At 37.6% G+C, this 57671-nt stretch carries 69 protein-coding genes, 1 tRNA gene and 1 pseudogene (1 of these 71 running past the window's edge); 35 read left to right on the top strand and 36 right to left on the bottom strand.

The window, feature by feature from the left end; all coding sequences use genetic code 11:
- The 3 genes from GY065_RS05720 to GY065_RS05710 form a co-directional block, all read left to right on the top strand.
- A protein-coding gene (locus tag GY065_RS05720; RefSeq protein WP_174833405.1) for a ComEC/Rec2 family competence protein crosses the window boundary here: on the top strand, positions 1–1168 show its 3' portion. Its footprint begins 14 nt before the window's first position; the window shows 1168 of its 1182 coding nt (coding positions 15–1182); its start codon lies beyond the left edge, outside the window; its stop codon occupies positions 1166–1168.
- A gap of 3 nt (positions 1169–1171) precedes the next feature.
- Positions 1172–2254: a ComEC/Rec2 family competence protein gene (locus GY065_RS05715; RefSeq protein ID WP_174833404.1), complete on the top strand. Its 1083-nt coding sequence runs from the start codon at positions 1172–1174 to the stop codon at positions 2252–2254.
- 70 nt (positions 2255–2324) lie between these two features.
- Positions 2325–2765: a hypothetical protein gene (locus GY065_RS05710; RefSeq protein WP_174833403.1), complete on the top strand. Its 441-nt coding sequence runs from the start codon at positions 2325–2327 to the stop codon at positions 2763–2765.
- Positions 2766–2829: 64 nt separating this feature from the next.
- Here the strand turns inward: GY065_RS05710 and lolA are convergent, their stop codons facing one another.
- Both lolA and GY065_RS05700 read right to left on the bottom strand, forming a co-directional pair.
- The gene (lolA, locus tag GY065_RS05705; protein ID WP_174833402.1) at positions 2830–3444 is read right to left on the bottom strand and encodes an outer membrane lipoprotein chaperone LolA; all 615 of its coding nucleotides are present in this window, start codon (positions 3442–3444) and stop codon (positions 2830–2832) included.
- 294 nt (positions 3445–3738) lie between these two features.
- Entirely contained in the window at positions 3739–4152 is a 414-nt protein-coding gene (locus GY065_RS05700; RefSeq protein ID WP_174833401.1) for a DUF1090 domain-containing protein, read from the bottom strand.
- A gap of 154 nt (positions 4153–4306) precedes the next feature.
- On the opposite strand from GY065_RS05700, the gene GY065_RS05695 reads away from it, so the two are divergent.
- On the top strand, positions 4307–5158 hold the full coding sequence (locus tag GY065_RS05695; RefSeq protein ID WP_174833400.1) for a ferritin-like domain-containing protein: 852 nt from the start codon (positions 4307–4309) through the stop codon (positions 5156–5158).
- A gap of 43 nt (positions 5159–5201) precedes the next feature.
- On the opposite strand, the gene GY065_RS05690 is transcribed toward GY065_RS05695, so the two are convergent.
- The 7 genes from GY065_RS05690 to GY065_RS05660 form a co-directional block, all read right to left on the bottom strand.
- Entirely contained in the window at positions 5202–6089 is an 888-nt protein-coding gene (locus GY065_RS05690; RefSeq protein WP_174833399.1) for a metal ABC transporter substrate-binding protein, read from the bottom strand.
- A 36-nt stretch (positions 6090–6125) separates the two neighbouring features.
- Complete coding sequence (locus tag GY065_RS05685; RefSeq protein WP_100116237.1) at positions 6126–7001, bottom strand: metal ABC transporter permease; 876 nt, start codon at positions 6999–7001, stop codon at positions 6126–6128.
- 5 nt (positions 7002–7006) lie between these two features.
- The gene (locus GY065_RS05680) at positions 7007–7735 is read right to left on the bottom strand and encodes a metal ABC transporter ATP-binding protein (protein WP_174833505.1); all 729 of its coding nucleotides are present in this window, start codon (positions 7733–7735) and stop codon (positions 7007–7009) included.
- A 200-nt stretch (positions 7736–7935) separates the two neighbouring features.
- Positions 7936–9507, bottom strand: coding sequence for an FAD-dependent 5-carboxymethylaminomethyl-2-thiouridine(34) oxidoreductase MnmC (gene mnmC, locus GY065_RS05675; RefSeq protein ID WP_174833398.1), 1572 nt, complete (start codon positions 9505–9507; stop codon positions 7936–7938).
- Positions 9504–11633, bottom strand: a complete 2130-nt coding sequence (locus tag GY065_RS05670) for an AsmA family protein (RefSeq protein ID WP_174833397.1) — start codon at positions 11631–11633, stop codon at positions 9504–9506. The genes mnmC and GY065_RS05670 overlap by 4 nt, the downstream gene beginning before the upstream one ends.
- 265 nt (positions 11634–11898) lie before the next feature.
- A complete protein-coding gene (locus GY065_RS05665; protein WP_174833396.1) occupies positions 11899–12354 on the bottom strand; it encodes a copper chaperone PCu(A)C in 456 nt (151 codons plus the stop codon).
- 79 nt (positions 12355–12433) lie between these two features.
- Positions 12434–13225: an inositol monophosphatase family protein gene (locus GY065_RS05660; RefSeq protein WP_084548448.1), complete on the bottom strand. Its 792-nt coding sequence runs from the start codon at positions 13223–13225 to the stop codon at positions 12434–12436.
- Positions 13226–13429: 204 nt separating this feature from the next.
- On the opposite strand from GY065_RS05660, the gene GY065_RS05655 reads away from it, so the two are divergent.
- From GY065_RS05655 to clpP, 4 genes are all read left to right on the top strand, one after another.
- On the top strand, positions 13430–14263 hold the full coding sequence (locus tag GY065_RS05655) for an RNA methyltransferase (RefSeq protein WP_244621491.1): 834 nt from the start codon (positions 13430–13432) through the stop codon (positions 14261–14263).
- 44 nt (positions 14264–14307) lie between these two features.
- The gene (locus GY065_RS05650; protein WP_174833395.1) at positions 14308–15174 is read left to right on the top strand and encodes a DUF1853 family protein; all 867 of its coding nucleotides are present in this window, start codon (positions 14308–14310) and stop codon (positions 15172–15174) included.
- Positions 15175–15348: 174 nt separating this feature from the next.
- On the top strand, positions 15349–16668 hold the full coding sequence (tig, locus tag GY065_RS05645) for a trigger factor (RefSeq protein ID WP_041880161.1): 1320 nt from the start codon (positions 15349–15351) through the stop codon (positions 16666–16668).
- 84 nt (positions 16669–16752) lie between these two features.
- Positions 16753–17364 carry an ATP-dependent Clp endopeptidase proteolytic subunit ClpP gene (clpP, locus tag GY065_RS05640; RefSeq protein ID WP_025330704.1) on the top strand — a complete coding sequence of 204 codons (612 nt, stop codon included), beginning with the start codon at positions 16753–16755 and terminating at the stop codon, positions 17362–17364.
- A gap of 139 nt (positions 17365–17503) precedes the next feature.
- On the opposite strand, the gene rodA is transcribed toward clpP, so the two are convergent.
- Genes rodA through GY065_RS05615 form a run of 5 tightly spaced genes read right to left on the bottom strand, consistent with a single transcriptional unit; the run spans position 17504 to position 23116 of the window.
- On the bottom strand, positions 17504–18610 hold the full coding sequence (gene rodA, locus GY065_RS05635) for a rod shape-determining protein RodA (protein WP_037476374.1): 1107 nt from the start codon (positions 18608–18610) through the stop codon (positions 17504–17506).
- Between the two features lie 8 nt (positions 18611–18618).
- Entirely contained in the window at positions 18619–20658 is a 2040-nt protein-coding gene (mrdA, locus tag GY065_RS05630; RefSeq protein WP_174833394.1) for a penicillin-binding protein 2, read from the bottom strand.
- On the bottom strand, positions 20655–21152 hold the full coding sequence (gene mreD, locus GY065_RS05625) for a rod shape-determining protein MreD (RefSeq protein ID WP_174833393.1): 498 nt from the start codon (positions 21150–21152) through the stop codon (positions 20655–20657). The genes mrdA and mreD overlap by 4 nt, the downstream gene beginning before the upstream one ends.
- Positions 21145–22044, bottom strand: coding sequence for a rod shape-determining protein MreC (gene mreC / locus GY065_RS05620; RefSeq protein WP_174833392.1), 900 nt, complete (start codon positions 22042–22044; stop codon positions 21145–21147). The genes mreD and mreC overlap by 8 nt, the downstream gene beginning before the upstream one ends.
- Before the next feature lie 34 nt (positions 22045–22078).
- Positions 22079–23116 carry a rod shape-determining protein gene (locus GY065_RS05615; protein WP_025330699.1) on the bottom strand — a complete coding sequence of 346 codons (1038 nt, stop codon included), beginning with the start codon at positions 23114–23116 and terminating at the stop codon, positions 22079–22081.
- Positions 23117–23306: 190 nt separating this feature from the next.
- On the opposite strand from GY065_RS05615, the gene gatC reads away from it, so the two are divergent.
- The 15 genes from gatC to GY065_RS05540 all read left to right on the top strand — a co-directional run bounded on the left by gatC (position 23307) and on the right by GY065_RS05540 (position 36641).
- Positions 23307–23594 (top strand): Asp-tRNA(Asn)/Glu-tRNA(Gln) amidotransferase subunit GatC, encoded by a 288-nt coding sequence (gene gatC / locus GY065_RS05610; protein ID WP_174833391.1) that lies wholly within the window; start codon positions 23307–23309, stop codon positions 23592–23594.
- 63 nt (positions 23595–23657) lie between these two features.
- Positions 23658–25142, top strand: coding sequence for an Asp-tRNA(Asn)/Glu-tRNA(Gln) amidotransferase subunit GatA (gatA, locus tag GY065_RS05605; RefSeq protein WP_244621490.1), 1485 nt, complete (start codon positions 23658–23660; stop codon positions 25140–25142).
- A 15-nt stretch (positions 25143–25157) separates the two neighbouring features.
- On the top strand, positions 25158–26600 hold the full coding sequence (gene gatB, locus GY065_RS05600; RefSeq protein WP_256433022.1) for an Asp-tRNA(Asn)/Glu-tRNA(Gln) amidotransferase subunit GatB: 1443 nt from the start codon (positions 25158–25160) through the stop codon (positions 26598–26600).
- Positions 26601–26618: 18 nt separating this feature from the next.
- Positions 26619–27104 (top strand): LPS assembly lipoprotein LptE, encoded by a 486-nt coding sequence (lptE, locus tag GY065_RS05595; protein ID WP_084565652.1) that lies wholly within the window; start codon positions 26619–26621, stop codon positions 27102–27104.
- Complete coding sequence (gene holA, locus GY065_RS05590; RefSeq protein WP_174833390.1) at positions 27101–28084, top strand: DNA polymerase III subunit delta; 984 nt, start codon at positions 27101–27103, stop codon at positions 28082–28084. Before lptE ends, holA begins: the two co-directional genes overlap by 4 nt.
- A gap of 44 nt (positions 28085–28128) precedes the next feature.
- Positions 28129–28563, top strand: a complete 435-nt coding sequence (locus GY065_RS05585; protein WP_025330693.1) for a type II toxin-antitoxin system RatA family toxin — start codon at positions 28129–28131, stop codon at positions 28561–28563.
- A complete protein-coding gene (locus tag GY065_RS05580; RefSeq protein ID WP_232335892.1) occupies positions 28553–28849 on the top strand; it encodes an RnfH family protein in 297 nt (98 codons plus the stop codon). Before GY065_RS05585 ends, GY065_RS05580 begins: the two co-directional genes overlap by 11 nt.
- Positions 28850–28883: 34 nt before the next feature.
- Positions 28884–29459 carry an aminoacyl-tRNA hydrolase gene (gene pth / locus GY065_RS05575; RefSeq protein ID WP_174833389.1) on the top strand — a complete coding sequence of 192 codons (576 nt, stop codon included), beginning with the start codon at positions 28884–28886 and terminating at the stop codon, positions 29457–29459.
- Between the two features lie 18 nt (positions 29460–29477).
- A complete protein-coding gene (gene ubiD / locus GY065_RS05570) occupies positions 29478–30956 on the top strand; it encodes a 4-hydroxy-3-polyprenylbenzoate decarboxylase (RefSeq protein ID WP_174833388.1) in 1479 nt (492 codons plus the stop codon).
- Positions 30957–31014: 58 nt separating this feature from the next.
- The gene (locus GY065_RS05565; RefSeq protein WP_174833387.1) at positions 31015–32652 is read left to right on the top strand and encodes a phospholipase D family protein; all 1638 of its coding nucleotides are present in this window, start codon (positions 31015–31017) and stop codon (positions 32650–32652) included.
- A 60-nt stretch (positions 32653–32712) separates the two neighbouring features.
- A complete protein-coding gene (locus GY065_RS05560) occupies positions 32713–33273 on the top strand; it encodes an aminodeoxychorismate/anthranilate synthase component II (protein ID WP_174833386.1) in 561 nt (186 codons plus the stop codon).
- A gap of 54 nt (positions 33274–33327) precedes the next feature.
- Positions 33328–34371 carry an anthranilate phosphoribosyltransferase gene (trpD, locus tag GY065_RS05555; protein WP_174833385.1) on the top strand — a complete coding sequence of 348 codons (1044 nt, stop codon included), beginning with the start codon at positions 33328–33330 and terminating at the stop codon, positions 34369–34371.
- A gap of 79 nt (positions 34372–34450) precedes the next feature.
- On the top strand, positions 34451–35743 hold the full coding sequence (gene serS / locus GY065_RS05550; RefSeq protein ID WP_174833384.1) for a serine--tRNA ligase: 1293 nt from the start codon (positions 34451–34453) through the stop codon (positions 35741–35743).
- Positions 35744–35848: 105 nt separating this feature from the next.
- Positions 35849–35924: transfer RNA gene (locus GY065_RS05545), tRNA-Lys, on the top strand.
- A 381-nt stretch (positions 35925–36305) separates the two neighbouring features.
- A complete protein-coding gene (locus tag GY065_RS05540; RefSeq protein WP_174833383.1) occupies positions 36306–36641 on the top strand; it encodes a hypothetical protein in 336 nt (111 codons plus the stop codon).
- 17 nt (positions 36642–36658) lie between these two features.
- Here the strand turns inward: GY065_RS05540 and GY065_RS05535 are convergent, their stop codons facing one another.
- Both GY065_RS05535 and GY065_RS13570 read right to left on the bottom strand, forming a co-directional pair.
- Positions 36659–37141, bottom strand: coding sequence for a S24 family peptidase (locus GY065_RS05535; protein WP_174833382.1), 483 nt, complete (start codon positions 37139–37141; stop codon positions 36659–36661).
- A gap of 15 nt (positions 37142–37156) precedes the next feature.
- Positions 37157–37315 (bottom strand): annotated as a pseudogene (locus GY065_RS13570) (helix-turn-helix domain-containing protein); the annotation flags it as partial.
- 421 nt (positions 37316–37736) lie between these two features.
- Here GY065_RS13570 and GY065_RS05525 point away from each other — a divergent pair.
- From GY065_RS05525 to GY065_RS05480, 11 genes are all read left to right on the top strand, one after another.
- Positions 37737–38732 carry an SHOCT domain-containing protein gene (locus GY065_RS05525; RefSeq protein WP_174833381.1) on the top strand — a complete coding sequence of 332 codons (996 nt, stop codon included), beginning with the start codon at positions 37737–37739 and terminating at the stop codon, positions 38730–38732.
- A gap of 169 nt (positions 38733–38901) precedes the next feature.
- Entirely contained in the window at positions 38902–39432 is a 531-nt protein-coding gene (locus GY065_RS05520) for an inorganic diphosphatase (RefSeq protein WP_174833380.1), read from the top strand.
- Between the two features lie 274 nt (positions 39433–39706).
- Positions 39707–39913 carry a T6SS effector amidase Tae4 family protein gene (locus GY065_RS13565; protein WP_371731944.1) on the top strand — a complete coding sequence of 69 codons (207 nt, stop codon included), beginning with the start codon at positions 39707–39709 and terminating at the stop codon, positions 39911–39913.
- A gap of 195 nt (positions 39914–40108) precedes the next feature.
- Positions 40109–40597, top strand: coding sequence for a type VI secretion system amidase immunity protein Tai4 (locus GY065_RS05510; RefSeq protein WP_174833379.1), 489 nt, complete (start codon positions 40109–40111; stop codon positions 40595–40597).
- A gap of 14 nt (positions 40598–40611) precedes the next feature.
- Complete coding sequence (locus GY065_RS05505) at positions 40612–41064, top strand: type VI secretion system amidase immunity protein Tai4 (RefSeq protein WP_174833378.1); 453 nt, start codon at positions 40612–40614, stop codon at positions 41062–41064.
- A gap of 96 nt (positions 41065–41160) precedes the next feature.
- Complete coding sequence (locus tag GY065_RS13560; protein ID WP_371731937.1) at positions 41161–41382, top strand: T6SS amidase immunity protein Tai4 family protein; 222 nt, start codon at positions 41161–41163, stop codon at positions 41380–41382.
- Complete coding sequence (locus GY065_RS05500) at positions 41327–41629, top strand: type VI secretion system amidase immunity protein Tai4 (protein ID WP_202984038.1); 303 nt, start codon at positions 41327–41329, stop codon at positions 41627–41629. The genes GY065_RS13560 and GY065_RS05500 overlap by 56 nt, the downstream gene beginning before the upstream one ends.
- A 120-nt stretch (positions 41630–41749) precedes the next feature.
- Entirely contained in the window at positions 41750–42205 is a 456-nt protein-coding gene (locus GY065_RS05495; protein WP_174833377.1) for a type VI secretion system amidase immunity protein Tai4, read from the top strand.
- Between the two features lie 58 nt (positions 42206–42263).
- Positions 42264–42713, top strand: coding sequence for a type VI secretion system amidase immunity protein Tai4 (locus GY065_RS05490; protein WP_174833376.1), 450 nt, complete (start codon positions 42264–42266; stop codon positions 42711–42713).
- A gap of 55 nt (positions 42714–42768) precedes the next feature.
- Positions 42769–43239 carry a T6SS amidase immunity protein Tai4 family protein gene (locus tag GY065_RS05485; protein WP_202984037.1) on the top strand — a complete coding sequence of 157 codons (471 nt, stop codon included), beginning with the start codon at positions 42769–42771 and terminating at the stop codon, positions 43237–43239.
- A 170-nt stretch (positions 43240–43409) separates the two neighbouring features.
- Positions 43410–43835, top strand: a complete 426-nt coding sequence (locus GY065_RS05480; RefSeq protein WP_174833375.1) for a type VI secretion system amidase immunity protein Tai4 — start codon at positions 43410–43412, stop codon at positions 43833–43835.
- A gap of 597 nt (positions 43836–44432) precedes the next feature.
- Here the strand turns inward: GY065_RS05480 and GY065_RS05475 are convergent.
- The 7 genes from GY065_RS05475 to GY065_RS05450 form a co-directional block, all read right to left on the bottom strand.
- Positions 44433–45137: a hypothetical protein gene (locus GY065_RS05475; RefSeq protein ID WP_174833374.1), complete on the bottom strand. Its 705-nt coding sequence runs from the start codon at positions 45135–45137 to the stop codon at positions 44433–44435.
- Between the two features lie 90 nt (positions 45138–45227).
- Positions 45228–45458 carry a hypothetical protein gene (locus tag GY065_RS05470; RefSeq protein ID WP_174833373.1) on the bottom strand — a complete coding sequence of 77 codons (231 nt, stop codon included), beginning with the start codon at positions 45456–45458 and terminating at the stop codon, positions 45228–45230.
- A 399-nt stretch (positions 45459–45857) separates the two neighbouring features.
- Entirely contained in the window at positions 45858–46313 is a 456-nt protein-coding gene (locus tag GY065_RS05465) for a hypothetical protein (protein ID WP_174833372.1), read from the bottom strand.
- Between the two features lie 500 nt (positions 46314–46813).
- Positions 46814–46948 carry a hypothetical protein gene (locus GY065_RS13360; RefSeq protein WP_256433021.1) on the bottom strand — a complete coding sequence of 45 codons (135 nt, stop codon included), beginning with the start codon at positions 46946–46948 and terminating at the stop codon, positions 46814–46816.
- Positions 46949–47040: 92 nt separating this feature from the next.
- A complete protein-coding gene (locus tag GY065_RS05460) occupies positions 47041–47217 on the bottom strand; it encodes a hypothetical protein (protein WP_174833371.1) in 177 nt (58 codons plus the stop codon).
- A 138-nt stretch (positions 47218–47355) separates the two neighbouring features.
- The gene (locus GY065_RS05455; RefSeq protein WP_371731943.1) at positions 47356–47568 is read right to left on the bottom strand and encodes a phage antirepressor N-terminal domain-containing protein; all 213 of its coding nucleotides are present in this window, start codon (positions 47566–47568) and stop codon (positions 47356–47358) included.
- Between the two features lie 298 nt (positions 47569–47866).
- Positions 47867–48064: a hypothetical protein gene (locus GY065_RS05450; protein ID WP_174833369.1), complete on the bottom strand. Its 198-nt coding sequence runs from the start codon at positions 48062–48064 to the stop codon at positions 47867–47869.
- 383 nt (positions 48065–48447) lie between these two features.
- Between GY065_RS05450 and GY065_RS05445 the strand changes: the two genes are divergently transcribed.
- Positions 48448–48900: a hypothetical protein gene (locus GY065_RS05445; protein WP_174833368.1), complete on the top strand. Its 453-nt coding sequence runs from the start codon at positions 48448–48450 to the stop codon at positions 48898–48900.
- Positions 48901–49594: 694 nt separating this feature from the next.
- On the opposite strand, the gene GY065_RS05440 is transcribed toward GY065_RS05445, so the two are convergent.
- From GY065_RS05440 to GY065_RS05380, 13 genes are all read right to left on the bottom strand, one after another.
- Positions 49595–50047, bottom strand: coding sequence for a hypothetical protein (locus GY065_RS05440; RefSeq protein WP_174833367.1), 453 nt, complete (start codon positions 50045–50047; stop codon positions 49595–49597).
- Between the two features lie 525 nt (positions 50048–50572).
- Positions 50573–51337, bottom strand: coding sequence for a hypothetical protein (locus GY065_RS05435; RefSeq protein WP_174833366.1), 765 nt, complete (start codon positions 51335–51337; stop codon positions 50573–50575).
- Between the two features lie 667 nt (positions 51338–52004).
- A complete protein-coding gene (locus GY065_RS05430) occupies positions 52005–52451 on the bottom strand; it encodes a hypothetical protein (protein WP_100115677.1) in 447 nt (148 codons plus the stop codon).
- A gap of 31 nt (positions 52452–52482) precedes the next feature.
- Positions 52483–53013 (bottom strand): hypothetical protein, encoded by a 531-nt coding sequence (locus tag GY065_RS05425; protein ID WP_100115678.1) that lies wholly within the window; start codon positions 53011–53013, stop codon positions 52483–52485.
- A gap of 21 nt (positions 53014–53034) precedes the next feature.
- Positions 53035–53583, bottom strand: coding sequence for a hypothetical protein (locus GY065_RS05420; protein WP_100115679.1), 549 nt, complete (start codon positions 53581–53583; stop codon positions 53035–53037).
- A 236-nt stretch (positions 53584–53819) separates the two neighbouring features.
- Positions 53820–53990: a hypothetical protein gene (locus tag GY065_RS05415; protein ID WP_174833365.1), complete on the bottom strand. Its 171-nt coding sequence runs from the start codon at positions 53988–53990 to the stop codon at positions 53820–53822.
- A gap of 99 nt (positions 53991–54089) precedes the next feature.
- A complete protein-coding gene (locus GY065_RS05410) occupies positions 54090–54758 on the bottom strand; it encodes a hypothetical protein (protein WP_174833364.1) in 669 nt (222 codons plus the stop codon).
- A 24-nt stretch (positions 54759–54782) separates the two neighbouring features.
- The gene (locus GY065_RS13555) at positions 54783–54965 is read right to left on the bottom strand and encodes an RHS repeat protein (protein ID WP_174833502.1); all 183 of its coding nucleotides are present in this window, start codon (positions 54963–54965) and stop codon (positions 54783–54785) included.
- Positions 54966–55110: 145 nt separating this feature from the next.
- A complete protein-coding gene (locus GY065_RS05400) occupies positions 55111–55794 on the bottom strand; it encodes a hypothetical protein (RefSeq protein ID WP_174833363.1) in 684 nt (227 codons plus the stop codon).
- Between the two features lie 132 nt (positions 55795–55926).
- Positions 55927–56370: a hypothetical protein gene (locus GY065_RS05395; RefSeq protein ID WP_174833362.1), complete on the bottom strand. Its 444-nt coding sequence runs from the start codon at positions 56368–56370 to the stop codon at positions 55927–55929.
- A 264-nt stretch (positions 56371–56634) separates the two neighbouring features.
- A complete protein-coding gene (locus tag GY065_RS05390; protein ID WP_174833361.1) occupies positions 56635–57081 on the bottom strand; it encodes a hypothetical protein in 447 nt (148 codons plus the stop codon).
- A gap of 25 nt (positions 57082–57106) precedes the next feature.
- Positions 57107–57250: a hypothetical protein gene (locus tag GY065_RS05385; protein WP_174833360.1), complete on the bottom strand. Its 144-nt coding sequence runs from the start codon at positions 57248–57250 to the stop codon at positions 57107–57109.
- A 182-nt stretch (positions 57251–57432) separates the two neighbouring features.
- A partial coding sequence (locus GY065_RS05380) for a hypothetical protein (protein ID WP_174833359.1) occupies positions 57433–57671 on the bottom strand: 239 nt, incomplete at its 5' end.

Raw genomic sequence — 57671 nt, 5'->3', positions numbered from 1 at the left:
CGTAGTCAGTGGATGGTTACCGTGGTGGGTAGTGGGTGTATGCGGTTCTTATCTGCTGCCATCACCAGCGATTTTACCGTGGATATATGCTTTTTTTATTTTGTTAGTCTTCGCATTTTTTACGCGCTGGCAGGTTTTTTTGTTTGGTTGTGCTTTATGCGCCGGAATAATATTTGCATTATGGCGCACGGATAATTTATTACAAAATCAATGGCCACTTACTGATAAAGCAAGTGTGCAAAATATTACGCTTACAGTAAGCGATATCCCGCAATATGAACAGCAACGCAGTCGTTTTGTGGCACAAGTTAAATTACCTGATGGCCGGCAACAGCAATGGCTACTGACTGATTATTCAAAACAACAATGGACGGCTGGCAGCCGATGGCAAATAAAAGCAAAAGTGCGTGCCATAATCGGTGAAGCTAATAAGGTTGGTTTCAATCGTGAAGCATGGGCACTGTCTAATCATATCAGCGCTCAGGCTACAGTGGTAAAAGGTCAGCGCAAAGCACTTCCGGCTGTGTCCGGCTGGAAGGAAAAGCTCACAAGCTGGCGAGTTTGGTGCGGTGGCCGATGGGAAGCACAATCTCAGATATATCCGCAGGGCGTAGCATTAATAAAAGCACTTACGGTTGGCGAACAGTCTGCATTACCGGCTGAGGCATGGCAGGTATTCCGTCCTTTGGGTTTAAATCATCTGGTCAGCATTTCTGGCTTACATGTAGGGATGTTAGCCATGCTGGCCGCGTGGCTATGCAGCAAATGCTTACAATATCTCCCTTTTCAGATTTCACAACCATGGATACTGACACGCGGTGCAGCGGTAATTACTGCGATTGTATACAGTGCTCTGGCCGGATTTGCCGTGCCGACCCAGCGAAGTATGCTGATGATTATCATTCTGGCGCTGACGTGGCGGCGGGGGTATTTGCGAGCATTTCAAATTTGGTGGCTGACGATAGCACTTGTATTGCTGTTTGACCCTCTGGCCGTTCTTAGTGTTGGTTTCTGGCTTTCTTTTTTGTTAGTTGCTGTTCTGATGTGGGCAGGAGAAGGTGTAAATCATACAATTAAATTGTTTCAGTTAGTGCAGGCACAGTGGGCTGCCGGACTTGCTTCAGTTGTATTGGTAGCTTTCTGTTTTGGTTCGGTACCTGTGATGTAGCCATTGGTAAATGCTCTGGCTATTCCGTGGTTCACACTGGTTCTGGTACCAATAGCATTATTATCAATGATTGTTCCGTTAGATTTCTTGCGTACTTTTGCTGCATATCTTACCGAAAAAACTATGCAGATACTGAACACAATAGCTGAATATGCGCCAGAATATTATCCAGCACATGCGCCATTAGCTCTGTGGTTACTGGCGATGCTTTCTGTTTTAATTTTATTACTGCCTCGAGGCTGGTATCTGCGTCCGCTATGCCTGCTTATCTTATTGTTAATGCTCAGCTACCGGCCGCCACGTCCTGCTCAGGGTGAAGCATTAGTTAGAGTATGGGACGTCGGGCAAGGTCTGGCTGTAAGTATTAGTACGGCTGGGCATGAATTATTATTTGATACGGGTACAGCATACGCTGCGCAATCGGTGTTATTACCTAATTTACGCGCAGCCGGTATCAGGCAACTTGATACGCTAGTACTCTCACATAATGATGCTGATCATGATGGCGGTGCTGTACTGATTAAAAAGCAGCTGCAACCTAAAAAAATCATCACCGGACAAATCAACGCATATCAGTTTCCTGTCCATCCTTGTACAGCTGGAGCTAACTGGCAGTGGGACAATGTCTGGTTTGAATTTCTTAATCAGCCAGTAGCAACTAATAAAAAAGGAAAAAATGATTATAGCTGTGTTTTAAGAGTAGTCAGTGCTGATAAAGCCGTGTTGATAACCGGCGATTTAGGAAAAAAAGGCGAGCAGGCCTTGCTAAAAGCTTACGGGGATAAATTGTTTAGCCAGATTTTAGTTTTAGGTCATCATGGCAGCCGTTATTCAAGTGATGCAGCTTTTATCCGGACAGTTGCCCCTCAATTTGCCGTGGCCAGTGCAGGCTTTGCAAATCCTTACGGTCATCCGCATATTCAGGTGCAAGCGTTGCTGGCACAAGAAAATATTAATCTTTTACGAACAGACCGGATGGGAGGAATACAGTCAACGTTATCAGAACGAAATTTGAGCTGGCAGCCATTACAGGCTTATAAACCATACTGGCAACGAAAACCGATAAACCAAACATCACGGCTATAACAATTAAATGCCATAATGTCCTGGTGTATAATTATAAAACTCTGAAAGTAATCGGATAAAAGGAATCTGTATGTATTGGCGGAAAATTTGCTATTTAAGCATAGTCGTTTTAGCATTGGCTGCTTGTGCTACACCTGAGCAAAAAGCTGCCCGTCAGGCCGAGCGTGCAGCGGCAGAAAAGGCTGCACAGCAAAAACTGCAACTGGATCTGGCTGCACAGTGTGATACCCGGACTGCTGAATTAATGCAGCAACAAATGCAAAACCCGACATTTTTATCTGATCCTGCCAATGCCAAATTAGCAGAAGAATACCGGCAAAGAGTTAATTTGCCTATTTTTCAGAGTTGTTACAAGCTGGCATGGAATAATTATATTAACAAAATTAAATTGCAGCAGGCGCAGAACTGGGCAATGCAGCGCAGATGGGATGATGATATGGACTGGATGATGTTCCGTCCGCGCTGGTGCCGGGGTGTTCATAACGGACGCTCATACGTATATCGTTGCTGACATCAAGTTAATAAGCAATATAAAACAGGCAGGTATAAGCTGCCTGTTGTGCTATTAATCTATTTTACTGGCTTAATACATCTACACCTTTAGGCGGTGTAAATTTGAACTGATTGCGATTAAACTGCGGATGAGTATTAAGTTGACTGAAAGTAATCGTAGTCTGATTACCAAAACTGTCTTTCAGCTGCATATTGGCCAGATTGTCACCACGAAAGCCAATACGAATATTCTGATAGCCGGTATCGTTTCGTTTGGGAATGGCCCGAACATAATCAATGCCATTACTGTTGCCATCATCTGATAAGGTATAATTGGCATTTAAAGCTGATTTATTCGAAAGAATAGCTGCCGGAGAGTCGCCAATGGTCTGATTTTGAGAGCGTTTGGTTACCTGAGCCAGGTCCTGATCATATAACCAGACAGTTTTACCATCACCAACAATAGTTTGCTTATATGGCTGTGTATATTCCCAGCGGAAAAGTCCCGGGCGCTGAATGGAAAATGTTCCTGAAGTAGTTTGAGTACGCTTTTTACTGTGAACAGTCTGACTAAACTGACCGGAAATACCATCTGTATCGGAATTAAATTTTTGCAGAGTATCAAGACCTCCGGCATAGGCCAGAGTTAAATTAACAGTCATAAAGCCGGTTAGTATTGCTTTACTCAAAATTCGCATTAATTACTCCTTTGATGAACTACTGACTAATATTTTAGCTCTTCCTGAACAAAGATGAAACTAAATTAAGCTATTAATCTCTGTTTGAATAATCACCGAATTATTGTGTCATGATAAATAGCTAACAATAATCTTTAACAACAAGGAGTTTAAAAATATCTGATCAAAGTACTATCAATAATAATATATAGATTTTTTCAAGTTTAAATAAAATTTCCAAGAAATTTCTGGAAATAAATGTGCTGATGAAAAAGACTTAAGTGAAAAGCTCTTTCATTAGCAATATTGGTGGATTTAATATTTAGCTGCCTGCTCAAAACGGGCTAAATTCTGTTTAGCCTGTTGAAGCTTTGAAGTATTTTCGTTTAATTTATTTTGTAATTCAGCAATTTTTTCTGTATCTCCATTAGCCTGAGCCTTGGCCAGTTTACGCTGTGTTTCACTGATTTTGTTGTTTAATTTATTAATTTTCTGAGTGTATTTTTGTCGTAAATCATCATTTGAGCAATTTTGAATGATGTCTGCTTTTTGTGCATTCAGCCGGTTAATTTGCTTTTGATTATGGTTAGCCTGTGCATATTGCAATTGTTTTTCAATCTGTTGCTGTTTTTCTTTACAGGTTTGCCAATTATGATCAGCTAGCGCAGGAATTGAAACTGCTAAAGTCAAAGTTAAAAGAACAGCTTTTGTTGTGCGTGAATAATACATTTTTAATCCTTTTATATATTAATAAATTGATATTGTAATTCATAATAGCTGATTAAAACCATTAAAATGTTAAATCATATTAAATTGCGGTTTATTTAGCAGCGGCCGAGCATGTATACTCAATCATAATTTTTCCATAACGTAACTTCTATATATGTCTATTGTCTTATTACTCGAATCTGCTTTATTGAGTTGCCAGCCTGAGGAAAAATGTACGCTAAGTTTAACTGCACAACAACTGTGCTTAGATACACCTGCGAATAGTCTGAGAAGGGGTGAGACAGATGAAATAAAAGATTTTCGTCTGGCCGGACATCCGCCGAGACCTGAGTTAGTGCCTCCGTCCAGAGTTACAAACAGAAAATTAACTACTATAGAAGGTTATGCAGCTTTGTTGCATGCCGTTTGTCATATTGAATTTAATGCAATCAATCTGGCTTTAGACGCAGCCTACCGATTCAGATTGTTACCGGAAGAGTTCACTCGTGACTGGGTACGGATTGCTGCTGAAGAAGCAAAACACTTTCAGCTTATGCGTCAGCGTTTGCAAGCAATCGGATATGATTATGGAGATTTTTCTGCTCATAATCATTTATGGGATATGGCTTATAAAACTGCATTTGATCCATTACTGCGCATGGCTTTAGTACCCAGAGTACTGGAAGCACGGGGGCTGGATGTAACACCGGGAATGCGTAAGAAAATTGCTCAAAAAGGGGATAATGAAACTTGTGCTGTACTGGATATTATCTATCGTGAAGAAGTAGGGCATGTACGTGTTGGAAATTACTGGTATCAGTATTTATGTAAACAGCGCGGACTTGAGCCACTGACATTATTTCGTCGCTTACTCAGTCGTTATGATTTATTTATTTTTCGCGGCTATGTTAATCTGGAAGCACGGGAACAAGCCGGTTTTTCCAGTTTTGAACTGGAAATGCTGGAAAATTTTGAGCAAAACCGTCAGACAGATATACACAATTGGCGGCAGGCTTTACAAAATTAAAAACAGCATATAGCCAGCACTGACTATATGCTTATCTGTAAATTTATTTCATCGCACTGCATAAAGCATTTACATTATAACGGAACATATCAATGTATGTAGCTGCCGGAGCACCTTTACTCAGTGCGTCAGAATAGAGACGACCGGATATTTTGGTTTGAGTCTCGCTGGCAATACGCTGAACCATCTTCGGATTTTTTATGTTTTCCATAAATATAGCTTTAATATGATCGCGCCGGATCTGGCTGATAATAGCAGCAACTTGACGGGCAGAAGGCTCTGCTTCGGTGCTCATACCTTGTGGGGCAATAAATTCAATCCTGTAACGTTTTGCCATATAACCGAAAGCATCATGTCCGGTTAACACTTTTCGTTTTTCTGCAGGCACTGCATTAAACATTTTGCTTGCCCAGTTATTCAATCCGGCAAGTTGTTGCTGATAAGCAGTCAGACGCTGCTGATAATAGGCTTTACCTTGCGGATCCACACTAATCAAAGCATTAGCAATGTTGCGTGCATATATTTGCATGAGAACAGGGTCATTCCAGACATGCGGATCGGTATGCTGATAATGTCCGTGACCATCATCAGCCAGCATTAACGGTTTAATGTTCTGAGTAACAGTAAACAACGGTACTCGGCTTTGCTGAGCGGCACGTTGCAAAGCAAGAGGTTCAAGCCCAAGTCCATTAAGCAAAATCAGTTTAGCAGTACGCATGTCACGTAAATCTTTACTTACTAACTGATACATATGCGCATCCTGATCAGTACCAATCAGGCTTCGTACTTGTACTCGTTCACCGCCGATTTGCCGTGTAACATCTCCCAGAATACTAAAGCTTGTGATTACCGGTAATGGTGCAGCATGAATTATGCTGGCAAAACCAGTCAGAATTAAAGTTAACAGACAGATAAACAGACCACGTTTCATCAACTAATATCCTAAAATGAGTTTACTGAAAATTTTTCAGGCAATATGATGACGGTGACGTTTATATAACCGCCATAAAATACCATTTTCACAACCAATAAATAAAGACAGAATATAAACAAAACCACAACACAAAATAATTGCCGGACCTGAAGGCAGATCTATATAGTAAGAAAGCAGTAATCCGATAAATCCGCAAACTATGGCAATACCGGCAGCAATCGTCATCATACCGCCCATTGTTTTATGCCATAACCTTGCGCTGATAGCCGGTAACATCATCAAGCCTACAGACATCAAAGTACCTAAGGCTTGAAAACCAGCTACCAGATTCAAAACGACAAGTATTAAAAAGATAATATGCCAGAGTGTACCTTTTCCGTTTACGGCACGCAGAAACAGCGGATCGATACTTTCCAGCATCAGCGGCCGGTAAATAACAGCCAGTATCAGCATGGTTATACTGCTGACTACCGCAACCAAAGTTAAGGCTGCGCGATCAACCGATAAAATTGAGCCGAATAATAAATTCAGTAAATCGACGCTATTACCACCACGACTGACCAATACCACGCCTAAAGCCAGACAGGTAAGAAAAAAAGCTGCAAAGCTGGCATCTTCACGTACATCGGCAAAGCGACTGGCCAGACCGGCCAGTAAAGCCATCAGTAAACCGGCAATAAAGCCGCCTAAACTCATTGCGGGCAGACTGAGACCGGCAATCATATAACCAGCGGCAGCACCCGGTAAAATTGCATGACCTAAAGCATCACCAACCAGACTCATGCGGCGCATCATCAGAAAAACCCCTACCGGTGCCGTCCCCAAAGCAAGAAATACAATAGAGCAGAGTGCATAACGCATAAAATCGTAATCAGCAAAAGGTTCTGTAAGTAAATGGACAATATTCATCAGTTTTACCTATCACACCACTGGTTTTGTTCATATTGCTGCATAGCTACTGCTGCCTTTTGCAGATTATTTTCTGTTATTACTTTATCTGTTTTACCTGCTGCAATTTTTTCACGGGCAATTAATAGGGTATTGGGAAAATAGGCTTGTACTTGTTCATAATCGTGCAAAACGGTAATAACAGTACATTTTTGTTGCTGCTGATATGTCTTGAGTATATCCAGTAAAGCAAATGTGGTTGACGCATCGACAGCATTAAATGGTTCATCCAGTAATAATACACTTGCATTCTGAATCAGCATACGCGCCAGCAATACACGTTGAAATTGGCCGTTGGAAAGCTGAGCAATACTGCGGTCTTTATATTGCAACATCCCTACCTGATTAAGTACATTAAAAATTCGCTGATACATGGTTTTAGATATACTGGCAAAAAAACCGGTTTCATACCATAAACCCATTGCTACCAGTTCAAATACACTCATCGGCTGGCTACGATCAATATCCGACTGCTGAGGCAGATAGGCAATATCGGAGCGCTGCAATTTTCCCCAGCTAATTTGGCCGCTATCAGGGCGAACAAGATGCATGATGGCTTTAAGCAAAGTTGATTTACCCGCTCCGTTTGGACCAAATATAGCCCACATCTCATTCATATTAAAATCAATATTGATATGATGAATAGCCGGTCGATGTCTGTAGCTCACAGTAACATTTTCAAGCTGAATACTCATGATCCGCACACCGCCCATGTATACATTAACCAGAGTAAAACCAGAATCAGGCTTACCCATGACAGACGTTTTATTGCTCCGCAAAGCAAGAGTGAAAACATACTGAGCCTTTAATAACCAATCCTAATCAAGAATGTTACTATATAACATTACATAAATGATACCCTATAACATTATAAATATGCAAAATGTTACTTAGTCTATTCAGTAAATGTGAATGATTGGTGATGAGTGAGCATCCTGATGGGTAAACGATTCGGATGTAAAGCCTGCTGTAAGCGTACCGATAAAGGAGAGGGCAAACCAAGAATAGATGCAGCTATAGCTTCAGCGCATAGCGGAGCAGTAATCAATCCACGGCTGCCATGAGCGGTATTGATAAATACTCCCGGCAGCCATGGACAGGGCTGAGTAAGCGGGTAGTTTTTATCCATACGTAACTGCGCATAATACTTGAACATAGCAGATGTATCGCCGATTGGTCCGACAACCGGTAAATGATCATAAGCATCACAACGTATGGCTGCATGTCCCTGCAAAGGGTTATCAGAATCTAAGTTAGCTGCAAGATGGGGCATCCATTGGCGTAATTGCTGCCAGTTTTCTTTTTCGTCTTCACTGGTTAAATCATCATTGGTTTGATTGGGATGAAAGGTAGCGCCAAAACACAATTTATCACGCCATTGCGGGGTAATATAACTATTTGCACTCAATGCGCAGTGCGGCTGCACAGCCTCCTGTTTTATACAGGCAGTAGTTGTCTGACCGCGTATTTTATGAAGTGGCCATCCGGCTACCGGATACAAAAAATTACTTTCAGCTCCGGCACAAATGACAATATGTGATGCATTAAGTGAAAATGCCTCAAGCTGATTCTGACAATCTATCTGCCATAAATCCTTTTGCCGGCAAATTGCATTTACTTTCGTTGTTGTTAATACCTGAATCAGCGGGTGCCTGAGCATATTCTGAATCCAGCTGAGAGGATTAATTGCTGCGCCATAAGGCCACCATAAACCACTATGCGGCAAATCTATACCAGCGATCTGACTGGCTTCTTCCTGTGTAACAGAATGAAATAATTTACTTTGCGGATTTTGATTAGCCAACAGCATATTACGTTGCTGTTCTTTTGAATTGTAATTCAGATGGATAACACCACAATCCAGCCAACCCTGACCGGCAGGCAAACAGTTGCTGAGCAGTGCCCGGCTGTAGCCATAGCCAGCTAGTAGTAGCTCAGTCTGAACCGTAGCATGGGCAGAAATTTTTGCGTATAACAGACCAAGATGATTGCCTGAGGCTGCGCTGGCAATTGTATGCTGTTCTATGACTGTTACTGCTATACCACGCTTTGCCAGAGCAAAGGCAGTGGCAGCGCCGGCAATACCTGTGCCAATCACCACAACGGATTTAATCGGTAATAAATCCGGCAAGGTAAGCCAAGGTTTATATCTGAATTCAGAATAAACGGGCGTCATACTTGTACAGACTATACCGGGATTAAACTGAACCCATTGTTCATATACATGCGGCTGAATAAGAATAAATTTTCCTGCATGACGAAATGGATAACTAAATACCGGTTGGTGCTGCCAGAATATTTTGGCTTCAAGCCAGAGCTGTACAATAATCTGGCCAGCAGGTGATTGTGCAGTTAAAGACTCAGGCCAGTCTTGTGCAATTATTATGATTTCTGCCTGCTCATCACTGCCTATCTTCTCAGCCAGTTCATCTGGCTTCGGCCACCCGTGGAAAGTATAAACGCTCATGGCTGACGAGCAGAGGTATGAGTTTCGGAAGAAGAACTGGCTCCCTGATTCAGCCATAACCATTGCTGCTGTAATGTTTGCCGCAAACTGTCCTGTTTTTGTTGTGAAGTGTGTAAACCGGCAGTCAGTTTCTGATAATCAATTGTAAAGGAAGGGCGGCTAAAAGTGCCATTAATGCGTAATGGCAGTAAATTTTGCTGCTGAGCACGCCGAGTAGCAATCAGCACATTATAATCCATTTGCTGCTGTAGCCATTTAACACTACCCGTTCCTTTAATATCAAAGTTATCAGCATGCAATTCTATTCGTCCGTTTTTACTCTTACCGTTCTCTACCGGAATAAACAGCTTAATATTACGGAATGGCGTTTGGCTGGTTTCATTATAAGCAACGGTAGTCTGATTCTCGCTGTTTTGCAGAATATTATTGACATCAATCCCGTTCCAGAAACCCTGATGAATTTGTAATTTAGCATTACCAGTCAGACTCGACAGCCATTGCTGACGATTAATACCATTACCATGTAACTCAAAATCGGCATCTGCAGTTCCATCAAGGTTTTGCCAGCCAAATGTATCCTGAAGAAAAGATTTTATCTGCACATTATTTACATGTTGCTGAATTTTCCAGCTCAAAGGATTGGCATTACTAATCTGTAACATTCCCTGACTGTTTCCGCCATACATCTGAATACTGAATGGTTGCAGTGTAAAATTATGCGCATCAATTGAAAGATTGGTTTTCAGCTGATTCAGTTGCACTTTATGCGTCTGCAAAGAATCGATATTAAGTAGGGTATTAACAGAACGGTTTTTAAACCAGTTTTGCCACAACTTTTGCCAGTCAGACGGAAGTATACCGGTAGTATTATCTGTATACGGGCGTAGATTTAGCTGAACAAGATGAATATTTCCATTCACTTTTCCTGAATTTTTATCACTTTGGTAATTTAAGTTAATATCTACAGGCTGATTATCGAACTGACCTTGTAATACTAACTGTGCATTTCCGTTGTCATCTCCATGAAGACTGCCAGTCAGATCACTGATAAACCGCGAATAAGGCAGAGCATTAACAGCATCCTGATGGCTGTTAACCGATAAATTACTAATTTTCCAATGCCGCATATCCAGCCAGTTTAACTGACCGCTCACGGTTAAAGCAGTTTGATATAAATGACTTTGCCAGCCACTATCAATCTGAAACTGTGATAAAGACCATTGATTCTGTATCCAGCTGGTATTACTGGCAGATAAAGTTGCATTAATCTCATTATCACCAATTTGTGCGGTAGCCACACCGTTCAATTGTGGTAATAATAGTTTAGCCCAACCAAGTTGCCAGTTCTGACCATTACCTGATATATGCAACTGATTATGCTGACTGTGCCATTGCCATTGGACAGCAGTTGTCTGAAAAAGCTGCTGCTGAGGCAGCCAGCGCGCATCAAAATGCCATTGGCCATTACTATCGCCCAAAGAAGGTAGCTTAGTTTTTACTTCCAGATTGACATCCTGCCACTGCATAACCGCATCAGGACGGTAAACAGCACTTAGCTGACATTGCATAGTCTGCATGTATTGGCCGTTGAGCGTCCCATCCAGTTTAAGCAAACTGTTATTACCAAGATTATGCCATTGTAAATTTAGCTGATTAATTTTCTGAATATTTTGTCTGTCATTGATACGGAAGCTGGCATTTTCCAAAATAAAGCGATTAATTTTCAATTGATTATTTTTTTGTTGTTGTTCCCATAAATCGCTCAAATTCCATTGCCCCTGACTATCTCTAACAAGATTAACGTGTGCATTTGTAAGCTGTAATTTTTCAATTGTCATGCGACCAAACAAACTTTGCCACCCTAAACCAATTTTCATATCATCAATATGAATATCGTCGGCTTTGCTGAATTTATTTTTAATACGTACATTGTGCAAAGTAACTGTCGGGCGTGGAAACATAGCACGGTTTATATCCTGGTCAAAAATAACCTGATGGCCACTATTTGCCATCATGGCATTTGCCCGTTTATTAATTTCTTCTGCATTAAATAAATAATGCAAAACGGCTATATCAATGGTTAGTAAAAGGATAATGCTCAGGCAGCTGAATACGATCAGCTTCAACCAGAATTTGCCTGAATGCAATAAGGAAATCATATTGAATTAAAATTGGATTATTCTTAAAAACTTTGTTCTGATTTATCATCAGAACAAAGAAACAAAATATATTTTTATATAAAACAAATTCAATCAATAAAATAAAAATATCCTATTGATTAAATTAGAAGCCAACAATCAGCTTAGTCAATTAAGTAGACGAATCTATTGAAAGACCAGAGATTGTAAGATAAAGATAAATGCCAGCCTGTTTAACAGACTGGCTGCAAATCTAATGATGCATATGATGATTATCTGAACCAGAAGAACCGACACTGACAGGAACATTAAGTATTAACGGTTTGGCATAACGAAAAGTTAAACGCACCGGAATTGTTGTCCCTTTTACTAAGGGCTTTTTTAAGCCCATTAACATAATATGCATTTTTCCCGGTTGAAGCTGGGTCACCTTACCGGCAGGTAAGGGCAGACCTTGCGGTAAAGGGCGCATTTTCATAACGCCATCTACTTCGGTTGTTTCATGCACTTCACTAGACATTGCCACCGGGCTGGATACACTCAGTAAAACATCATCTTTATCTGAATGATTATCCAAATCCATAAATACACCACTGGAAGACATTCCCGGCACACTGAACCGTGCCCATGCATGATTAGCAGCAATACCTTGTGCCAATACCAAACCTGCATATGAAGCCAATAAAGTCGAAAACAAAATTTTTTTCATAATTATCATCTTTATAAAAGCAGATATAAAATTTGTTGTACCCGTATGACCTTAACCGGAGCAAGTTGCCATAAAAACATTATACAGCTAAATGCGGAGCAATAATTTGTAAAAGCTGGGCAAGAATTTTGGGATTTGCAGCAACAATATCCCCACTATCCAACCAAGTTTGTTCACCATGCATATCAGTAACAATACCACCAGCCTCCTGCACAATCAGAGCACCACCAGCAATATCCCAGGGTTTCAGGTTAAACTCAAAATATCCGTCAACTCGGCCACAGGCAACATTACATAAATCTAGAGCAGCAGAACCTTCTCTGCGACCACCGGCTGTTTTAGCCAGTACGTCTTTTAAAATTGCTAGATAGGTATCCATCATGCTTTGGTCAACAACTGGAAAACCTGTAGCTATCAGGCTGCGCAATAAATCACTTCGATTGCTAACCCGAATACGCTTATCATTAAGCAAAGCGCCTTGACCTCGGCTGGCAATATATAAATCATTCTGTTCCGGTGCATAAACCAGTGCTTCGGCTAAAGTACCTTTATGCAGCAAAGCCATAGAAATAGCGTACTGTTTATGTCCGTGTAAATAATTGGTTGTACCGTCCAGCGGATCAATAATCCATTGATATTCCGCATTAGTATTACCTAAATGACCAGCCTCTTCACTCAAAACAGCATGATGAGGGTAGACTTCCTGAATAGTGTTAACAATAATATGCTCAGCCTCGCGGTCTACATCTGAAACAAAATCATTAGCAGCTTTATTATCAATTTTAATGTTGTTTAAATTGCTGCTGGCACGATGCATCATTTGGCCGGCTTTGCGTGCTGCTTTCCACGCAGTAGTTAATATAGGATTCATGCTAATTCTCGAGATAGGGCTTAAAAGCTAAAACAGATATACAATGGGTATTTTAAAGAACAAATGCCGCATAGAAACACTGCGGCAATATAAACAGAATATTGCCAATTATACGACAAAAAGTGTTTTTGCCAAAATTATGCTCTCGTAGCAGATTGAGAGGCCTGATTTTGCTATAATACGCAGAATTTCTGCATTCAGCAGATGTCTGTATTAATCACTGATATGAATAAACCTGTTCTACCGGATTTTCTCAACAACATTACTATTGTACTTAGCCGAACCAGTCATCCTGCCAATATCGGATCTGCAGCAAGAGCCATGAAAACAATGGGTTTAACCAGACTTACTCTTGTTGCACCGAATTTGATGCAGACGCCAATGACATCTGACCCTGCTAAGTTCGATTATGCCAATCCAGCTGCATTTGTATTACCTGAAGAAAGCTTTATCCTGGCCTCAGGTGCTCGTGATGTACTGGAAAATGCACGGATTGTCGCTACACTGGATGATGCTCTTGCAGATACTACTTTATCTTGCGCCTTAACCAGCCGGCGGCGTGAGTTGTCCGCTCCGCTACATACCCCGCGGGAAATCATGCCCTCATTAATTTCGGCAGCCAGTACAGGTCAGCAAATAGCACTGGTATTTGGAAATGAAACTTTTGGATTAAGTATAGATGAAGTTCAAAGTTGCAATCGTCTGATTACTATTAATGGTAATCCGGATTATTTTTCTCTTAATCTGGCCCAGGCGGTGCAAATTATATGTTATGAATTGTTCAGCCATGTTGATATCAGCATGACACATCTAAAACAAGAACAGAATCTGGCTACTCATCAGCAAACAAGCGGTATGGTAGAACATTTACAACAGGTAATGAATTTGGCCGGCTTCTTTAACCGGCGCAATGAAAAAAGGCTGATGCGACGCATGGCTGCAATGTTTGACCGTGCACAATTAAGCACAGAAGATATCGATGTCTTGCGCGGATTCTACAATACTGTTAGTCAGCAATTACAAAAAAATCAAAATTAGTATTATATTGTAAATATTTGTCTGCAAAAGAAAAGGGTGCCAGTATGAATTATTCTTCAGATCCGATTTGGTGGCGTTTAAAAAAAACGATCGTACGCGATCTGGCCAGTCTGTTAACGGCACCACCTCCATGGATATCATCTGCCGAGATACCAATTTCAGTACTATTGGGAGATGAAGGATTCCGATTTTTACTTTATCTGGATGAGCAGCCTGAAAGCCTGTATTTATTTCTGAAAAAACATGGCGGATATCAGAGCCGCCTGGGCATTTATGCAGAACGTTTACTCAGGTATTGGTTTTTACATGCTCCGCACAGCAGACTGATTGCACATAATGTGCAGATTCAGCATAATCAGCAAACATTGGGGGCTTTCGATTTTATCGTACAGTTAAACGAAAGTATTTACCATCTGGAGTTAGCAACTAAATATTATGGCAGCCGGTCAAATCAACTTGAAAACTTTACCGGTCTGAATCCGACTGACCAGCTTATTAATAAAATGCATAAAATCCAGCAGCAGCTCAGGTTAAGCACGGAGCCTACTGCTGAAAATATCCTGAAAGATCTATCTTTGGAGCATGAGCAATTGCAACATGCCAGCATTATTCGCGGTATGCTGTTTATGCCTGAACCACAGCAACAATTGCCAGCACCATTAAATTCTTTGAGCTGGCAAGGGTATTATGTAGAAAACTGGGATGAATTTAAATGCTCAGAAAATAGTCGTTTTTACGTACTTGACCATTTATCTTTTCTGTCTCCTGCACGCATCAGTAGTAATGCTATAGTTACCTTCAATCAGATTAAGCAAATCCGCCAGGGTATGGTTGCAGTGGTTGAAGAGCGTGCAGACGGCTGCTGGCATGAAGTGCAGCGTATAATGAAAACAAATTGTAAAAACAACTAAACATGAACAGCAGTAAGTGTTTTTATCACTACATAGGTTTTTATAAGGGCTTATGGTACACTTGCCATTTAATTTTTGTCTGCATGAGTAAATGCCCGTGTGCGTACAGCCCAAAAGCAGTAGCTTAAGACAAATGAAACCAAAATCAGATCAACTGACATCTAAGGGTTTACGATGAGCGTAACAGTAGAAAAATTAGATAATTTAGAGCGTAAAATCATTTTGGCTCTGAACTGGGAAGACATCAGAGCAAAAGTCAACGCACGCATGAAAGTAGCACAGAAACGTGCCCGTGTTGATGGCTTTCGTCCCGGTAAAGCACCGCTGAGAATAATCGACTCTATGTACGGCTATGGTATTCGTGACGAAGTACTGAACGAAATGACCCATAAAGCATTTGAAGATACCATTGTAGCTGAAAAACTAAAAGTTGCTGGTCTGAAAAGCCTGACTGCTTTGGAAGATGCCGATCAGGATGATGAAAAAGTTTATAAAATTGCCGTAGTATTTGAAGAATTTCCAGAAATCAAAGTCGGTGATTTAAGTAATCAGGAAGTAACGAAGTTCAGCACTGAAATCGGTGATGCAGAAATAGATAAAACTGTTGATATTCTGCGCCAGCAGCGTACCCGTTTTAATCATGTTGAACGAGAGGCACGTGAAGGCGATCGGGTTATTATTGATTTTGCCGGCAAAATTGACGGTGAAGCCTTTGCTGGCGGTACTGCTGAAAATTATCCGTTTATGCTGGGCAAAGGCCAGATGCTACCGGATTTTGAAGCAGGTATTGCTGGCATGAAAGAAGATGACGTAAAAGAAGTTGCCGTTACTTTTCCGGAAGATTACCAAAGCAAAGAGCTGGCAGGAAAAACCGCAAATTTCACTATTACTCTGAAAAACGTTTCTGAAGCAGTTCTACCGGAAGTAAATGAAGAATTTGCCAAGTCACTTGGTATTGAAGACGGTGATGTCGAAAAAATGCGTGCTGAAATCAAAAAAAATGTCAGCCGTGAAGTAAACCGTCGCGTTAGCGAAATGACTAAAGACAGTGCAATTAATGCATTACTGGCTGCAACACCGATCGAAGTACCTTCCTCACTGATTACAGAAGAAGCTAAAAGCATGGCAGCAAGAATGAAAGAAAATTTTGCTGCTCAAGGTATGGATCAGAAAGATCTGGAATTACCACTGGATATGTTTAACGAACAGGCCAGCCGTCGTGTTGCCATCAGCCTGATTATGGGTGAGTTAGTTCGTGAAGAAAAGCTTGAACCGACAGAAGAGCAGGTGCGTAACGTTATTAACGAATTTGCTGATAGCTATGAAGATCCGCAGGAAGTTATCGACTGGTACTACAGCGACAGAAAAAATCTTCAGGCACCTACTTCATTAGCCATTGAGCAGAATGTAGTTGATTATGTATTAGGCAAAGCAAAAGTGACTGATAAAGTACTGACTTTTGATGAAGTGATGGGTCAGCAGGCCCAAGCCTGAATGTAAAATACATAATCTGATATGACCAAGCACCGAAGTAGTAGTAAAGCTGCTTAGGTGCTTTTATTTCAACTGAGGAAAAATATGTCACATATTGAAAATCTGGGTCTGGTACCTATGGTAGTAGAGCAGAGCGGTCGCGGAGAACGTGCATACGACATTTATTCACGCCTGCTTAAAGAGCGCATTATTTTTATGGTAGGACCGGTGACTGATGAAACTGCCAATCTGGTGGTTGCCCAGTTATTATTTTTGGAAAGCGAGAATCCTGACAAGGATATTTCTCTTTACATTAATTCTCCGGGTGGCTCAGTTACAGCAGGCATGTCAATTTTTGATACGATGAATTTTATTAAGCCCGATGTAGCAACTTTGTGCCTGGGACAGGCAGCCAGTATGGGTGCCTTTTTACTTTCTGCGGGGGCTAAAGGTAAACGCTTTGCCCTGCCTAATAGTCGCGTCATGATTCACCAGCCGCTTATCAGTGGCGGATTAGGTGGTCAGGCTTCAGACATCGAAATCCACGCACGTGAGTTACTCAAACTGAAAAAACAGTTAAACGAGCACCTTGCCCGTCATACCGGACAAAAACTTGAACAGATTGAAAAAGATACCGATCGTGATAATTTCATGTCAGCTGAAGAGGCTAAAAAATATGGTTTGATAGATGAAGTACTAGTTCACAGACCTAAATAAAATTTTAAGAAGCAAACAATTAGATAGTATATCTAATACATTAGAAAACGAAACCTTCAAACAAGGTTTCGTTTTTCATTATTGTACTTATGACATGTAAGCTAACAATATTTTTTATCTTAAACAAATAAATAGAATATTATTGTTTACGCTGATTACTTATACCCATCAGCATGGCTAAAATTACCATTACCGATAAAGTAGCTGTACCACCATAGCTTACCAATGGCAAAGGCACTCCTACCACAGGTAAAATCCCACTAACCATACCCATATTTACAAATGCATAGCAAAAAAGGGTCATGGTTAATGCTCCAGCCAGTGTTCGGCAATATAACGTTGGCGCTTTAAAGGTTATATAAAGGCCGCGCACGAGAATAAACGTATATACGGTTACCAGTAAAATATTTCCTATCAGGCCAAACTCTTCTCCAAACACCGCAAAAATGAAGTCTGTAGTTGATTCAGGAATATAATCTAAATGTGTTTGCGACCCTTCTAACCATCCTTTGCCCCATATTCCGCCAGAGCCAATTGCTGTCATGGATTGAAGAATATGGTACCCGGCACCCAGCCGGTCTTTAGTTGGATCGAGTAAAGTCAATACGCGCATACGCTGATAATCATGCATACCGTAATTCCAGATCAATGGCAGCATGGCAACGAAACCAATAATTGATGAAATGATGACTTTCCACGGTAAACCGGCAAAAAATATCACGAACAGACCTGAAGCCATAATCAGAGTAGCGGTCCCCAAGTCCGGCTGTTTTAAAATCAGTGCTACCGGAATGAATATCAGTACGAAAGCAATAATATAATGATACCAGCGAATATTACTTTCATTTTTTTGAAAGTACCACGCAATCAGCATCGGTACAGCAATTTTCATAATTTCTGAAGGCTGAATACGGGCTACACCAATATTCAGCCATCGTGTTGAACCATTTACCGTAATTCCGGCAAAATGCACCCCAATTAATAGCAAAATCCCCAAACAATATGCAGGTAAAGCAAAATTACTTAATATCTGAGGAGGAGTACGCGCAATAACCCATAGTAAAATAAAACTTAGAATAGTATGCAGGGTTTTATTTTCAAGCTGACCAAAATCCTGACCATCGGCAGAATAAAGCAAAAATAAACTCATTACATAAATAATCAACATGGCATAAAAAAGCCATACATCCATCGGTGCCCAGAGCTTGATCCAGAGACGTTTAAACCATTTTTGTTCATTGATCATAGTTTATCTCACAGGCCTGGCTGAGGACGATAAGCACGCAATAACGGAGGTAAGTCAGTCTGACTATGCTCATTATGTTGTTTTGCATCCATCATGGCATTATTGGATAAATCATTCACCGGTAAATCAGCAGAATTAGTCGCTTCTTTTGCACTAGGGAGATTTTTTAATTTCAAAAGATAAAAATCAGCTAATTGACGAGCCAGAGGAGCCGCTGTAGCACCCCAACCATTGTTTTCAAGAATAACTGCAATCGCTATCTGTGGCTTATCTGCAGGCGCAAATGCAATAAACCATGCATGGTCTCTCAGCTGTACTTTTAATGCTGCCGCATTATAACGTGCACCTTGTTTAATCTGCACGACCTGGGCAGTACCGGTTTTGCCGCCCATAGTATAAGCCAGACCCGAACCCACTGCCGCAGCCGTACCGCCCGGTTTTAATACTTTTTGCATAGCATCTTTAACATATTCAAAATTGCCACGTTTGAAAGGAACAGTTCTAACCGGTTGCGGATCGATTAAAGTCATTTTTTTCGAATTATGGTCAAGTAATGCCTGAACCAAATGAGGGCGGTAAACAACACCATCATTACTGAGAATTGCTGTAGCAAAAGCCATCTGCAGAGGAGTATACGCATTATAGCCCTGACCGATGGCCATGCTCACACTATCAGCCGGCTGCCATACGCGTGCTTGAGGTTTAGAACGGGCAAATCTTTTTTCTTTCCAAGCGCGTGTTGGCAATACACCAGCATATTCATGATTTATATCAATACCCGTCTGCTTACCAAGATTAAACTCAGCTAAATAAGGTGACATACGATCCACCCCCATTTCATAGCCCAGACGGTAAAAAAATGTATCTGACGAAACCTGAATAGCTTTATTCAGATTGGCTGACCCATGACCCCCTCGCGCAGCATCCCTGAACTGATGGGTTGATCCGGGAATACTCCAAAACCCCGGAGCAGGTAAAACTGTACTCTGAGTCAGTTTGCCACTTTCCAAAGCAGCCATTGCCAGAAAAGGCTTAAATGTAGATCCGGGAGGATACATACCCTGAGTCGCACGATTTAATAGCGGGTGACGCCAGTCTTCATTCAGACTTTTCCACGTATCAGTATCGATTCCGTCAATAAACAGATTCGGGTTATAGCTGGGTTTGGATACCATGGCCAGAATTGCACCCGTTTGCGGATTAATTGCAACTAAAGCACCACGTTTATCACCCATCAACCGGTCTGCTTCTTGCTGTACACGGATATCGAGTCCCAGGCGAAGCGTTTGTCCGGGTACTGCCGGCACTGTTTTAATAGTACGAACAATATGTCCCTGCGCATCCTTTTCAACTTCACGATAACCCGGAATACCATGTAATTGCCGTTCATAGTATTCTTCCAGCCCCATTTTTCCTATATGAGTACTACCACGATACAGTGTCGTCAGTTCTGCTTTGTCAAGAGCTGCCATATCGCGGTCGCTGATCCGGCCGATGTAGCCTACGATATGAGCAAGTAATTCGCCATAAGGATAATCGCGAAATGTTCGCGCATTAATCTCAACACCCGGAAAACGATAAAGCTCAGCAGCCAGACGGCTGGCTTCTTCCATTGTTAATTTAAGTTTTAAAGGTACTTTTTCATAAGAACGGTATTCTGCACGAAATTTATTAAACCGCTTCATATCGCTGGGGGTAATGTCCACATAGTTACGCAAAGCATTAATTGTATCTTCGAGTTTACCCGGTATCTGATTAGGGGTAATCTCAAGAGAATAAGCTGGGTAGTTATGCGCCAGTACTACGCCATTAACATCAACTATTTCTCCACGAATGGGTGGCGTAGGAATTAATGAGATACGATTATTAGTAGCAGCAATGACATATTCATCATATTTGATTACCTGCAAGTATACAAACCTGGCAATCAGCATAGAAAAACAAATAATAATCAAAGCAAAGACTACTGCAATCCGTAAACCCAGATCGCCATTTTGCGCAGGTTTAGATACACGCTTTTTTTTAGTTCGGAATTGCAGTGCTTTCATAGACGTCTTGAATAGGCGAGATAAAGCATGAATTTAGATAAAAGAGGCCAGAGCAGAGCACTGATAAATGGTGAAACAAACAGATTCCAGCCACTAAACTGATGGGTCGAAAAGAAGTGTACAACCACTAAAATCAAAGTCATTAGCATCAAACACCCGAAAATAGTCAGAGCCTGGTAAGCATAAGAATAACCAAGCATTTGATGCCTGTTTTGTTCAATCAGATAGACAGCTGCCATCAAACCTAGAGCGTGCTGTCCGAACGGAGTACCAATCCCCACATCCATGAGCAGTCCTAAAACAAAAGCCATACCGATGCCAATGTTTTGTGGTCGATGCAAGCTCCAGTACAGTGTCATCATCGTAGTGAATGCAGGCAGGCAGGCAGCCAGAGGCTGAGGAAACGGAATCAGATCCAGAAATAATGCAATCACCAGACTTAAAATAATAAGTCTTTTTTTGGTGTGGCGGTGAAGGCTGTCAACTTCAGTCATGATTGGTAGAGGTAGATAATGGATGATTAGTAGCTGCTACATCTGCAGAATAATGAGCTGTTTGTGCATGCTTTTGTGGTATTACCAATACAAAATTGCTATTGCGCAACTGTGCGACAGGTTCGATTTGTACCCGATAATAGGGTGAACCATTACTACCTTGTGCCTGCATAACTGTAGCAATAGGAATTCCGGCCGGATAAATACTATCCATACCTGATGTAACCAGTAAATCATTACGCAACAAACTTGCATTAGCAGGAAAATAGCGCAAATCAAGACTACCTGAACGGCCATAAACCAGAGTGCGTACACCCGTGCGCATTACCATCGCCGGAATAACTGCATTACTATTGGTAATTAGTGTCACTTCAGAACTCAATGGCTGAACAGCTGTAATCTGACCAATCAGACCATGTTCATCACTTACGGCATCACCCTGACGAATCTGATGATTACTGCCTTTATCTATAATAAAACGGTCAGTCAGCGGATTAGTATCACTAGATACAATCTGTGCAACCTGCGCCTGAGGTAATGCGGCTTTCTGAAGCTGAGTCAGATGATCAAGACTGATTACTGATTTTAGCTGTGCATCACGCTGGCTGAGTTGTAATTTAAGCTGCGCATTTTGAGCCTTCAACAATTTGTTTTCATCGTTCAGATTCTGCTGTTTCTCAAAAAATACCATACCATTGGACACAGCATTAACCGGCTGCATAGCCAGCCACTGTAACGGGTACAAAGCGGTACCAATATAATTGCGGCTAATTTTAACCACATCATACCGATTATCAAGCAACAACAATGCGACTGCAAACAGTGACAGTACGATGAGTTTACTGGTACTGCGCAGACCATTATGTACAAAATTAAGTGAAGGCTCTGCCATTATTAACTTATGTCTAAAAAATACAATGCAGCGTTTACGGATTGGATACAAATACTGAATTCATTTTACCAATCATATCTAATGCATGACCAGAACCCCGTGCAACACAAGTTAACGGATCTTCGGCAATCATAACTGGTAAACCGGTTTCTTCTGAAAGCAGGCGATCCAGACCTTTAAGTAAAGCGCCGCCTCCGGTTAATACCAAACCACGGTCGGCAATATCTGCACCCAGCTCCGGAGGAGTCTGCTCCAAAGCATTTTTAACTGCCTGTACAATCTGATTGAGTGGTTCAGTCAGCGCTTCCAGAACTTCATTCGAACTGATTGTAAAAGCACGCGGAATACCCTCTGCCAGATTGCGGCCTTTTACTTCAATTTCTTTTACTTCCATACCGGGGAAAGCAGAACCGATATTTTTCTTAATTTCTTCAGCAGTAGATTCACCAATCAGCATGCCATAATTACGACGCACATAGTTAATAATGGCATCATCAAATGCATCACCACCTACGCGGATTGAGTGAGAATAAACCACACCAGATAAAGAAATCACACCAACTTCTGTTGTTCCGCCGCCAATATCCACGACCATTGAGCCAGTTGGTTCTTCAATAGGCAAACCAGCACCAATTGCTGCAGCCATAGGCTCTTCAATTAGATTTACAATCGATGCGCCGGCCGCCAGAGCTGAATCACGAATGGCTTTACGTTCTACTTGAGTTGAACCGCATGGAACACAAATAACGATTCGGGGAGCAGTAAATCGGCTGTTGTTTACCTTTTTGATAAACTGCTTGAGCATTTTTTCAGTGACATTAAAGTCAGCAATCACACCATCTTTCATAGGTCGTATCGCCTGAATGCTTCCCGGCGTACGTCCCAGCATTTTCTTTGCTGCTGTTCCCACTGCCAGCATGCCGTTTTTGGCATTTATGGTGTCATTTTGCACGGCCACTACAGATGGCTCGTTTAAAACAATACCCTTATTTTTAATAAAAATCAAAGTGTTAGCAGTACCAAGATCAATAGCCAGATCATTGGATAGATATTTGGAAAAAAAGCGAAACATGAGAATGTCCTAATGAACTTTTAAATTATAAGTATGGCAAAAACAGTTTTGCGGCGCACTGTACTCAGCAAATCAGTACGCCAAAGAATAGGGTTTTCGGTTATAATTCTACATTATGTAACAACCGAATCAGAACGCGCAATGATACCGCAGTTTGCCCGTTTTGCTAAATCAAATTTAAGGATTTTTGATGGCTTTAACATTAAGTGATGTAGATAAGCTCGCACGCCTCTCTCGCTTGAGTCTTTCAGAAGCAGAGCGAAATAACATGCTGACAGAGCTGAACCATGTATTCGATCTGGTCGAAAAAATGCAGGAAGTCAATACTGACGGGATTGAACCGATGGCACATCCGCATGAACTGGCCTTGCGTTTACGCGACGATGCAGTTACTGAAAAGGACCAGCATCATACAATCCAGTCATGTGCACCACTGGTAGACAGGGATTTATATCTTGTACCCAAGGTTATTGAATAACTCAACCCTTACCACAATGACTTGTTCATTCATATTTAAATTTATTGCAGGTAACTACAGACAATGTTGCCTGAAAGTTATATAACCACTATGCCAAAAAACTATACATTAAAACAGTGCAGTGAATTACTGCAATCAAAACAGGCTTCGGCTGTCGAATTGGCACAGGAGTATCTGGCTGCAATTGAAAGTGAAAATGCCAATCTTAATGCCTATATAACACTGGATAAAGAACGCACTATAGCTGAAGCCAAGGCAGCTGATGCACGTTTGGCGCAGGGTTCAGCAAATATATTAACTGGTGTACCCATAGCCTATAAAGATATATTCTGCCAGCAGGGATGGCGCAGTGCCTGTTCCAGTAAAATGTTGGATACTTTTACTGCACCTTATACAGCAACAGTAGTTCAGAATTTGCTTGATGCAGGTATGGTAACCCTAGGCAGAACCAATATGGATGAATTTGCCATGGGTTCAACAACTGAGTCTTCTTACTATGGTATAACTCACAATCCCTGGCAGCTTAATCATGTTCCGGGTGGTTCTTCAGGTGGTTCAGCAGCAGCCGTGGCTGCGCGGCTAGCACCGGTTGCGCTGGGTTCAGATACTGGCGGTTCTATTCGCCAGCCTGCCTCACACTGTGGTATTACTGGTCTGAAACCCACTTATGGTGTAGTTAGCCGTTTCGGTATGGTTGCTTATGCTTCCAGTTTTGATCAGGCCGGACCAATGGCTCAGACAGCAGAAGATTGCGCCTTGTTAATGAATAGTATGGCGAGTTTTGATGAGCGGGACTCTACCAGTATTGAACGAAATAAAGAGGACTATACCCGCGATTTAAATCAATCATTACAAGGTTTAAAAGTAGGTCTGCCGCGCGAATTTTTTGGCGAAGGTCTGGACGTACAAGTACATTCATCAATTGATAGTGTTGTAGAAGTACTCAAAAAACTGGGTGCGGAAATTGTAGATATTACTTTACCACATACAGAACTATCCATTCCTGCCTATTATGTACTGGCTTCAGCTGAAGCCAGTACAAACCTATCACGCTACGACGGTGTTCGTTATGGACATCGCGCTGCTGAATTCGGTAATCTGGACGAAATGTACAGTAATACCCGTGCCGAAGGTTTCGGGTCTGAAGTAAAACGCCGCATTATGATAGGCACTTATGTTTTATCTCACGGTTACTATGATGCTTACTACCTGAAAGCACAAAAATTACGCAGAATGGTTGCAAACGATTTCCAGGCAGCATTAAAACAGTGCGATATTATTCTGGCTCCGGTTGCGCCTACTGCAGCACCATTATTAGAAAGCCATAATAGTGATCCTGTTGAAATGTATCTTTCAGATATTTACACCGTTTCTTTAAACCTTGCCGGTTTGCCGGGTATTTCTCTGCCGGCAGGATTTACCATAAACGGATTACCCGTAGGCGCTCAGCTTATCGGTAATTATTTCGCAGAAAGCCGTCTGCTAGGTATTGCACACCAGATTCAGCAACATAGTGACTGGCATACCAGAACTCCATTTGTACAATAATTGCCAGTATACGAATTGAAAGAAGATAGAATGAATTGGGAAACAGTAATCGGTCTGGAAATCCACGTTCAGTTAAATACGCGTTCCAAAATTTTTAGTGGATCATCTACTGCATTTGGCGCAGCACCCAATGCTCAGGCCAATGTTGTGGATTGCGCACTGCCTGGCGCCTTACCAGTAATGAATCGTGATGTAGTAAACAAGGCCATTAAACTTGGATTGGCTTTAGGTGCGAATATTAACCGGAAAAATGTTTTTGACCGGAAAAACTACTTTTATCCGGACTTACCTAAAGGTTATCAGATTAGTCAGCTTGATTTGCCGATAGTTGAGCACGGAAAACTTGAAATCGTGGTTGGTAATGAAGTTAAAACCATTAATGTTACCAGAGCTCATATGGAAGAAGATGCCGGTAAATCCATCCATGATGAATTTGAACACTATACCGGAATAGATTTAAACCGGGCTGGTACTCCGTTACTGGAAGTCGTGTCAGAACCGGAAATGCGCTCAGCAGCAGATGCTGTTGCTTATGCTAAAACAATGCATAGCCTGGTAACCTGGTTAGGCATATGTGACGGTAATATGGCAGAAGGTTCTTTCCGTATTGATGCCAATGTTTCAGTACGTCCGAAAGGACAGACTGAATTTGGCACCCGTTGTGAAATTAAAAATCTGAACTCATTCCGCTTTCTGGAACAAGCCATTAATTATGAAGTGGAACGACAAATTGAATTAATTGAAGACGGCGGTAAAGTCATTCAGCAAACACGTTTGTTTGATCCGAACAAGGGTGAAACTCGCGCCATGCGCAGTAAAGAAGATGCTCATGATTACCGTTATTTTCCAGACCCAGATTTATTACCAGTGATCATTACTGATGCCATGCTGGATGCAGCCAAAGCGGGTATGCCTGAACTGCCTAAAGAGATGGCCGGTCGTTTTATCGATCAATATGGTATTTCTGATTATGATGCACGATTATTAACTAGCAATCATATACAGGCAAACTGGTTTGAGCAGGCTGCAAAACTTCATGGTCACGGTAAACTGGTTGCTAACTGGATGCTTGGAGAACTTGCAGCTGCTCTGAATAAGGCCGGAATAGATATTTCTGAAAGCCCGATTAGTGCTGAACGTCTTGCCGGTTTAACAAATAGAATTGCGGATAATACCTTAAGCAATAAACTGGCTAAACAGGTATTTGAAACCATGTGGAACAGTGATCTTACTGCTGATGCCATTATCGAACGTGATGGTTTAAAACAGATGACGGATACAGGTGCCCTTGAAAAAATTATTGATGAAGTACTCGTCAATAATCAAAAATCTGTAGAAGAATTCAAATCCGGCAAGGAAAAAGCTTTTAATGCTCTAGTAGGGCAGGTAATGAAGGCATCTCGAGGTAAAGCCAACCCTCAGCAAGTTCAGTCTTTACTTCATAGCAAACTGGCATAAGCAAGATAAGGTTCAAACATGAAAAAATGGCTGCTATTGACTACTCTGTTCGTATTAACAGGCTGCGGATTCCATCTGAAAGGAACTTCTGGATTCGATACACCCATGCCATATCATAGCTGGAAGATTGAAGGCGGTAATATGCAGCGGGCTCTGGAGGTTGTACTACGGCGCCAGCCTGATGTTATCGTAGATAATGAATATCCGGATGTAGTGGTAAAAGTCATTTCAGCAACACAAAATTCAGCTACTTCAGCCGTAGATTTATCCGGTGGAACCAGCGAATACCTGCTCACACTGAATGTGAATGTACAAGCCTATCGTAACAATCAGCCTTTAGGGGATCCGATTCAGGTTATCGTACACCGTTATATGAATTATTCTGATCACGAGGTACTGGCAAAAGAAGACGAACAACGTATGATTTGGCATGATATGCGCACAGATGCTGCTGAACAGATTGTACGCCGCCTGGCTTTTCTGCCTGTAATCAGTAAGGAATGAGTAATTTATCAGTCCAGCCTCTGTCTGCAGCATATCTGATTCACGGTGAAGAAGAATTATTGCGAATAGAGGCTCTAGACACTATCCGTTCAGCTGCACGCATTCAGCAATATAATGAACGCGAAGTTATCACCATAGAAACCGGTTTCGACTGGACATCACTTCTGTCCTCAGTCCATTCCGTTGGATTATTTGCTGATAAAAAATTACTGGAAATTCATATTCCCTCTGGTAAACCCAGCAAAGAAGGAGCTGCAGTATTACAACAATTGGCTGAACAATTGCCGGAAAGTACCTGCCTGCTTTTAATACTTCCTAAACTGGAACGATTACAAACACAGAGTAAATGGTTTTCAAGCTGGGCAAAAAATGCTCAGATATTTGAGGCAAAAGCAATTAATCAAAATGCATTACCCCAGTGGATAAAAAATCGGCTGGCGGCTCAGAATCTGAATATCGATAATGATGCACTTGCCCTGTTTGCAGAGAAAGTAGAAGGCAATCTTTTAGCCGCAAAGCAGGAAATCGATAAACTGGCTCTAATTCATCCGGCCGGACATACTGTCACTCTGGAGGAAGCTCAGACAGCAGTAGCCAACGTAGCACGTTTTGATATCTTTCAATTGTCAGCAGCATGGATGAGCGGAAACTCAGAGCGCGTATTACGTTTACTGGAAGGTCTTGCATCGGAGGGAAATGAACCGGTACTATTATTATGGGTTATCAGTGAGGATATTCGTACTCTCATACGCTTACTTGCAGCATTAAAGCAAGGTAAATCAATCAGTGAAATGCGTCAGAGTCTGCGTTTATGGGGTGAAAAACAGACTTTAGCACCACAGGCTGCCAGACGTATCGGCATCAGACGTCTTCTTGAAGCTTTACAGATATGTGCGTATATCGACCGACAAATTAAAGGTGCAGAAGAAGGTAATGCATGGGCAGAAATCAAACACCTTTTTCTGTCTCTGACCATCTGAACATTATTTTGGTAACTCACCGTTAAACTATTGATCCAATAATGATGAAAACAGTTGAAAAAAGCGTTTTAGTACTACACAGTGCTGAACACATATTTGACCTGGTCAACACAGTTGAAGATTATCCTAAATTTTTACCCTGGTGTAATCGTACGGATATTCTGAAACGGGATGAACAATCTCTGGAAGCAGTATTGTACATGGACTATATGAAAATACGTCAGTCATTTGCTACCAGAAATATCAATCAAAGACCAAATAAAATCCAGATGAGTTTACTTAATGGTCCTTTTCGTAAACTGGAAGGTATCTGGCAATTTACTCCTATCGATGATCTGGGCTGTAAAATCGATTTTCGTCTGGAATATGAATTCTCCAATGCAGTACTTTCAGCACTAATAGGTCCGGTCTTTAACATTATCGCTACAACATTGGTTGATGCTTTTATTAAGGAAGCAGACAGACGCTATGATGACTGAAATTGTTGTTGAAGCAGTATATGCCACCACTGATTATCAGCATCTCTGGCAGGGAAAAGTTCCGGCAGGAACCAGTGCACGTCAGGCATTATTACAGTCAGATTTACCAGAAAAATTTCCACAAACTGATTTCTATGTAGCACCCATTGGTATATTCGGTAAAAAAGTTAATGATGATTATATATTATCCAATTGGGATCGAATTGAAGTTTACCGACCGTTACTGATTGATCCGAAAGAAAACCGGCGACGGCGTGCAAAGCAAAAAGAATCGTTTTCTAGTTAACTTTTAAACAGTTTGTAATTCCCGAGGAATATACATGTCTCATATCAGGCTAATAGTTGGCTTGGGCAATCCGGGCACAGAATATGAACATACACGGCATAATATAGGTTTTGATTTCGTTGATGAACTTGCCAGGTTATGGAAAATCAGCTTAAAAGAAGAAAAAAAATTTTTTGGACAAGTAGCAAAAGTTAACTTACCCGAAAACGAAATCTGGCTGCTTAAACCTTCCACATACATGAACAAATCAGGCACATCCGTGCAATCTATAGCCAAATTCTTCAAAATATCACCTGAGGAAATACTGGTAATTCATGATGAGTTGGATATTCCCTGCGGCCAGATCAGGTTTAAAAAAGGGGGAGGAAGTGGTGGTCATAACGGACTAAAAGATATACAGGCCTGGCTGGGCACCGCAGATTTTTACCGGCTACGACTAGGTATTGGTCATCCGGGTGATCGTAATCTTGTTGTTCATTATGTATTGCATAAACCATTGGCTGAAGAAAAAGTTTTGATAGACGAAGCTTTGCATAAATCTCTGAATGCTATACCCCTGCTGCTAAAAGGAGAATTCGGCAGGGCGCAGCAACAATTACACAGCAAGTAAAATTTGAAAGATCGTGTTATGAAATATCGTGACTTGCGGGAATTCATTGCTGTTCTTGAGCAGCAGCAATTATTAAAGCGAATTCAAACATCAGTTTCTCCTCATCTGGAAATAACAGAAATTGCTGACCGGGTATTACAAAAGCAGGGACCGGCATTATTATTTGAAAATACTATAAATCAGACAGGAACAACATACCAGTTTCCTGTTCTGGCTAATCTTTTTGGTACTCCAGAACGTGTTGCCATGGGAATGGGGGCAGATGATACCAGTCAATTACGTGAAATAGGTAAAACACTGGCTTACCTGAAAGAGCCGGATCCTCCTAAAGGATTCAAAGATGCCTTTTCCAAATTACCTTTACTCAAAGATTTATGGAGCATGGCTCCGCATATCGTCAAAAAAGCACCTTGTCAGGAAATTATTCTAGAAGGTGATAAAGTAGATTTAACACAATTGCCAATTCAAAAATGTTGGCCGGAAGATGCAGCTCCGCTAATTACCTGGGGCTTAACAGTTACACGCGGCCCAGAAAAAAAACGCCAGAATCTAGGCATTTACCGACAGCAACTACTGAAAAAAAACAAACTAATTATGCGCTGGCTTGCTCATCGTGGCGGTGCTCTGGATTTTCAGGCTTTTAAACAAAAATATCCAAACAAACCTTACCCTGTATCAGTCATACTGGGTTGTGATCCTGCTACCATCCTCGGAGCAGTCACCCCGGTACCAGACAGTCTCAGTGAATATCAGTTTGCCGGCTTATTAAGAGGATCGCGTACTGAGCTAGTTAAATGCATCGGGAATGATTTGCATGTTCCGGCCCGGGCAGAAATCATTCTTGAGGGAGTTATTTACCCGGATGAGACTGCACTGGAAGGTCCTTACGGAGACCATACCGGTTATTATAATGAACAGGATAACTTCCCGGTGTTTACCGTAGAACGCATTACTATGCGCGAAAATGCCATTTATCACAGTACTTATACTGGTAAGCCGCCCGATGAACCGGCAATTCTGGGGGTTGCTCTGAATGAAGTGTTTATCCCGTTATTACAAAAACAATTTCCGGAAATTATTGATTTCTATCTGCCTCCGGAAGGTTGTTCATATCGCATGGCCGTTGTCAGCATAAAGAAACAATATGCAGGTCATGCCAAAAGAATAATGATGGGATGCTGGAGCTACCTGCGTCAGTTTATGTATACAAAATATATTATTATAGTAGATAATGACATTAATATAAGAGACTGGAAAGAAGTAATCTGGGCAATTACCACACGTATGGATCCGGTGCGGGATACAACACTAATCGATCATACACCGATTGATTATCTGGATTTTGCTAGCCCGATTAGCGGACTTGGCGGGAAAATGGGTCTGGATGCAACCAATAAATGGCCCGGAGAAACAAACCGTGAATGGGGTAAAGTAATACACAAGAATCCGGCAACCATAGCTAAAGTTGATGCCATATGGCAAGATTTAGGTTTATAACAATTTTCAGTCACTATAAATTTACAAGTTTAAGTTTAACAACATATACGGCATAAACATGGGAAGTAAATATATAAATCGTATCTGTACATGGTGCCTGAAACTGGGTCTTGTCTCTATTCTGGCGGCCTGCCAAAACCTGCCTTCACAGCAGGGGCGTAGTATTGAAACACACATTACTGCCGACACTCCGTCCTCTCTTGCCTATGCTAATGCTTCACTTGTATCCGAACATAAAGGTTTATCCGGTCTTTATCCGCTTGATGACGGACATGAAGCATTCGCCGCACGGATAGCTCTAGTTCGCGCCGCAGAACACAGTCTAGATGTACAGTACTATATCTGGCGTAACGATACGTCTGGTCAGCTACTTTTTCATGAGCTGGTATTAGCTGCACAGCGTGGTGTACACGTTCGCTTACTACTTGATGACAACAATACTATTGGTCTTGATAATATATTAAAAGCAGTTAATCAAGAACCGAACATCGAAATCAGATTATTTAATCCTTTTATGCACCGGCACTGGCGCGCCTTAAGCTACATGACAGATTTTGCTCGCCTGAACCGGCGTATGCATAATAAATCTATCACAGCTGATAATCAGGCCACTATTCTAGGCGGACGGAATATTGGTGATGAATATTTTGATATGGGTAAAGGCACACTTTTTGTAGATTTAGATATTCTCGCCATTGGACCTATTGTTAATCAGGTTTCAAGCAATTTTGATCGCTACTGGAACAGTGCCTCGTCATATCCTTTAAACGGTATAGTCCATCCCCGCCATATTAAATTACAGGCAAGCATGCCTATATTCAAACATCGCAGTTTCAATCATTTACGTGCCAATAGTTATGATAATGCATATAATCGTGACAATTTTGCCAACCGATTACTAGACGGATCATTGGATTATCAATGGGCACACCTGATATTGGTAAGTGATAATCCTGATAAAGCTCTGCCCAAAAATAGGCGAAAAGTAAATACCACCCAGCCTGATAATAATCTTTTAATTGATCCGGATACAGAACAACCACCGGTAATTAAATATCAAAAAGCCAGTTTAACTCTAAACGCACTTGCTGCATCTGTTGTTGAACCACAAAAAGATTTACTGGTTATCACTCCGTATTTTGTACCCACACAAACAGGTCTTGAATATCTGCAAAAATTACGAGAAGAGGGTGTGAAGATACGTATTCTCACCAACTCCTTAGCAGCAACCGATGTGGCAGCAGTACATTCTGGTTATTCTCACTATAGAACACCGCTGTTAAAAGAAGGAGTAGAAATTTATGAACTCAAAAATCAGGGTTTTTTAAAAGGACCTCGTGACCGTGCATTTACAGGTAATTCCGAATCAAGCTTGCATGCTAAAACTTTTACCATTGACGGACAACAACTATATATCGGTTCATTAAACTTTGATCCACGTTCGGCACGACTCAATACAGAAATGGGTGTCGTAATACAGTCTCCGGAAATGGCACAATTTATGAATCAAGCGATTAATGAAGCATTACCATATGTTACTTATCAGGTAAAACTAACACCACAAGGCAAGCTGGAATGGACAGAAACCAACGACAAAAATCAAACAAAGGTTTATCATCATGAACCGGATACCACATTTTGGCAGCGTGTCTGGGTAAAAATGCTCTCTTTACTCCCACTGGAAAGCTTACTTTAACCAGTTTTAGCCATCTCTCATTTGTTCACAACTTGATATTTCTTTTAAGAGGTATTGCCAATGCTTTTGTTTATAGATAATTACGATAGCTTTACCTTTAACATAGTGCAATACCTTGGCGAACTGGGCGAAAACGTAATTGTTAAACATAATGATGAAATTACACTGCAAGATATTAGCAGACTGGCCCCGGATAAAATTGTCATCGGTCCGGGTCCATGCACACCCAGAGAAGCTGGTATTTCTGTAGATACCATTAAACATTTTGCGCTCACAATACCGATACTAGGCATTTGTCTGGGGCATCAGAGTATAGCTTATGCTTTTGGCGGAAATATAGTACGTGCCAAAAAAGTTATGCATGGTAAAATTTCACCTGTTTACCATCACAATAATTCCCTTTTCAATAACCTGCCTAATCCGGTAAATTGTACCCGATACCATAGTCTGGTTATAGAAAAGGAAACTTTACCCGATTGTCTCGAAATAACCGCTTGGACTGATGACAACGAAATTATGGGTATCAGACATAAAACTCTGCCTGTCGAAGGTGTTCAGTTTCATCCTGAAGGATTGCTTACCGAAAATGGTTATGCAATGTTGCACAATTTTCTGCAATAGCATAACTAATAAAGTAAAATTTTTAAAAATAGTTATATTTTAGAAAGAATTATCATGATAACGCCGCAACAGGCACTTAATCGTTTACTGGACAACAATGAATTATTCTATGATGAAATGACAGATTTAATGCGCCAGATAATGAACGGAGAAGTGGCGCCTGAAGTCATAGCTGCTATTTTAATCGGATTACGTATTAAAGTAGAAAGCGTATCGGAAATCGCGGCTGCGGCAACCGTTATGCGCGAATTCTCAACTAAGGTACCTGTACAGCAGCGTGAACATCTAGTCGATATCGTTGGGACGGGTGGAGACAACGCACATACATTCAACATATCTACAACCAGCATGTTTGTAGTTGCAGCAGCAGGAGCAAAAGTAGCCAAACATGGAGGACGTTCCGTATCTTCTTCAAGTGGCTCTGCTGACATCATTGAAGCCATGGGTGCTGCACTCGAATTAGCTCCTGAACAAGTAGGAGAGTGTATCGATCAGCTTGGTGTCGGATTTATGTATGCACCAAATCATCATAACAGCATGCGTTATGTAGCTCCCGTACGTCGGGCATTAGGCGTACGTACAGTCTTTAATATACTAGGACCATTAACCAATCCGGCAACAGCATCCAACCAGGTTCTAGGGGTATTCCATATTGATCTGGTCGGGATTTTATCTCGTGTGCTGAAACAGCTTGGCAGCAAACATGTTTTAGTTGTTCATGGAAGTGACGGACTGGATGAAATTACACTTACCGGCACAACCCGCATAGCTGAATTAAAAAATGGCACTATCATGGAATACGATATCCATCCGGCTCAGTTTGACATGCCGGTAATTGAAGACTTAAAACCTTTAAAAGTGGCCAATAGTGAAGAATCGCTGCATATCATGAATAGCGTATTAAACGGAGAAAAAGGACCTTGCCGTGATATAGTCGTGCTCAATGCAGCTGCTGCAATCTATGCGGCAGACATAACTTCTTCATTAGAAGAGGGTGTTGATTTAGCCATTACCGCCATAGATTCTGGTAAGGCAAAAGCGAAACAAACAGAATTTATTCAAAAAACACAACAATTGGCTAACCAGTCAAATAGCTAACATTAAATAAACCCGGCTTATTAGCAGTGAATCGTTTACAATAATGGCTATAATCTGTCACTAAACACACTATATTATTATGCTAGACATTCAATTACTCCGTCAGGATATCAACAGTATTGCGGAAAAATTACAGACTCGTGGTTTTAATCTGGATACCGAAACTTACACCCGACTGGAACAACAGCGTAAACAATTACAAATACGCACAGAAGAATTGCAGTCTAAACGCAATAATCTTTCCAAGCAGATTGGTGCACTAAAAGGTCAGGGCAAACATAATGAAGCTAACCAGACAATGGCTGAAGTTGCCCAAATCAAGATCGAACTGGAAAAGGTTGATCAGGACTACCAAACCATACAGAATCAAATTAATAATTTGATTCTGACAATTCCGAATCTACCGCATAGTGACGTTCCTGTGGGCAAAGATGAGAATGACAACATCGAAATCCGCCGATTCGGTACGCCAAGACAATTTAATTTTGCAATTAAGGATCATGTTGATTTAGGTGAACCATTAGGATTAGATTTCAAAACTGGCTCAGAACTATCCGGAGCAAGATTCTCATTAATGCGGGGTCCGATAGCTCGCCTGCATCGTGCACTGGCACAATTTATGCTTGATACCCATACTCAGCAGCATGGTTATACAGAACATTACACCCCTTATATTGTTAATCCTGAAATTCTGTTAGGTACCGGACAATTACCTAAGTTTGCTGAAGATATGTATAAAGTAAGCTGCGGAGGCGAAGAAAATACACAGGAACAATATCTGATATCAACCGCAGAAATTACCCTGACTAATACCGTGCGTGGACGTATTCTGAGCAAAGATGAATTACCTAAAAAACTCACCGCACACTCACCATGTTTCCGTTCTGAGGCAGGTTCTTACGGTAAAGATACACGCGGACTGATTCGGCAACATCAGTTTGACAAAGTAGAAATGGTGCAGATTCAGCGACCGGAAAATTCTTATGCTGCTCTGGAAGAAATGGTTGGCCACGCTGAAAAGATTCTTCAGCTTTTGGAATTACCATATCGGGTAGTTGTCCTCTGCACAGGTGATATGGGATTTAGTGCCGCTAAAACCTATGATTTAGAGGTATGGGTACCTGCGCAAAACACTTATCGGGAAATTTCCAGCTGCTCAAACTGCGAAGATTTCCAGGCACGACGTATGCAAGCAAGATTTAAAGATAATGACGGCAAAAATCAGCTGGTACATACATTAAATGGTTCAGGTCTGGCAGTTGGTAGAGCTTTGGTAGCATTACTGGAAAATCATCAGAATGAGGATGGAAGCATTAATATTCCAGCAGCTTTACAGCCTTATCTGGGTGGATTAAGCGTATTACGCGCATAAATATCAACGATTTATTGAAAAAATTTTACTAAGGGCAATATTTATACACCACCGTATTAAACATTGCCCTTCAGTGTAAAGACGCGTATAATCAGCAATCCTATCGGGTCGTTAGCTCAGTTGGTAGAGCAGTGGACTCTTAATCCATTTGTCCAGGGTTCGATCCCCTGACGACCCACCACAAATTAACCTATTAAATTCAATAGTTTATATGCTGTTTGGGTTTTAATGAATAGCCCATTGAGTTTTTATTTTTTTCATGCAATTTGCATAATTGCTGTCAATCTTAGCTGCATGTGTGTCTAAATAACCTTGGTTCACTTTAGGAAACTGCCAGAAACGCGCGCGTATTGCAGATTCGTCGACCCATGTTTTTTCTCCACAAAATCCTGAAACAAATGCCCTAAATTTTTTATTTAGGTTATAGAATCTGGATCGAGGAATATTATGAATTTTTTAGTCAGAAAATGTATAGTTTTTTTATGATAGCTTTTATAGTTATTATTTCGTAATATTTATGGATCAATATATCTAGGTTAACATGTATAAGGGGTTGGTTGATATGCAGTGTTTAGTTCGTATTGCTTTTGTTATATTGGCTTGTTCAGTGACATCAATGGGGTTTGCTTATGAGTATAGCCAACCAACTATCGATACTTATATGAGCGCTTGTACGATAGGCGATTTTTTTAGTCAGGCTCGCTGTGAATGTGCTATTAAAGAGATACAACAATCGATGTCAGAAGAAGACTATCAAGCATCAATTAAAGAGGCGATTAATACTGGTGAAATGAACCCTGAGGCCATGGCTGTTTATGAACATGCCCTCAACGGTTCTTGTCAGGATCTTCAATCCCCAGATGATCATCCACCACAATTCCCAGTAGTGCAGCCTTAAATCAAGCCTTTTGTGTTTTACATAGTTTTGAATGCAAAAACAGCTGAAATCTTTCCATAGATGTGGATAGATTTCAGCTTTGTACGTGTAATGGTTTCTTGGGCATAATTTTTATTATCACTTATTATTTTTAAATCGCCGGAAATCGTTGCTTGTATACGCTTAACAAGCAGATTCTTCGGGGTAGCAATCACATATACACCATCGCCACGATGACATTTAATTGCAATATTTACAAATAACAAATCCCCATTAGAAAAAGTTGGATACATAGAATCATCTGGGGCAGTAATTATAAAAGTATTTTTAAAATCATTACCTATGTTTTTTCTGGCCCATTCTTCTGAAATTTCAACCAATCTAACTTCGTTATGTATATTAGAATCTTTGAATTTATCAGTTTCAGAGTCTGCGAATAAGTCAATTTGCTTGAATTGAATATATCCGTTTCGTGCTTGATTCTCATAAATTATTTCATCTAATTTATAAGCATTTTTCATTTGTCCATTACCAGTTTCCAACCATACAGGGTCGACACCAAGTACCTGTGCAATTGTTGCTATATTTGTACTTTCTTTATTGCGTCCTGATTCAAGGGCAGCAATTGCCGACTGGGCTCTGCCAATTCTGGTTGCTAATTCCCTTTGACTTATTCCTTTTTCAAACCGCGCTTTTTTAAGCGTTCTTTTAAACCATTCATATTATTACCTTAAAATAAAAGGTACTATTGTACTGATTAAATTAATATTTAAATACTTTTAAATAGTTTGGTTATAATGTTATTTTTGATAAAAACCATCGTAAAACTCTATCTTTTAAATTCAAACAAGCATACTCGTAGACGTTTAGTTCTATTATTCATTGCTAATCCAATTAATACAAAGATTAAATGATACATTTTTTACCATTGATGACCGTCGATAAAATAATTTTTAAGTTATAAATCTATTGAGACTATAAAAATCAAATTTCAAGTAACATCAAAAATAATTTCAATGCCCGGATTCCAGAAACAAATAAAAATTTGCTATAAATAAATCTTTAATTTATGTTATAACCTTTATATATGAATAGCCTGCATTAAAGGATTAGGGTATGGATAAATCTTCTATAACTGAAGAATTGGAAGCATTATTTGATTTGCTTGAAAAAGGGGCGATTACTAAAGAAGAGTATGAAGCTCAAAAAGCTTTACTCTTATCAAATCAAAAGCAACAGCCTATAAATACAAATACATCCTTCCCAGAATCTGTAGAATCTCAGGATGAATCAATCCCAGTATTTATAGAACAGCCTGCTCAGGTTCAAAATCAGCAATCTCACAGTAACAGTGTCAAGATTATTTTAATTATCATGATTGGAATAATTATACTTGTAGCGATGTTTTTTATTTTTTTCAGCAATAGAGCAAATACTTCCCCTGTTAATGACCAAAATACTCTTTCAGCCAGTATGGCCAGTAGTGTTATCACAGTGAATGCCCAACAACCCAGTGATACAACTTCGGAAGCAGACACAGATGAAACAGGTTTGAATCTTAATAAAAAAACACCTGAAGAACTCAATAAACTATTGATTAAATTTCAGCAAGAGCGTGCTAATGCAGTAGCTAATTTACGCTCTGTATGGGCTGGTCTTGATCCTGATTTCAAAGCAACAGTGCAGCAAGAACAGAAAGATTGGGATAGCACCGCATTAGCAGCTAATTGTTCTTTATCAGGTTACAGCACACCATTAGCACAACAGGTAGCTAATCAGTATTGCGAAACCATGATGCTAAATAGCAGAGCCCAAAGTTTACTGGATGAACAGTCATCTTCTCTGGCTGATATAAAACAGGAAAAAACAGCTCAAATGGATAAAATGGCAGCTGATGCGTTAAAAAGAGTAAACTTAACTTGGTCAACAATTCCGGAAGATATACAACAGAACCTGAATCAGACTTTTGAACAGTGGTCTGATGAGGTAAACCAATATTGCCTTTCCAGACCAACAGCCCAGAATCTTACTGAAACTCAAATAAATTATGATAATTGTGTCATAAAAAAATCTGAAAGCAAAATCAAAGAACTGAACGGCTATAAAATCTAGTTTTAATCCAAAAGGCAAGCTTAATCATAGTTTGCCTTTTAGTAAAAACTTTTGAATACGAATAGCTATGAATTGTTTTTTATCCGGTAAAATTTAAATAAAATATGGGCAAACAAAAAACCATTGTTTACAATACGCCTACTTAAACTTTAAAGCAGGACTTTTAATTATGGCAGATTTTAATCAGATTCTAAATGCTGGTAATGTAGACGGCGGTATTATTAATGTAGTAGTTGAAATTCCGGCCGGATCAAACCATAAAATAGAATGGGACAGAAAACTGGCTACAATGAAACTGGATCGCGTTGAACCTGTTATTTTTGCCAAACCAACCAATTATGGGTTCATACCGCAAACCCTGGATGAAGATGGTGATGAATTGGATGCATTAATCATTACTGATCAGCCATTGACTACCGGTATTTATCTGGAAGCCAGAATTATTGGCGTAATGAAATTTGTTGATGATGGCGAAGTTGATGACAAAATTGTTGTTGTACCGGCTGATGATCGCAATAATGGAAATGCAATTCAAACATTGGCCGACTTACCGGCACAATTAATAAAACAAATTGAATTTCATTTTAACCACTATAAAGATTTAAAAAAGGCTGGCACAACCCAAGTTACACACTGGGGCGATATAAAAGAAGCAAAAAGTGTTATTCGTGAATCTGAGCAACGCTGGAAACAAAAATAATTTAAATATAGCATTTATGCAATTATAATATTTAAAATTGCTGCGACATTTGAAGTTTGGTATATTCAGATATCGCAGCAAAATTTTAAATACAATAACTTAATTTCTTTAAAGGGAATTACAAAAGGGTAAACCGCAACAAGTTAACAGACACCAAAATATAAACAGACCGCAGCAGGGTATACGTCCACTTTTTAGTAAAGCCTGGGCTGATTCTCAGATAATCTACAATAAAAATGATACTAAACAAGAACGATGAGATCGAGTTGCTGGAATCATTGGCGGTCAAGTTGCCCGTAATATTTATAATGAAGATCTCAAACAAAAATGGAATAACACTTGTGCTGTTCGCATGAGTTACATTTTGAACTTTTCAGGATTAAAGATAACACCTGCAGGTAGAAAAACTGTATCTAGAAAAGATAAAAATTGGTACGATTATCGAGCAAGTTATTTAATTGATTTTTTGAAAACACAATGAGGGAACCTAAAATTATAAAATATCCCACTGTGATTGGAAGAAAAGAATAATTTTATTCTAAATTTCAGGGTGGTCTGACGCTATAGGCCATGCTACGCTATTTAACGGGAACACATATTACGATCATTGTTATTTTAGAGAAAATGAACCAGAAGCAGATTATATAACAGATCGCGCTTATTTTTGGGGGTTAAAATGAAAAAAATTCAATTACAAATTTTATGCAGTTGTTTATTATTGTCATCAATATGTAATGCATCAGAGCTTCATTTAAATGCCATGACACCTGAAGCAATAAATCGAACTTTTATCCAAAACTTTAAAGATATGGTTTTTGCATCTTGTGTAGCAAAGGCTTATAAAGATGATGGAAATGCAGGGATAGATGCAGGAAGCAGTGTAACTGCTCTACAGGACTGGATTGATTACGACCTTGGTAAAAGTATAGATGAAAAAACGAGATTGATTAATTCTTATTTATCACGTGATTATTTTAATCCATTGGCTGAATCAGAAGTTAAAGGTCTTAAATTTGACTTTTTAAAATGTCTGGACCTTTATCATAGTAAAGAGCTTGATAAACTTGCCAGAAAAGTCGTTCCATATCCCCAAAGAAAACAAGTCAAGGATATTAAATTTGATATATTAGACAATTTGAATAAAAAACAAAAATATTTGATTTAAATAAGAGGATTAAAATGAAAAAGGCGAAATTAAAAATTTTTTATAGCTGTTTTTTATTATTACCTTTAATATGTGTCGCATCAGATATCCCAAAACATACATTTAAACGTGATTATCCAGATGCACCAAAACGTACTTTTATACAAAACTATAAGGATATGGTCTTTGCATCTTGTTTAACTAAAGCATATAAAGATAATAAAGATATAGTAAAAGATGTTGGTAGTAGTGAAGGTGCATTACAGCAATGGGTTTCTTACGATATAAATGAAAGCGTAAATGAAGAGTTTAAAATAATTAATTCTTATTTATCTCGTAATTATTTTAATCCAATAGTGGAGGCACAAGTAAAAGGTGTGAAATTTGATTTCCTCAAATGTCTGGATCTTTATCATAGTAAAGAGCTTGATAAACTTGCCAGAAAAGTGATTTCGTATCCACAAAGAAAAGCGAGCCAAGGATATTAAATCTAACTCTTAAAACATCTTGATCTTCACTACAGCAAATATCTAAATACACTTGTAAAACAATTTTAAGTTTAAATTTTTGTGAGTTAAAGGAAAATGTTTAAAATACTAATTTTGTGCAGTTGTATATTATTATTCCCATTAATATGTAATGCAAATAAGCTGAACTCTAATTCTATGACACCCGAAGGTGTAAATCGTACCTTTATAGAAAACTATAAGGATATGGTTTTAGCTCATTGTGTAGCCAAAGCTTATAAAGATGATGAAAATGCAGCTAGAGATGCAGGAAGTAGTGAAAGTGCATTATTCGAGTGAAAGTGCATTATTCGAATGGACGTATTTTGATCTTGAGAAAAGTCCAAGAGCTGTAATAAACATAGTTAATACATATCTTTCACGTAATTATTTTAACCCGCTGGCCGAGGCAGAGGTAAAAGGTATCAAATTTGATTTTTTAAAATGTTTAGACCTTTATCACAGTAAAGAGCTTGATACTCTTGCAAGAAAAATGATTTCACATCCACAAGATAAGGTAAAAAATAATTGGTTTAAGCTAAAGTAAAAAATTAAGATTTAATTTTCTGTTCACAGCTGAAAAGAAAAGCAGGTTAAGGATATGATATTAAATTTGATATATAGAATATTTGAATAAAAATATTTTATTTGAATAATGGGGATTAAAATGGTAAAGGTAAAATTAAAAATTTTTTATAGCTGTTGTTTATTATTTTCAACTTTAATATGTGGTGCATCAGATATATCAATGCATACTTTTAAACCTGATTATCCAGAAGCACCAAACCGTACTTTTATACAGAACTATAAAGATATGGTTTTTGCACATTGTATAACTAAAGCATATAAAGATAGTGATGAAGTAGGAAAGGATGCAGGCAGTAGTGTGGGAGTATTACGTCAATGGATTGATTATGATATGAATGAAAGCATTGATGAAGAAATTAGATTGGTAAATTCTTATTTATCACGTGATTATTTTAATCCGTTGGCTGAATCAGAAGTTAAAGGTCTTAAATTTGATTTTTTAAAATGTCTGGACCTTTATCATAGTAAAGAGCTTGATAAACTTGCCAAAAAAGTCGTTCCATATCCGCAAAGAAAAGCGAATCAAGGGTATTAAATATGGATATATTAGATTATTTGAATAAAAAAATATCTGATTTAAATAAGGCGATTAAATGAAAAAGGCGAAATTAAAAATTTTTTATAGTTGTTGTTTATTATTATTTTCAACTTCATTATGTGATGCATCAGAGCTTCATTTAAATGCCATAACACCTGAAGCAGTAAATCGAACTTTTATCCAAAACTATAAAGATATGGTTTTAGCCCATTGTGTGGCTAAAGCGTATCATGGAGATAGAAATGCCGCAATAGATGCAGGTAGCAGTGTCAGTGCATTACAGGATTGGCTAGATTACTATATGGATAAAAGCATAGATGAAGAAGTAAGATTGATTAATTCTTATTTGTCACGTGATTATTTTAATCCACTGACTGAATCAGAAGTTAAAGGTCTTAAATTTGATTTTTTAAAATGTCTGGACCTTTATCATAGTAAAGAGCTTGATAAACTTGCCAGAAAAGTCGTTCCATATCCGCAAAGAAAAGCGAATCAAGGGTATTAAATATGATATATTAGATTATTGAATAAAAAATATCTGATTTAAATAAGGGGATTAAATGAAAAAAGCGAAATTAAAAATTTTTTATAGTTGTTGTTTATTATTACCTTTAATATGTGATGCATCAGAACTTCATTTAAATGCCATGTCACCAGAAGCATATAAACGTACAAACTTACAAAATTTTAAAGATATAGTTTTAGGACGCTGTATAGCTAAGGCATATCGTAGTGACAAATCAGCGTCAAGCGATGCCGGAAGTAGTGCGAGTGCATTAATTGATTGGGCATACTTCGATTTAAACGAAACTGAGGCTGTGCACAATTTAATAGATAAGTATCTCTCACGTGATTATTTTAATCCATATGCTGAATTTGACAATGAAGTAAAATATGATTATTTAAAGTGTCTTGATCTTTATCATAGTAAAGATTTAAAGAGATTAGCAAAAGAAATAGTTTCCGAACCAAATGAAACTTACAAAAGCTCAACTCGTAATTATTATAGAGACTTGAATAGAAAAAAATAAAATTTATTAATCTAAATTAAAATTTAAGATGAGAAAAATTAAATTAAAATTTTTATATTGTGATTGTTTATTATTATTGCCTTTAATATGTGGTGCCTTAAACTTTAACTTCAATTCTATATCACCAGTTGCTTCAGAATATAGGAAAGTAGTGTAATGGGGAAATTTTAATGAAAAAATTTAAATTACAAATTTTGTGTTCTCTTTGTCTTTTATTACCATCATTGATATGTAGTGCCATGTCACCAGAGGCTCCAAACCGTAATTTTTTAAAGAATTACAAAGATATGGTTTTTGCCACTTGTATAGCTAATGCATATAAGAGTGATCAACATGCAGCCATGGATGCCGGAAGTAGCGCCAGTGCGCTACAAGACTGGATTTCTTATAGTATTGACAACAGCATAGAAAGACAAATTATATTGGTAAATTCTTATTTATCGCGTGATTATTTCAATCCCTTGGCTGAGACAGAGGTAAAAGGCCTTAAATTTGATTTCCTCAAATGTCTGGATCTTTACCATAGTAAAGAACTTGACAGACTTGGCAGAGATGTTATTCCAGAACCCTGGAGAAAAGCAAGTCACGGGTATTGAATCCTGATTTTTTGCCAGAAAAGCAAGTCAAGAATATTAAGTTTAATATATTAGGTACGTAATACTAAAATTTAACATAATATATATTATGCGAAATAATATTTTGGTTATGGAAATCTTTCTCATCCTCCTCAATTAGCTTTCTAGCCCGAATTCCCTGCCAAGAAATCAGTCCAACATTTGTTACATCATTTTTCAGGTCTGCATACGAACCAAGCTGTACAGATGATAGACCGTTTCACGAAGAGATGCATAATTTGCTGAGCATAATTTATATATCCTTTTGCAGGTGTAGATATTGCAGGGAAAGCTTTTGGTGAACAGAAAAATTACATAGGATATTATAAAGATATAACAGTAAAACAACTATTGAACCATCTGACATTAGAAGCAGAAAAAATAGCCTTCTATTTTATTAGAAAATCAGACAGAAAACATAAAACAGGGATTACATACTGTAATCCCTGTTATCAAATAGTTTTTAATCCCAAAATTCAGGCGGATCAACTAACTCTTGTAAATAATCAAATTCTATAGGCTTAGGAATGTCAGGATAAAACCCTACTTTGTAGCTTTGAGAGTAGCATAATAGATTTTTTAGAGCTTCATGACTTTGCCTAATGATGAGTCATAGTAATACTCACCTGTCCTCAATAACTTTCTTTGATACCATGATAAAGGATATTGGATATCACCCCAATCGGGATCATAGGTGTAGTATTCATTTTTAAGACCGTCAATTAAGTCGTCAATATGTGCATATAAGTTTGGGGCTAACACATAAGCATACCCAGAAACATAATTGATAAGGCGCCCAAAATATTGTTCTCTCAAATCAATCAAAATCAAACAAAATGAACCACTATCGTATAAAGGCATAAACTCATATATATTTGATATTTTTGTATCTATGTAATCTTTCTGTGTATCGTCATAGCTGAGTCCTTCTAAATCTTTCTTTTCAGCGTCTTCTGAAATAATAGTATTATCCATATACTCAATATCTTCTTGTAAGTTTAAGAATGAAGGATATTCTTCATCAGTAGTATATTCTTTTATTAAAAGTTTTGGTGTTAATGGGTTATATACAGTATTAAGTAGTAAATGTAACGACTCATCTTCACATAAAGAAAGTAGTTTCTTTATTTCTACTGGTATTTCATAACACGTTGATGATTTTTTGCAAATAATTGTTTCTATCTGTGTAAAAATAGCAAGATCGTCATTTTTAATTGAATAATCTTGAGAGAAAATAGTATTTTTAATTTCTTGAAGCATCTCAATAGCAGGTTCAGCTTTCATATAAGACCTTCCAATAGTTAAGATTGAAATTTTGTATAGAAATTAATAAAATATGGGACAGTTTTATAAAACTGTCCCATATTTTACTTTTTAGAATCCTATACGTCCATTTCTAATATAAAAATTTTTTAGCCCTTTAGGAGCAATAATAACATTTGTTCCATTAGGCATTCTACCACCTTTTCTCGTCATTTTATTCCACATTGTACCAGATCCTTGATTATCATATCTTGATATAGGTCTTAATGAAACTTTAAGACTATCATAGTTTGCAGCCCCCCCCTTCATAGCTAGCATGAAATGGGTACTCATCACACTCACGAATGGTATTTCCATGATTTACTTTTTTCTTTCCACTCGAATAGTTATATCGACACTCCCATTACCATTACCACCCTTCAGATAAGAGATTACAGGAGAAATAGGAAAGCCGTTAGAACCATACCACGTTGGGCATCAAGAATATGTTTTTAGGGTTCTTTATAGTCAGTATTGTGTTTCAATGGCTTGCCCGTTGTGTTTAGTTACTTTACCGATACGATTATCTTACCTATCGTATAATCGATACCAATTAGCTTATTACTATCCATGAATAAGATATTTCTCCTTCAGGGCTGGTTTTCTTAATCAGATTAACATTATTATCCCATGCATAGATTGTAGTTATATCTGCTGTTGTTTCACTAATTAGCTAGTGAAAGTTATATTTTGTTAATAAATTTATAAATTACTTTTAATATATTGATATATTTTATAGCTTTCTTCATCGTCCACTAAACGAAAATAATCTTGATTAATTATGATAAAATCTAATGTAGAGATTATTTCATCTTTCAATGGTAGTATAGAACTTTTATTAGAATCCACTTTTTCTTTGATTAGTCTTAAAAAAGAGTATGCAGCATCATTTGCATCTATTCCTGCATAGTGTTTATTTAAAATTAATTCAATAAATCCTTTTATATAATAAGAGAATGGTCGAGTTGGCATCCACCGTAGTGCATCTACGTATTCAATAGCAACAATGCCATTAAATAAAGTTTGTATTTCTGAGTTAGTCTTCTCAAAAAATATTTTATATATATAATTTAAATCTATATTGTCTTTTGGTATATCACCCCAATCTTTTAGAGATGGTAGTTTTGTATCCGTCGCTTTATTTTTTATATTTTTCATAAGTAATATATATCCTTTTAATAAATATACTTTCTCAATATAAGGCTTTAATATTTTACTATTAAAGTCTTTTTATTACTAAATTTATAGTATGCAGTTTTTACTAACATTTTTCTATCAAACTCAATTCCTTTTCAGATGTACCGGCTGCACTAGCTTTCCTTAGAGCTTCGTTATAAACAGCAAAAATCCTAACCATCCTAGAGCTCCCCATCCTACTGAAGCAGCGTAAGCTTGGGATAAGTTATTACCGAAGGCATTTTAATCAAAGATTGTTTGGGTAGAGCTTTGGGCATCCTAATATTTTGCGTTCTTTATCGTATGCAATATTCGGATTGCTTAAAAATTCATTTTTGGTTTTGGAGTGCACAGGGTTGTTGGATATTTCAGACAGCATATACTTAATCATTTCATCATTTGTTGCACCATTTTTGGGTCAGCATGCGAACCAAAAAGAAAATCCAGATTAAATGAATTTTCCCGACCAATCTCAACAGTCATTATTCTCGCTTGCTGTACAGATAACCATATTCACGAAGAGATGCGTAAATTTGCTGAGCATAATCTATATTTCCTTTTGCAGGTACACTGGTTGCCGTTTTCTTTTGTTTGGCGTTTTTGATGATTTCATACACGCGATAACCGGCGTAATCTTTTCCGACTTAATAAAGAAGCTGTTTACTACCTTAATCAGAGTAAGCAGTATGGCGTTAATGCGTCGACGTTGTCATGCCTTGCGCACTGCCACATTTTGCCAGCCTGTAATACTCGCAGTAGCCATACCTAGCTGACTGAAAAGCTTTGACACTTCCATATTGGCATGCGCAGCATCATTAGCCAGTTTAAACAGCCCTGTTGAGTCGATGATAACTGCAAAAAATCCGGTAAGCTCCAAGCTCTCCATTAGCCTTTCCGGCTTACTTTGAGTCCTTTTAAGTTTTATCTTAAGGCTTTATCTACCCTACTGCGCTGCCGCACACCACAGATTCTGCCTGCTGCTTTTTTAGCAGTTCCATTTTTTGCAAAATTTTTTCACTATTGGCTATCCCGGTAATCCAGTAATACCATAATGCATCGTCACATTCATTCTGATAGCGGATAATGTTTGCCTTTTATGTGAAGCTACTTTGTTTGGGTTAATGGTCATCAGCCAGCCAAAAAATTTTCTTAATGGCAGACATAACATTTTGTAGTTTTTGACATCTTTTCCAGTTGTTATGTTCTCCATAACAACTGATTTAAATTTTTGTTTTATATTTACAAATTGACCATTTCAACTCAATCTTATGCCATCAACAATCGTACGCATAGCTACATAAGACTCACCATAGTGGTTAATAACCATTATTTCTGAACCAAGAAAATTAACGTATAAATACTCCATGTTTAACTCCGAATGAATAAATAAAAACCCGTACATTTTGTACGGGTTTTCAGGGTGGTTTTCGGGTTGTTCCCTTATTTGATTTCAGTGTTATTGCACCGTGATAGAAGCCAGATTCACAGTATGAACACTGCCTCCGTCTGCATACCAAAGCTTTAACGGCAGTGATTCACGCTGACCCGCGTACCTGTGCTGAGGCTTTATTTATCAGTAGACAGTAACCGACCGTTTCTATCTGGCGTGCTGAATCAAAACCGGCCTCATAATTAATCTGGGATTTCTGCGTTTTAGACAGGTTTACTGCGCGGTGAATAGCTATACCCTCCGCGTTATAAGGAATAGCTTTATAGCTTATAAGCATATTCATAAACGCTAGTTACAGTTGAGCGTTGAAATACACCTGGTTCAGGTAAATATCCACCTAGGCAAAATCGCCCCTTACTCTGGTATTTTTGAATTCGAATTCCTATGAGGCTATTAATTTATCACCAACAAGTACATCAATATCTATGTGTTCAAATACGCCATCATCATTAATGTGAGCATCAATATTATAATTATATATAATTCTTGGCGGAGATGTTCTTGATCAATGAAGTGGACAAAGTTACAAATTAAATAGTCAACGCAATTGTATTGGGATATCATAAAGATATAACAGTAAAACAACTATTAAGCCATCTGTCATTAGAAACAGAAAAAATAGTGAGCAATTATGTTTAAATGTTACTAAATAAAAAGGAATTTGAAATGAGTGGGCAAGTTAATTATCTAGAAAAGGCTCCTAAGTTAGGTCAGGAATATTATTATTTATATGTTAGGGAAAACCTCATTTATTCACTATTTAAGTGGCAAGATAAAGATTTTGAACAATCATGGCTTAAAAATCATAGACTTTATCCAACTAAAAAAGATGTTATAAAAGCTGCTGAATTTCTAAAGAACTATTTAATAACGCATAAGGAACAGCTAAACTGTTTAACATCTGGACCTATTTATGGAACCAAGGTATGGTATGGTTTAGATATGGATGGTTTTAGTGACGACTACAAAGTTATGAATTTTAATCCTGAGAATCTGTATCTACAGAAATTATTAAATCTATCTCTGCTTTATAGAACTTCTGATGATTTAGAAAAGGCAGCGAACTTAATAACCGAAGCTTTAGCTCTGGAAAAGAAAAGATCTAAATGCAAACTTTGAGCTAAAATATCCAGTCATGTTCTCTTCTAAAAAGAGGATGTCTTTTTTAAAAAAAGCACGTACTACCTTCAGCTGAAAAAAATTCTACAGAAAATTAACCCATCAGTACTAGAAACAAATTAACAACTAATCAATCTAAGCACATTTAAATAAGTATGCTTAGATTGATTAGTAGACATGTATAACACTATTTAACCTTATTTGTGTGCTGTGTTAACATTTTGATATATATATATATCAAAGGTAAAAATAATGGATTTCAAAAATTTATAGGAAGTTTGACGTTGATTTACCTGATCATCAATGCTCAACAGTTTATAACTACTACTCCATGAGTAAGATATTTCTCCTTCAGGACTGATTTTCTTAATTGGATTACCACTATTATCCCATGCATAGTTTGTAGTGGTACCTGCCGTTGTTTCACTAAGCCAATAAACCAAGAGGAGACTTGTGTAATGTGACCAATAACTTACTATATAAAAAGTCCCTAAGAGAGAGTCTGCTCTCTTAGGGATCATATATGTGGCTATATTGAGTTCAGTTAATACGTTAAACAGTACTATTAACTATTTTTAAATTTTGTAAACTATTCCTAAAAAAGTATGAACTTGTAGGAAGCCTACGAATTTATCGAGTTTCTCTTTAAATTGTTTTTTCCAACAAATATCTTGCCTATTAAAAATAAAAGTGATCATCTCCATTTTTTGTTTAGTTTAACTATATAATCATATGGTTCAATAAAGTTATATATATCCAACGGCTTTTTGATATTAACAGGATAATAATCCAATAGATAGAGTATTTTACTAGCTGTCTCTCTTATCCATACCCAATCATTGCTATGCAAAATAGCCTCCTTAGTAAAAAAACTCCCATCACCATGTCTTAGCTGGTCAGTAAGGAAATAAAGGAGTTTATTAGCTAATACTAATGTATCATTATCATATTCAAGGTAATTAAAACACTCTTGAAATGAAATTACGAGTCCTATCAGATAATTTTTAGGATATCCATCCTGTCCATTTTCTTTTATAAACCAAGGCTCACCTTTGCCTATAAAGTGCACCTGACTTAATGAGTCAAGCGCATAATAAGAATATAACTGTAATATGCCTATATAAGAAGGATTTATCTCTGTTTTCATTGAAATACTCCAGCAAAACCATAAGACTTTATCTTTCAAGTTATTAAATACATATATTTTTTTATTACTTATCCTTTCCTATCAAAGTTATAAACATGCATATGGTACTTAGAGCCTTCATCTTGTAAACGTTTAAGCTCAGGTGCACTATCGATTAAATATTGTGTTTCATTAGTTACTCTACCGATACGATTATTTTGCCCATCGTATTGATGATAAGACACTTGTCGCCGGTTAAACTGATCATCAATGGCAATTAGCTTATTATCTGCCGTTGTTTCACTGATTTATTGATTGCATCATAGCCATAACTAAAATTGCCTTGTGAGTTTATCTGTTATTATACTTTATTGCTATTAACATCTCTTCTATAAGCAAACTGACCGATGGAGAGCTGCGTAATGCGACCAATACATTACTATATAAAAATCCCTAAGGTGGTGTTAATCTCCTTAGGGATAATATTAATAGATTATCAAATTCATTTAGTTGTTAAATATATTATATGCACATCATTATAAGTTACTAATAAAATTTAAAATCATTAATAGTTTTTAATTCTAAAAAATATCCTATGCCGTCCTGAGATATTAAAAAATTATCATTTATATCTTTGATTTCAGACATGGTAGGATTTTTTCTTATTTTCCAATAATTAAAAAAATTTTTAATATTAAGAAAGGTTTTTTCATTTTCAACTGCTAAAAATAAACCAAAGTTTTCTTCAATTTCATTATAAGCCTCACATATAAATACCATGTTTTTTATGGGATTTTTATAAAAATTTAAGAGTAACTCTTTTCTAAAAGAATGAGGTTGTGGAAATGCATTCAGTGTTCTGTTAACATTTTTAAACCTAGCTATTATATTATGAAAAGGAGTATCTACATTAAGTATGAAAAACCTAGATGCATAAAAACTATTAAAATAATTTTCATATAAAAAGAAAGGAATATCATAATGCTCAAATCTTACAGAAGATAAATTTTCATTAGATATATATGATTTATCTTCATAAGGAGTATAAATTAAAGGTGTATGATAAGCCTTTACATTTTTCAATGTTTCTTTGGTTATATAAATATCATTTGGCTCTAATACATCAGAGTTTTCTGAGTATTCAGCTATTTCTGAAAAGATATCATGAATTTCTTGTTCATTCAAAAGAGTTTCTTCGACTTGAATAGGAGTGGTATCTATTCTTGTTATAAACCAACCTGAGTTAAAAAAACTTGAGAAGAAATCTTTTGTACATGATAAATTTCTTGGTAAAAATAAAGCAAATTTCATGATATCTCCTTTATTATCCCATACATAGATTGTAGGGATATCTGCTGTTGTTTCACTAATTAACTAATCGATATTTTATTACTATGCTTAGTTATAAGTAACATATTGGAGTCATAGTCATAATCAGGTAAAGAGGTAAATAATGAGAAATCAAAGTTATTTAAAAACTCCTCCTAGAAATTTAGAACTGCATGGGAACGGCTTTTAGATTGTGTATAAGCAGTCAAATATTCTTGCAACAGGAGAGTGTCAGGTTCATCTGAAAAAAAAATCAGGTCAATACAGTTAGCATAAAGAGACCAGCTAATCTTTCTTAAAAAACCTGCATTCATAGAATTTATCAAAGCAAATTTATCATACTCATAATAGAATTTTTGTAAAATTTTAAAATTAGGAGGCTCTATAGGAAGTAGCTCTTTAATATCAGGATCAGAATCAGAATAAGTTACAATAATATCATTATAACTAGATTCGGTTTAATAAGCTAATAGCTTCTCTTCATTGTATATTTCGAGCAAACAGCATAAGTTTTCACTTTTGTTAGATAAAAACTTTAATACTGAAAAAGTGCTGAGTAAGGTTCTTTTATCCCACATGAATCCTGTTTTTTCAATTAATCTATTATCCATTTATGTTACATATTGTAATCCCTGTTAATAAATAGTTTTTAATCACAAAATTCAGGCGGATCAACTAACTCTTCTAAATAATCAAATTCTATAGGCTTAGGAATGTCAGGATAAAACCCTACCTCTGTTGCATCTAAGAGTTCTTTCGCTGCTTTGCGAAGTTCTATCCAATAATCAGACTCCATAAAACTTTCATAAGAATAAACAGTATTGTCACCACCATCTAATAATTTATGAAACTGCTCGTCTTTTTTTAAAACATTTTCATCATCCCAAAAATCATCAATAAAACTTCTCCCTTGTAATGTAATAAGAAGTGCGAAAAGGACATTTTTCGTAGGCCTCTCATAGTCTTTGTCATTTAGATATAAAGGTGGATATTCAAAATATTGCAGTTGCTGCTCTGGTTCTAATGTCATAAATGATAGTAGCATCCAATATGCTGCAATATCACAATACACTGTTTCCCATATAGGAGGTTTCATCTTTTATCCTTATCGGAATCCCTGGTAAAAATTATTTTTTATCTGGCTTAATTTTATATGATTTAAATACAGATTGCTCTTCTTTAATTATTTCATTTAAATCGTTCCATGCAGATAAATAATCAGCAGATAAATAATCATCTGGATTGTCTTGAAGTAACTTGAATTTTCTGTCTGCAGCATCATATCTTTTATAAAACTCTTTTTGTATCTGAATTGGTACTCCATGTTTTTTTTCGATACGCCACATAATATAGTCTCTAGAACTATTAATATTAGTTTCTAACTCAAAATAATGGCATTTAAATTTTGTCATGCAATATTCTTTAATTTCATTATAATCCTCTTTTGATAATTCAAAAGGCTCCCATTCAATAAAATAATTTCCTAATTGCACATCAAGGGCAAAATCAGGGTCTGAACAAAACCTTCTGGCAATTTCGTATGGAGGAAATACTGAGTTAAAGAACCCAAAGCAAATATCGGAAACCCATACTAACATAGGGACATTTTCCCAATTTTCAGTTTCATCATTAAAACATTTGACAGTGCTTAAGCTCATATTTATTTTTTTAATTAAATTTTAGGATTTTATTGCAAAGGAAAAACAGCTATCTTTTTTACAAAAATTGATAATGTTTTTCCAGCTGTTTTGCTTATACTCTATTTTATTTTGTGTCTTAGGTATCTTTTCTAATAATTTTGGTATGTATTGTTGATTCAGTAGTCCTTTAATATAAAGCAAAGAGAGTTTAGCAAAATATTCATTCGCTACAAGCGTGCGTCTCCAATATTCTTTTTCAAAAAAATAAAAAAATTTTAACTTTTCTTTATAGTTACAATAGATATAGCTATCACATAATTCTGACTGCAAAATCTCATTAAAAATTACTTGATAAAAAGGAATATCGTGTACTATATTTTCTGTATTGTAATTTTTTTCAAAAAAACATATCTTTCCAACATATGATCCATCCTTATGGAGTGTGGATGAAATAGAAAGTTTTTTGAATATCTCTGGATGTTTTATTTCGTATGAGTGAAGGTGTTGCAAAAGTTTATGCTCCCGTATTTCTCTTTGTTCATTATTTAAACAAAAGAGATAAAAGCTAGATAATGGTGTTATTCCCATAATAATATCCTTTATCAAGTATCTTAATTGAGGTCTGTGCAGATGTCATTGTCCCCATGTGTGAGATGTAACTTTAATACCTTTTCCTTTGTGACTTTTTTAGAAGCAGGCATTGATCTAACAAAACCACCCTCGACTACGCCAAAAGGATTTAGTTGTTTCATCCCACTCTAGCCATATTGTTAATTCCATTCATCATTCCCTCCAAAGTAAATTTTCCTGAGGGGTCTAGCTCATTAATCGGAGGTGAGCAAATCTCCTAAACCTTCAGGCGTATGTAGATAAAGTGTTTCACTCCAGGCCTCCTGATCTACACGTGTACGCTCTAACATTACTTCACTGTAAGGACGTTCGCTATCCACTACTGCAGTTGATTTGGGTACGATTACCGACTTTATCGTATTCAAAGCTGGTGACGCTACCGTCTATTGCTGTAAAGTGTTTTTATAGGTCTATCATGACTATAATTGGCAGCTTAATTGATATAAATCAGTATACTTTATTATTCAATTATATACATATTGTCCTTTTTTAATTAATTGCCGTAAGAACCAAGAATAAGGGAAGACAACTTCGTCATACTCAAAATTTATATCATAATAATCGTTAGATATTCCTGATATTAAATCCTCAATATGCTCATTTAAACTTGGAGCTAAAACACGCCATTCTAGAATATCGCTATTATCGCTAAAAATTAATTGCTCACTTAATGAGTCGTAAAAAATAAAACTTCCGAAGCCTCCATTATATAAAGGTATAAATCTATAGGGTTCAGTAACTAGAAGTTGGATATATTTATTTTCTTCATTTTCCCAATCATCATTTTCATCAAGAATTTTCTTTTCAGCATATTGAGTTAATATAACAGGCATGCTTTCAATATCTTTACTTTTAAAACCATCTAATAATAGACTAAACTCTTCTGTTAGGCTTTGTAAATTAAAAGGAATAAAAGTGGTATCTATTAGCGATTCTAATAATAACTCATTACTTGTAAAGGTTAAGAAATTTTTGATCTGAATAGGGAGTGTATATTTATGAGATGTTTTTTTTTCAATTATATTCTCTATAAACAAAAACATAGATAGTTGGTCATTTGAATAATCTTTTTTTAATTGAAGCAATTGTTTTATGTGCTCTAATTTTTTTACTAAATTATTTTTTTCATTCATAAAAATATTCCCCCTAAATAAAAATTACTTGTCGTTATACAAGGTTGTACTACTATTACCTAATGCATCCGTTTGCTTGGTTAGATTACCCACCACATCATAACTCGATTCCGTGGTATTACCCAACGCATCAATGTGTTTGATCTGGCGGCCTAGCGCATCATATTGATACTGGGACGTATTGCCTAGGGCATCTTTGACTTGTATGGTGCAATCAGCCTCATCTTGACCTCATTACCATTTTTGTCAAAGATAGTAAGGTATTTTTATAGGTCTATCATGACTATAAAAACGCGGCGTGGCATGACGATTAGCATTACTTTGTAGCTTTGAGAGTAGCATGATAGATTTTTTAAAGCTTCATAACTTTGCCTAATGATGAGTCAAAGTAATACTCACCTGTCCTCAATAACTTTCTTTGATACCATGATAAAGGATATTGGATATCACCCCAATCGGGATCATAGGTGTAGTATTCATTTTTAAGACCGTCAACTAAGTCGTCTATATGTGCATATAAATTTGGGGCTAACACATTAGAATACCCAGAAACAGAATTGATAAGGCGCCCAAAATATTGTTCTCTCAAATCAATCAAAATAAAACAACATGAACCACTATCGTATAAAGGCATTAACTCATATGATATTGTTGTATCTATGTAATCTTTCTGTGTATCGTCATAACTGAGTCCTTCTAAATCTTTCTTTTCAGCATCTTCTGAAATAATATTATAATCCATTTGTAAGCTTATGAATGAAGCATATTCTTCATCAGTAGTATATTCTTTTATTAAAAGTTTTGGTGTTAATGGGGTATATACAGTATTAATTAGTAAATGTAATGACTCATCTTCACATAAAGAAAGTAGTTTCTTTATTTCTACTGGTATTTGATGACACGTTGATGATTTTTTGCAAATAATTGTTTCTATCTGTGTAAAAATAGCAAGATCGTCATTTTTAATTGAATAATCTTGAGAGAAAATAGTATTTTTAATTTCTTGAAGCATCTCAATAGCGGTTTCAACTTTCATATAGGACCTTCCAATAGTTAAGATTGAAATTTTTTATAGGAATAAAAGAAATTTTTCAAGGCGACAATTGTTATCACGTATTTTAACACATTGATTGATATCAGAACTAATGCATCTTGTTAAAGATAGTTTTTAATCACAAAATTCAGGCGGATCAACTAACTCTTCTAAATAATCAAATTCTATAGGCTTAGGAATGTCTGGATAAAATCCTATCTCTGTTGCATCTAATAGTTCTTTCGCTGCTTTGCGAAGTTCTATCCAATAATCAGACTCCATAAAACTTTTATAGGAATAAACAGTATCATCCATATTTTCTAATAATTCATGAAACCGCTCGTCTTTTTTTAAAACATTTTCATCATCAAAATCATCAATAAAACTTCGGTATTCTAATGAAATAATAAGTGCTATAAGGACATTTTTCGTAGGCCTCTCATAATCTTTGTCATTTTGATTTAAAAGTGGATATTCAAAATATTGCAGTTGTTGCTCTGGTTCTAATGTCATAAATGATATTAGCATCCAATAATCTGCCGAATCATAATACACTGTTTCCCATATAGGAGGTTTCATCTTTTATCCTTAATAGAATTGTCTTTTATTGATTCCATTTTAAAATATGATAATGGAAATTACCATCTATCCAATATTCTGGCTCATAATGTTTCTTTTCCTTTTATCCACTATGATCTGGTGCGGGAGTATGATGGCTCTAACACCACTTCACTGTAAGGACACTCACTATCTACTAAGTATTATGTTTCATGTGTATGGTTTGCCTATGCAGAAAACATAAAACAGGGATTACATATTGTAATCCCTGTTAACAAATAGCTTTTAATCCCAAAATTCAGGCGGATCAACTAACTCTTGTAAATAATCAAATTCTATAGGTTTAGGAATGTCTGGATAAAACCCTACCTCTGTTGCATCTAAGAGTTCTTTCGCTGCTTTGCGAAGTTCTATCCAATAATCAGACTCCATAAAACTTTCATAAGAATAAACAGTATCATCCATATTTTCTAATAATTCATGAAACCGCTCGTCTTTTTTTAAAACATTTTCATCATCCCAAAAATCATCAATAAAACTTCGCAATTCTAATGAAATAATAAGTGCTAAAAGGACGTTTTTCGTAGGCCTCTCATAATCTTTGTCATTTTGATTTAAAGGCGGATATTCAAAATATTGCAGTTGTTGCTCTGGTTCTAATGTCATAAATGATATTAGCATCCAATATGCTGCAATATCACAATACACTGTTTCCCATATAGGAGGTTTCATCTTTTATCCTTAATAGAATTGTCTTTTATTGATTCCATTTTAAAATATGATAATGGAAATTACCATCTATCCAATAATTTATCTCAATTTTTTTCTTTCCATCTAGTCTACCATGATCTGGCGCGGGAGTATGATGATCCATTCTAATTAATTGACGTGTTTTTTTCATGTCCATGCCCAAACCAAATAACTAGGCCACTCACCTCTTTTTCTGCAACAAAAACTAATTTAATAGGTACTTTTTCATTAACTTGATTTGTACTATTAGGTTACTGCTTAATGGTTTGACCATTGTGTGCAGAAAATATAAAACAGGGATTACATACTGTAATCCCTGTTAGTAAATAGTTTTTAATCACAAAATTCAGGCGGATCAAATAACTCTACTAAATAATCAAATTCTATAGGCTTAGGAATGTCTGGATAAAACCCTATCTCTGTTGCATCTAAGAGTTCCTTCGCGGCTTTGCGAAGTTCTATCCAATAATCAGACTCCATAAAACTCTCATAAGAATAAGCAGCATTATCACGATCACTTATTAATTTCTGAAACTGCTCGTCTTTTTTTAAAACATTTTCATCATCCCAAA

This window comes from Snodgrassella sp. ESL0323, assembly GCF_013346865.1.
GTDB lineage: Bacteria > Pseudomonadota > Gammaproteobacteria > Burkholderiales > Neisseriaceae > Snodgrassella > Snodgrassella alvi.
This window is presented reverse-complemented; position numbering and strand designations above follow the sequence as displayed.

Coding starts and splice junctions, on each gene's coding strand:
- GY065_RS05510 (WP_174833379.1), top strand. CDS start 40,109: ATGAAAAAAATTCAATTACAAATTTTATGCAGTTGTTTATTATTGTCA.
- GY065_RS05535 (WP_174833382.1), bottom strand. CDS start 37,141: ATGAAAAATGCTTATAAATTAGATGAAATAATTTATGAGAATCAAGCA.
- GY065_RS05485 (WP_202984037.1), top strand. CDS start 42,769: ATGAAAAAAGCGAAATTAAAAATTTTTTATAGTTGTTGTTTATTATTA.
- GY065_RS05650 (WP_174833395.1), top strand. CDS start 14,308: ATGAATTATTCTTCAGATCCGATTTGGTGGCGTTTAAAAAAAACGATC.
- trpD (WP_174833385.1), top strand. CDS start 33,328: ATGATAACGCCGCAACAGGCACTTAATCGTTTACTGGACAACAATGAA.
- GY065_RS05460 (WP_174833371.1), bottom strand. CDS start 47,217: ATGGAGAGCTTGGAGCTTACCGGATTTTTTGCAGTTATCATCGACTCA.
- GY065_RS05505 (WP_174833378.1), top strand. CDS start 40,612: ATGAAAAAGGCGAAATTAAAAATTTTTTATAGCTGTTTTTTATTATTA.
- ubiD (WP_174833388.1), top strand. CDS start 29,478: ATGAAATATCGTGACTTGCGGGAATTCATTGCTGTTCTTGAGCAGCAG.
- tig (WP_041880161.1), top strand. CDS start 15,349: ATGAGCGTAACAGTAGAAAAATTAGATAATTTAGAGCGTAAAATCATT.
- rodA (WP_037476374.1), bottom strand. CDS start 18,610: ATGATCAATGAACAAAAATGGTTTAAACGTCTCTGGATCAAGCTCTGG.
- pth (WP_174833389.1), top strand. CDS start 28,884: ATGTCTCATATCAGGCTAATAGTTGGCTTGGGCAATCCGGGCACAGAA.
- GY065_RS05390 (WP_174833361.1), bottom strand. CDS start 57,081: ATGAAACCTCCTATATGGGAAACAGTGTATTGTGATATTGCAGCATAT.
- GY065_RS05615 (WP_025330699.1), bottom strand. CDS start 23,116: ATGTTTCGCTTTTTTTCCAAATATCTATCCAATGATCTGGCTATTGAT.
- GY065_RS05540 (WP_174833383.1), top strand. CDS start 36,306: ATGCAGTGTTTAGTTCGTATTGCTTTTGTTATATTGGCTTGTTCAGTG.
- holA (WP_174833390.1), top strand. CDS start 27,101: ATGAGTAATTTATCAGTCCAGCCTCTGTCTGCAGCATATCTGATTCAC.
- mrdA (WP_174833394.1), bottom strand. CDS start 20,658: ATGAAAGCACTGCAATTCCGAACTAAAAAAAAGCGTGTATCTAAACCT.
- GY065_RS05425 (WP_100115678.1), bottom strand. CDS start 53,013: ATGAGCTTAAGCACTGTCAAATGTTTTAATGATGAAACTGAAAATTGG.
- GY065_RS05420 (WP_100115679.1), bottom strand. CDS start 53,583: ATGGGAATAACACCATTATCTAGCTTTTATCTCTTTTGTTTAAATAAT.
- GY065_RS05710 (WP_174833403.1), top strand. CDS start 2,325: ATGTATTGGCGGAAAATTTGCTATTTAAGCATAGTCGTTTTAGCATTG.
- GY065_RS05520 (WP_174833380.1), top strand. CDS start 38,902: ATGGCAGATTTTAATCAGATTCTAAATGCTGGTAATGTAGACGGCGGT.
- GY065_RS05490 (WP_174833376.1), top strand. CDS start 42,264: ATGAAAAAGGCGAAATTAAAAATTTTTTATAGTTGTTGTTTATTATTA.
- GY065_RS05700 (WP_174833401.1), bottom strand. CDS start 4,152: ATGTATTATTCACGCACAACAAAAGCTGTTCTTTTAACTTTGACTTTA.
- gatC (WP_174833391.1), top strand. CDS start 23,307: ATGGCTTTAACATTAAGTGATGTAGATAAGCTCGCACGCCTCTCTCGC.
- GY065_RS05585 (WP_025330693.1), top strand. CDS start 28,129: ATGAAAACAGTTGAAAAAAGCGTTTTAGTACTACACAGTGCTGAACAC.
- GY065_RS05385 (WP_174833360.1), bottom strand. CDS start 57,250: ATGAAAAAAACACGTCAATTAATTAGAATGGATCATCATACTCCCGCG.
- GY065_RS05685 (WP_100116237.1), bottom strand. CDS start 7,001: ATGAATATTGTCCATTTACTTACAGAACCTTTTGCTGATTACGATTTT.
- GY065_RS05680 (WP_174833505.1), bottom strand. CDS start 7,735: ATGAGTATTCAGCTTGAAAATGTTACTGTGAGCTACAGACATCGACCG.
- GY065_RS05440 (WP_174833367.1), bottom strand. CDS start 50,047: ATGAAAACAGAGATAAATCCTTCTTATATAGGCATATTACAGTTATAT.
- GY065_RS05660 (WP_084548448.1), bottom strand. CDS start 13,225: ATGAATCCTATATTAACTACTGCGTGGAAAGCAGCACGCAAAGCCGGC.
- GY065_RS05665 (WP_174833396.1), bottom strand. CDS start 12,354: ATGAAAAAAATTTTGTTTTCGACTTTATTGGCTTCATATGCAGGTTTG.
- mreC (WP_174833392.1), bottom strand. CDS start 22,044: ATGGCAGAGCCTTCACTTAATTTTGTACATAATGGTCTGCGCAGTACC.
- GY065_RS05655 (WP_244621491.1), top strand. CDS start 13,430: ATGTCTGTATTAATCACTGATATGAATAAACCTGTTCTACCGGATTTT.
- GY065_RS05465 (WP_174833372.1), bottom strand. CDS start 46,313: ATGAAAAATATAAAAAATAAAGCGACGGATACAAAACTACCATCTCTA.
- GY065_RS05430 (WP_100115677.1), bottom strand. CDS start 52,451: ATGAAACCTCCTATATGGGAAACAGTGTATTGTGATATTGCAGCATAT.
- GY065_RS05480 (WP_174833375.1), top strand. CDS start 43,410: ATGAAAAAATTTAAATTACAAATTTTGTGTTCTCTTTGTCTTTTATTA.
- gatA (WP_244621490.1), top strand. CDS start 23,658: ATGTTGCCTGAAAGTTATATAACCACTATGCCAAAAAACTATACATTA.
- GY065_RS05560 (WP_174833386.1), top strand. CDS start 32,713: ATGCTTTTGTTTATAGATAATTACGATAGCTTTACCTTTAACATAGTG.
- GY065_RS05695 (WP_174833400.1), top strand. CDS start 4,307: ATGTCTATTGTCTTATTACTCGAATCTGCTTTATTGAGTTGCCAGCCT.
- lolA (WP_174833402.1), bottom strand. CDS start 3,444: ATGCGAATTTTGAGTAAAGCAATACTAACCGGCTTTATGACTGTTAAT.
- GY065_RS05565 (WP_174833387.1), top strand. CDS start 31,015: ATGGGAAGTAAATATATAAATCGTATCTGTACATGGTGCCTGAAACTG.
- GY065_RS05580 (WP_232335892.1), top strand. CDS start 28,553: ATGATGACTGAAATTGTTGTTGAAGCAGTATATGCCACCACTGATTAT.
- clpP (WP_025330704.1), top strand. CDS start 16,753: ATGTCACATATTGAAAATCTGGGTCTGGTACCTATGGTAGTAGAGCAG.
- GY065_RS05495 (WP_174833377.1), top strand. CDS start 41,750: ATGGTAAAGGTAAAATTAAAAATTTTTTATAGCTGTTGTTTATTATTT.
- lptE (WP_084565652.1), top strand. CDS start 26,619: ATGAAAAAATGGCTGCTATTGACTACTCTGTTCGTATTAACAGGCTGC.
- serS (WP_174833384.1), top strand. CDS start 34,451: ATGCTAGACATTCAATTACTCCGTCAGGATATCAACAGTATTGCGGAA.
- GY065_RS05435 (WP_174833366.1), bottom strand. CDS start 51,337: ATGAAATTTGCTTTATTTTTACCAAGAAATTTATCATGTACAAAAGAT.
- GY065_RS05395 (WP_174833362.1), bottom strand. CDS start 56,370: ATGAAACCTCCTATATGGGAAACAGTGTATTATGATTCGGCAGATTAT.
- GY065_RS05450 (WP_174833369.1), bottom strand. CDS start 48,064: ATGAATATGCTTATAAGCTATAAAGCTATTCCTTATAACGCGGAGGGT.
- GY065_RS13560 (WP_371731937.1), top strand. CDS start 41,161: ATGTTTAAAATACTAATTTTGTGCAGTTGTATATTATTATTCCCATTA.
- GY065_RS05445 (WP_174833368.1), top strand. CDS start 48,448: ATGAGTGGGCAAGTTAATTATCTAGAAAAGGCTCCTAAGTTAGGTCAG.
- GY065_RS05410 (WP_174833364.1), bottom strand. CDS start 54,758: ATGAATGAAAAAAATAATTTAGTAAAAAAATTAGAGCACATAAAACAA.
- GY065_RS05475 (WP_174833374.1), bottom strand. CDS start 45,137: ATGAAAGCTGAACCTGCTATTGAGATGCTTCAAGAAATTAAAAATACT.
- GY065_RS05500 (WP_202984038.1), top strand. CDS start 41,327: ATGATGAAAATGCAGCTAGAGATGCAGGAAGTAGTGAAAGTGCATTAT.
- GY065_RS05400 (WP_174833363.1), bottom strand. CDS start 55,794: ATGAAAGTTGAAACCGCTATTGAGATGCTTCAAGAAATTAAAAATACT.
- GY065_RS05690 (WP_174833399.1), bottom strand. CDS start 6,089: ATGAAACGTGGTCTGTTTATCTGTCTGTTAACTTTAATTCTGACTGGT.
- mnmC (WP_174833398.1), bottom strand. CDS start 9,507: ATGAGCGTTTATACTTTCCACGGGTGGCCGAAGCCAGATGAACTGGCT.
- mreD (WP_174833393.1), bottom strand. CDS start 21,152: ATGACTGAAGTTGACAGCCTTCACCGCCACACCAAAAAAAGACTTATT.
- GY065_RS05525 (WP_174833381.1), top strand. CDS start 37,737: ATGGATAAATCTTCTATAACTGAAGAATTGGAAGCATTATTTGATTTG.